This is a genomic window from Streptomyces sp. NPDC053426 (genome assembly GCF_055585405.1).
Window position 1 is genome coordinate 1 of sequence record NZ_JBVJKE010000025.1, and the last position, 57671, is coordinate 57671.

47 protein-coding genes and 4 pseudogenes are annotated in these 57671 nt (G+C 70.7%); 35 read left to right on the forward strand and 16 right to left on the reverse strand.

The window, feature by feature from the left end:
• From ACZ62B_RS34660 to ACZ62B_RS34710, 11 genes and pseudogenes are all read left to right on the forward strand, one after another.
• Nucleotides 1–198: pseudogene (locus tag ACZ62B_RS34660) on the forward strand (ABC transporter permease); the annotation flags it as partial.
• 267 nt (nt 199–465) lie between these two features.
• Nucleotides 466–927: pseudogene (locus tag ACZ62B_RS34665) on the forward strand (GtrA domain-containing protein); the annotation flags it as partial.
• A 544-nt stretch (nt 928–1471) separates the two neighbouring features.
• Complete coding sequence (locus tag ACZ62B_RS34670; RefSeq protein ID WP_344555689.1) at nt 1472–1594, forward strand: hypothetical protein; 123 nt, start codon at nt 1472–1474, stop codon at nt 1592–1594.
• Nucleotides 1591–1680: a K(+)-transporting ATPase subunit F gene (gene kdpF, locus ACZ62B_RS34675; RefSeq protein WP_344555687.1), complete on the forward strand. Its 90-nt coding sequence runs from the start codon at nt 1591–1593 to the stop codon at nt 1678–1680. Before ACZ62B_RS34670 ends, kdpF begins: the two co-directional genes overlap by 4 nt.
• A gap of 7 nt (nt 1681–1687) precedes the next feature.
• The gene (gene kdpA / locus ACZ62B_RS34680; RefSeq protein WP_468876969.1) at nt 1688–3352 is read left to right on the forward strand and encodes a potassium-transporting ATPase subunit KdpA; all 1665 of its coding nucleotides are present in this window, start codon (nt 1688–1690) and stop codon (nt 3350–3352) included.
• The gene (gene kdpB, locus ACZ62B_RS34685) at nt 3349–5475 is read left to right on the forward strand and encodes a potassium-transporting ATPase subunit KdpB (protein WP_469693429.1); all 2127 of its coding nucleotides are present in this window, start codon (nt 3349–3351) and stop codon (nt 5473–5475) included. The genes kdpA and kdpB overlap by 4 nt, the downstream gene beginning before the upstream one ends.
• A 5-nt stretch (nt 5476–5480) precedes the next feature.
• Nucleotides 5481–6149 (forward strand): potassium-transporting ATPase subunit C, encoded by a 669-nt coding sequence (locus ACZ62B_RS34690; RefSeq protein ID WP_469693431.1) that lies wholly within the window; start codon nt 5481–5483, stop codon nt 6147–6149.
• Nucleotides 6150–6273: 124 nt separating this feature from the next.
• Entirely contained in the window at nt 6274–6957 is a 684-nt protein-coding gene (locus ACZ62B_RS34695) for a response regulator (RefSeq protein ID WP_468876981.1), read from the forward strand.
• Nucleotides 6958–7017: 60 nt separating this feature from the next.
• On the forward strand, nt 7018–9594 hold the full coding sequence (locus ACZ62B_RS34700) for a sensor histidine kinase (protein WP_469693433.1): 2577 nt from the start codon (nt 7018–7020) through the stop codon (nt 9592–9594).
• A gap of 961 nt (nt 9595–10555) precedes the next feature.
• Nucleotides 10556–10948 (forward strand): effector-associated constant component EACC1, encoded by a 393-nt coding sequence (locus tag ACZ62B_RS34705; protein WP_469693435.1) that lies wholly within the window; start codon nt 10556–10558, stop codon nt 10946–10948.
• Nucleotides 10945–12768 (forward strand): caspase, EACC1-associated type, encoded by a 1824-nt coding sequence (locus tag ACZ62B_RS34710; RefSeq protein WP_468727241.1) that lies wholly within the window; start codon nt 10945–10947, stop codon nt 12766–12768. Before ACZ62B_RS34705 ends, ACZ62B_RS34710 begins: the two co-directional genes overlap by 4 nt.
• 328 nt (nt 12769–13096) lie before the next feature.
• Here the strand turns inward: ACZ62B_RS34710 and ACZ62B_RS34715 are convergent, their stop codons facing one another.
• The 5 genes from ACZ62B_RS34715 to ACZ62B_RS34735 form a co-directional block, all read right to left on the reverse strand.
• Complete coding sequence (locus ACZ62B_RS34715) at nt 13097–14218, reverse strand: hypothetical protein (protein ID WP_468727242.1); 1122 nt, start codon at nt 14216–14218, stop codon at nt 13097–13099.
• Between the two features lie 283 nt (nt 14219–14501).
• Nucleotides 14502–15044 carry an LGFP repeat-containing protein gene (locus tag ACZ62B_RS34720; RefSeq protein WP_469693438.1) on the reverse strand — a complete coding sequence of 181 codons (543 nt, stop codon included), beginning with the start codon at nt 15042–15044 and terminating at the stop codon, nt 14502–14504.
• A complete protein-coding gene (locus ACZ62B_RS34725) occupies nt 14929–15489 on the reverse strand; it encodes a M23 family metallopeptidase (protein ID WP_469693439.1) in 561 nt (186 codons plus the stop codon). Before ACZ62B_RS34725 ends, ACZ62B_RS34720 begins: the two co-directional genes overlap by 116 nt.
• 58 nt (nt 15490–15547) lie before the next feature.
• The gene (locus ACZ62B_RS34730; RefSeq protein WP_469693441.1) at nt 15548–16222 is read right to left on the reverse strand and encodes a peptidoglycan DD-metalloendopeptidase family protein; all 675 of its coding nucleotides are present in this window, start codon (nt 16220–16222) and stop codon (nt 15548–15550) included.
• A gap of 27 nt (nt 16223–16249) precedes the next feature.
• A complete protein-coding gene (locus tag ACZ62B_RS34735; RefSeq protein WP_469693443.1) occupies nt 16250–16912 on the reverse strand; it encodes a hypothetical protein in 663 nt (220 codons plus the stop codon).
• 372 nt (nt 16913–17284) lie between these two features.
• Here ACZ62B_RS34735 and ACZ62B_RS34740 point away from each other — a divergent pair.
• From ACZ62B_RS34740 to ACZ62B_RS34775, 8 genes and pseudogenes are all read left to right on the forward strand, one after another.
• A pseudogene (locus ACZ62B_RS34740) lies at nt 17285–17494 on the forward strand (IS630 family transposase); the annotation flags it as partial.
• 823 nt (nt 17495–18317) lie between these two features.
• Complete coding sequence (locus ACZ62B_RS34745) at nt 18318–20432, forward strand: hypothetical protein (RefSeq protein ID WP_469693445.1); 2115 nt, start codon at nt 18318–18320, stop codon at nt 20430–20432.
• Entirely contained in the window at nt 20432–22693 is a 2262-nt protein-coding gene (locus ACZ62B_RS34750) for a hypothetical protein (RefSeq protein ID WP_469693447.1), read from the forward strand. The genes ACZ62B_RS34745 and ACZ62B_RS34750 overlap by 1 nt, the downstream gene beginning before the upstream one ends.
• Before the next feature lie 19 nt (nt 22694–22712).
• Nucleotides 22713–24890: a hypothetical protein gene (locus ACZ62B_RS34755; protein ID WP_469693449.1), complete on the forward strand. Its 2178-nt coding sequence runs from the start codon at nt 22713–22715 to the stop codon at nt 24888–24890.
• A gap of 42 nt (nt 24891–24932) precedes the next feature.
• Nucleotides 24933–27182: a hypothetical protein gene (locus tag ACZ62B_RS34760; RefSeq protein WP_469693451.1), complete on the forward strand. Its 2250-nt coding sequence runs from the start codon at nt 24933–24935 to the stop codon at nt 27180–27182.
• A gap of 33 nt (nt 27183–27215) precedes the next feature.
• Nucleotides 27216–29651 carry a hypothetical protein gene (locus tag ACZ62B_RS34765; RefSeq protein ID WP_469693453.1) on the forward strand — a complete coding sequence of 812 codons (2436 nt, stop codon included), beginning with the start codon at nt 27216–27218 and terminating at the stop codon, nt 29649–29651.
• Nucleotides 29648–30598, forward strand: a complete 951-nt coding sequence (locus ACZ62B_RS34770; protein ID WP_468727264.1) for a hypothetical protein — start codon at nt 29648–29650, stop codon at nt 30596–30598. Before ACZ62B_RS34765 ends, ACZ62B_RS34770 begins: the two co-directional genes overlap by 4 nt.
• A 689-nt stretch (nt 30599–31287) precedes the next feature.
• Nucleotides 31288–32472, forward strand: coding sequence for a DUF2235 domain-containing protein (locus ACZ62B_RS34775; protein WP_469693455.1), 1185 nt, complete (start codon nt 31288–31290; stop codon nt 32470–32472).
• Between the two features lies 1 nt (nt 32473).
• On the opposite strand, the gene ACZ62B_RS34780 is transcribed toward ACZ62B_RS34775, so the two are convergent.
• The 3 genes from ACZ62B_RS34780 to ACZ62B_RS34790 all read right to left on the reverse strand — a co-directional run bounded on the left by ACZ62B_RS34780 (nt 32474) and on the right by ACZ62B_RS34790 (nt 34834).
• Nucleotides 32474–33241, reverse strand: coding sequence for a peptidoglycan-binding protein (locus ACZ62B_RS34780; RefSeq protein WP_468727268.1), 768 nt, complete (start codon nt 33239–33241; stop codon nt 32474–32476).
• 71 nt (nt 33242–33312) lie between these two features.
• Complete coding sequence (locus tag ACZ62B_RS34785) at nt 33313–33906, reverse strand: hypothetical protein (RefSeq protein ID WP_469693457.1); 594 nt, start codon at nt 33904–33906, stop codon at nt 33313–33315.
• Nucleotides 33907–34018: 112 nt separating this feature from the next.
• A complete protein-coding gene (locus ACZ62B_RS34790; protein WP_469693459.1) occupies nt 34019–34834 on the reverse strand; it encodes an AfsR/SARP family transcriptional regulator in 816 nt (271 codons plus the stop codon).
• A gap of 307 nt (nt 34835–35141) precedes the next feature.
• On the opposite strand from ACZ62B_RS34790, the gene ACZ62B_RS34795 reads away from it, so the two are divergent.
• The 3 genes from ACZ62B_RS34795 to ACZ62B_RS34805 are packed head-to-tail and all read left to right on the forward strand — an operon-like array spanning nt 35142 to nt 36542.
• Entirely contained in the window at nt 35142–35627 is a 486-nt protein-coding gene (locus ACZ62B_RS34795; protein WP_468727273.1) for a hypothetical protein, read from the forward strand.
• Nucleotides 35628–35641: 14 nt separating this feature from the next.
• Nucleotides 35642–35824: a hypothetical protein gene (locus tag ACZ62B_RS34800; RefSeq protein WP_468727275.1), complete on the forward strand. Its 183-nt coding sequence runs from the start codon at nt 35642–35644 to the stop codon at nt 35822–35824.
• A 10-nt stretch (nt 35825–35834) separates the two neighbouring features.
• Nucleotides 35835–36542, forward strand: coding sequence for a peptidoglycan-binding protein (locus ACZ62B_RS34805; protein WP_469693461.1), 708 nt, complete (start codon nt 35835–35837; stop codon nt 36540–36542).
• Between the two features lie 659 nt (nt 36543–37201).
• On the opposite strand, the gene ACZ62B_RS34810 is transcribed toward ACZ62B_RS34805, so the two are convergent.
• Nucleotides 37202–38062, reverse strand: a complete 861-nt coding sequence (locus tag ACZ62B_RS34810; RefSeq protein WP_468727281.1) for a nuclease — start codon at nt 38060–38062, stop codon at nt 37202–37204.
• Between the two features lie 67 nt (nt 38063–38129).
• Here ACZ62B_RS34810 and ACZ62B_RS34815 point away from each other — a divergent pair.
• The 4 genes and pseudogenes from ACZ62B_RS34815 to ACZ62B_RS34830 all read left to right on the forward strand — a co-directional run.
• Nucleotides 38130–38515 (forward strand): annotated as a pseudogene (locus tag ACZ62B_RS34815) (hypothetical protein); the annotation flags it as partial.
• A 778-nt stretch (nt 38516–39293) separates the two neighbouring features.
• A complete protein-coding gene (dhaK, locus tag ACZ62B_RS34820; RefSeq protein WP_469693463.1) occupies nt 39294–40286 on the forward strand; it encodes a dihydroxyacetone kinase subunit DhaK in 993 nt (330 codons plus the stop codon).
• Nucleotides 40287–40321: 35 nt separating this feature from the next.
• A complete protein-coding gene (gene dhaL, locus ACZ62B_RS34825) occupies nt 40322–40921 on the forward strand; it encodes a dihydroxyacetone kinase subunit DhaL (protein ID WP_344555699.1) in 600 nt (199 codons plus the stop codon).
• The gene (locus ACZ62B_RS34830; protein ID WP_468724472.1) at nt 40914–41324 is read left to right on the forward strand and encodes a PTS sugar transporter subunit IIA domain-containing protein; all 411 of its coding nucleotides are present in this window, start codon (nt 40914–40916) and stop codon (nt 41322–41324) included. Before dhaL ends, ACZ62B_RS34830 begins: the two co-directional genes overlap by 8 nt.
• 24 nt (nt 41325–41348) lie before the next feature.
• Here ACZ62B_RS34830 and ACZ62B_RS34835 read toward each other — a convergent pair whose 3' ends face one another.
• Entirely contained in the window at nt 41349–42200 is an 852-nt protein-coding gene (locus tag ACZ62B_RS34835) for a glycoside hydrolase family 75 protein (protein ID WP_469693500.1), read from the reverse strand.
• A 391-nt stretch (nt 42201–42591) separates the two neighbouring features.
• Here ACZ62B_RS34835 and ACZ62B_RS34840 point away from each other — a divergent pair, with 391 nt between their 5' ends.
• Together ACZ62B_RS34840 and ACZ62B_RS34845 are read left to right on the forward strand one after the other, a co-directional pair.
• Entirely contained in the window at nt 42592–43593 is a 1002-nt protein-coding gene (locus ACZ62B_RS34840) for a fibronectin type III domain-containing protein (protein ID WP_469693465.1), read from the forward strand.
• Between the two features lie 170 nt (nt 43594–43763).
• The gene (locus ACZ62B_RS34845) at nt 43764–44294 is read left to right on the forward strand and encodes a hypothetical protein (protein ID WP_344555607.1); all 531 of its coding nucleotides are present in this window, start codon (nt 43764–43766) and stop codon (nt 44292–44294) included.
• Nucleotides 44295–44494: 200 nt separating this feature from the next.
• On the opposite strand, the gene ACZ62B_RS34850 is transcribed toward ACZ62B_RS34845, so the two are convergent.
• The 3 genes from ACZ62B_RS34850 to ACZ62B_RS34860 form a co-directional block, all read right to left on the reverse strand.
• Nucleotides 44495–45070: a PadR family transcriptional regulator gene (locus tag ACZ62B_RS34850; RefSeq protein WP_344555605.1), complete on the reverse strand. Its 576-nt coding sequence runs from the start codon at nt 45068–45070 to the stop codon at nt 44495–44497.
• 31 nt (nt 45071–45101) lie between these two features.
• Complete coding sequence (locus ACZ62B_RS34855) at nt 45102–47117, reverse strand: oxidoreductase (protein ID WP_469693468.1); 2016 nt, start codon at nt 47115–47117, stop codon at nt 45102–45104.
• Nucleotides 47118–47219: 102 nt separating this feature from the next.
• Nucleotides 47220–47591: a hypothetical protein gene (locus ACZ62B_RS34860; RefSeq protein ID WP_468724466.1), complete on the reverse strand. Its 372-nt coding sequence runs from the start codon at nt 47589–47591 to the stop codon at nt 47220–47222.
• A 239-nt stretch (nt 47592–47830) separates the two neighbouring features.
• Between ACZ62B_RS34860 and ACZ62B_RS34865 the strand changes: the two genes are divergently transcribed.
• A complete protein-coding gene (locus ACZ62B_RS34865) occupies nt 47831–49903 on the forward strand; it encodes a SpoIIE family protein phosphatase (RefSeq protein ID WP_344555599.1) in 2073 nt (690 codons plus the stop codon).
• A 6-nt stretch (nt 49904–49909) separates the two neighbouring features.
• Here ACZ62B_RS34865 and ACZ62B_RS34870 read toward each other — a convergent pair whose 3' ends face one another.
• The gene (locus ACZ62B_RS34870) at nt 49910–50719 is read right to left on the reverse strand and encodes a putative protein N(5)-glutamine methyltransferase (protein WP_469693470.1); all 810 of its coding nucleotides are present in this window, start codon (nt 50717–50719) and stop codon (nt 49910–49912) included.
• 796 nt (nt 50720–51515) lie between these two features.
• On the opposite strand from ACZ62B_RS34870, the gene ACZ62B_RS34875 reads away from it, so the two are divergent.
• The 5 genes from ACZ62B_RS34875 (at nt 51516) to ACZ62B_RS34895 (ending at nt 55648) form a co-directional block, all read left to right on the forward strand.
• Complete coding sequence (locus ACZ62B_RS34875) at nt 51516–52121, forward strand: sulfite oxidase-like oxidoreductase (RefSeq protein WP_073934928.1); 606 nt, start codon at nt 51516–51518, stop codon at nt 52119–52121.
• Between the two features lie 13 nt (nt 52122–52134).
• The gene (locus ACZ62B_RS34880; protein WP_469693473.1) at nt 52135–52920 is read left to right on the forward strand and encodes a ferredoxin reductase; all 786 of its coding nucleotides are present in this window, start codon (nt 52135–52137) and stop codon (nt 52918–52920) included.
• Between the two features lie 163 nt (nt 52921–53083).
• Nucleotides 53084–53665: an Rv1733c family protein gene (locus ACZ62B_RS34885; protein ID WP_468724460.1), complete on the forward strand. Its 582-nt coding sequence runs from the start codon at nt 53084–53086 to the stop codon at nt 53663–53665.
• Nucleotides 53666–53814: 149 nt separating this feature from the next.
• Entirely contained in the window at nt 53815–54783 is a 969-nt protein-coding gene (locus ACZ62B_RS34890) for an acetylxylan esterase (RefSeq protein WP_469693475.1), read from the forward strand.
• Between the two features lie 121 nt (nt 54784–54904).
• A complete protein-coding gene (locus ACZ62B_RS34895) occupies nt 54905–55648 on the forward strand; it encodes a GntR family transcriptional regulator (protein ID WP_344555587.1) in 744 nt (247 codons plus the stop codon).
• On the opposite strand, the gene ACZ62B_RS34900 is transcribed toward ACZ62B_RS34895, so the two are convergent.
• Complete coding sequence (locus tag ACZ62B_RS34900; RefSeq protein ID WP_344555585.1) at nt 55618–56376, reverse strand: class I SAM-dependent methyltransferase; 759 nt, start codon at nt 56374–56376, stop codon at nt 55618–55620. The genes ACZ62B_RS34895 and ACZ62B_RS34900 overlap by 31 nt on opposite strands.
• Nucleotides 56377–56380: 4 nt before the next feature.
• Nucleotides 56381–56944, reverse strand: a complete 564-nt coding sequence (locus ACZ62B_RS34905) for a PadR family transcriptional regulator (RefSeq protein ID WP_344555583.1) — start codon at nt 56942–56944, stop codon at nt 56381–56383.
• 69 nt (nt 56945–57013) lie between these two features.
• Here ACZ62B_RS34905 and ACZ62B_RS34910 point away from each other — a divergent pair, with 69 nt between their 5' ends.
• Nucleotides 57014–57412: a nuclear transport factor 2 family protein gene (locus tag ACZ62B_RS34910; RefSeq protein ID WP_344555581.1), complete on the forward strand. Its 399-nt coding sequence runs from the start codon at nt 57014–57016 to the stop codon at nt 57410–57412.
• Nucleotides 57413–57671 lie beyond the last annotated feature (259 nt).

The following is a 57671-nucleotide window of genomic DNA, read 5'->3' on the forward strand; positions in this document are numbered from 1 at the left end:
CCGGTCGAGGGGATGCCGGGCTGGTTCCAGCCGATCGCCGAGTACCAGCCCTTCACACCCGCCATCGAGACCCTGCGCGGACTGCTGCTCGGCACCGAGATCGGCCACAACGGATGGCTCGCCCTCACCTGGTGCCTGGCTCTCACCGCGCTCGGCTACTTCTGGTCGAAGTCGGCCTTCGGCCGCGGCCCGAAGTAACTCACACCAACCGTCCCGCCCGAGGGCGGCGTACCCCGACACCGCGTCGGCGTACGCCGCCCCGTCCGTTTTCCCGGCCACACCGAGACGCCGACCTGCCCGTCCGCGGCTTCTCTCGACAGTGCGGCGCCACAGCGACACCAATCACGTCAATCAGATGCCGCATGGCGCCATTTGTATGCCATCATGGCACCATTGATGGCGCGCTCCTCGACCTCGCAGATCGAGGGGCGCGTGTTCGCGGAATGAGCCGGCAGGGGGCGGATCATGGAGACAGCACAGAGCCGGGGCCGACAGCAGGCGGCCCCCGGCGCTTTCGCGGCCTTCGCCCGCTTCGCGCTTTGCGGGGGCGGGGTGGGTCTCGCGTCCAGCTTCGCCGTGGCGACCCTTGCCTCCTGGATCCCCTGGGCCCTGGCCAACGCCGTGATCACCGTGGTCTCCACGCTCCTCGCGACCGAGCTGCACGCCCGCTTCACCTTCGGCGCGGGCGGACCCGCGACCCGGCGCCAGCACGCGCAGTCGGCCGGATCCGCGGCAGCCGCGTACGCGGTGACCTGTGTGGCGATGCTTGCCCTGCACCAACTGGTGGCGGCACCCGGCGCGGTACTCGAGCAGATCGTCTACCTGTCCGCTTCCGCGCTCGCGGGTGTCGCACGGTTCGCGGTCCTGCGCCTCGTCGTCTTCGCGCGGAACCGCTCGCGGGACGCGGCCACCGGGTCCGCGAAACCCTCCGCCCCGGGCGGGACGTCACCGTCGCACAGGCCCTCGCAGTCGATCGCCTGCCGGGCAACGCCCCTTGCGGAGCGCGCGCACCGCTCCGCCGTTCCGGCGAAGGCCGGCGAAGGGCACCCGGCAGACCCCGGTGCCGACGCGGCAACCGTCAGGCGGAACGCCGGATCGGCACGGCGACAACGCGCGAAATCGTCGGCGCGATCCGCTGTGCCGTGTCCTTCTTCCACGTCCCCCGTGCCAGGCGCGCGCGGCACGCGGAGGTCGCTCCCGGGGCGAGGCCGACACTCCCGTGCAGTCGAGTTGTCCGCCTCGGCGTCTTCGCCGGCTTCGTCATCGCCCAGGCCGACACCGGCACCGACAGAACCGGACGCGCGGCCCGAGTCGCCGCACCGCGACCGGTCCGTCGCGATCGTGCCGCCGTCGCCCTCCACGCCGTGCGGCGCGACACCGACGCCGTAAGGGAAGCGTCAAAAGCGTTCAAGCTGCCGTAAGGGAGCCATCAACGGCGGCCGAATCCGGTCACGGAGGGGCTTTCCTCTACTTGTCAGATTCTCCTTCCGAACCTCACCAGGAGCTCGCGATGGCCGACGTGGCCTTCGTCGTCACCACGATCGCGGTGTTCGCGCTCGTGACCCTCGTCGCCAAGGGGGTGACGAAGCTGTGACCGCCGAGAACGCCGTCGGCCTGATCACGGCCGTCGCCCTGCTGGGTTACCTCGTCCTCGCCCTGATCTTCCCGGAGAGGTTCTGAGCACCGTATGAGCCCCGTCCTCGCCGGCGTGCTCCAACTGCTCGCGCTCGTGGCCGCGCTGGCGCTCGCCCACATACCTCTTGGCAACCACATGGCCAAGGTCTACTCCTCCGGCACCCACTGGCGCGTGGAGAGATGGATCTACAAGGGCATCGGTGCCGACCCGGACGCGGAGATGCGCTGGCCCGCCTATCTGCGCGGCGTGCTGGCCTTCTCCGTCGTCGGGGTCCTCTTCCTCTACCTGCTCCAGCGGCTCCAGGGCGTGCTGCCCGGCTCGCTGGGTTTCGCCTCGATCGACCCGGATCAGGCGTTCAACACCGCCGTCTCCTTCGTCACCAACACGAACTGGCAGTCGTACTACGGCGAACAGGCCATGGGCCACGTCGTGCAGACCGCCGGGCTGGCCGTGCAGAACTTCGTCTCCGCGGCGGTCGGGATCGCCGTCTGCATCGCCCTGGTGCGCGGATTCTCCCGGTCGCGGACCGGCGGGCTGGGCAACTTCTGGGCCGACCTGGTGCGTGGTGTGGTCCGCGTCCTGATACCTCTCGCGGCCGTCGGTGCCGTGGTCCTCGTGGCATGCGGCACGATCCAGAACTTCTCCGGCATTCACGAGGTCGGCCAGTTCATGGGCGGCACGCAGGAGTGGAACGGCGGTGCGGTCGCCTCGCAGGAGGCCATCAAGGAACTGGGGACCAACGGCGGCGGCTACTTCAACGCCAACAGCTCCCATCCCTTCGAGAACCCCACTCCGTTCACCAACCTCTTCGAGATCTTCCTGATCCTGCTGATCCCGTTCTCGCTCACCCGGACCTTCGGCGTCATGACCGGCTCGGTGCGCCAGGGCTACGCGATCCTCGCGACCATGGCCACCATCTGGATCGGCTTCGTGGCCCTGATGATGTGGACCGAGTTCGCCCACAACGGCCCGGCCCCGGACATCGCGGGCGCGTCGATGGAGGGCAAAGAGGTCCGTTTCGGCGTCGGCGGCTCGTCGATCTTCGCGGTGTCCACCACCCTGACCTCCACGGGCGCGGTGAACTCCTTCCACTCCTCCTTCACCGGCCTGGGCGGTGGCATCACCATGCTCGGCATGATGCTGGGCGAGATCGCGCCCGGCGGTGTCGGCTCCGGGCTCTACGGCATGCTGATCATGGCGGTCATCGCGGTGTTCATCGCCGGCCTGATGGTCGGCCGTACCCCCGAGTACCTGGGCAGGAAGATCGGCACTCGGGAGATCAAGTTCGCCGCCTGCTACATCCTCGTCACCCCGGCGCTGGTGCTGGCCTTCACCGCCGCGGCGATGGCCCTGCCCACCCCGGGCGACTCGATGACCAACGACGGGGCGCACGGCTTCTCCGAGATCCTTTACGCCTACACGTCCGCCTCGAACAACAACGGCTCCGCCTTCGCCGGCCTGAACGCCGACACCCAGTGGTTCAACACCACCCTCGGGCTCGCCATGCTGCTCGGCCGTTTCCTGCCGATGGTGTTCGTCCTGGCGCTCGCGGGCTCGCTGGCGGGTCAGAAGCCGGTGCCGGTCACCGCGGGCACCCTGCGCACCGAGAAACCGCTGTTCACCGGTCTGCTGGTGGGCGCCATCCTGATCATCACCGGTCTGACCTACTTCCCGGCGCTCGCGCTGGGTCCGCTCGCCGAGGGGCTGGCGGCATGACCACCGACACGCAGAAGCACGAGGACTCCATGTCCACAGCCACCCCGACCCGGGCGCCGCACAGCGACGCACCCACCGGGCACGAGTCCGAGGAAAGCCGCGTGAGCGCGGGCCCCTTCGACCCGAAGCAACTGGCCAAGTCGCTGCCGGACGCCTTCCGCAAGCTCGATCCGCGGGTGATGGCCAAGTCACCCGTCATGTTCGTCGTCCTCGTCGGCTCCGTCCTGACCACGGCGTTCTCCTTCACGGACCCCGGGGACCGGTTCGGCTGGACCATCAGTGCGTGGCTCTGGCTGACCGTGATCTTCGCCAACCTGGCGGAAGCGGTCGCCGAGGGCCGCGGCAAGGCGCAGGCCGCCACCCTGCGCAGGGCCAAGACCGACACCGTCGCCCGCCGCTTGCTGGGCGGGCGCGAGGAGCGGGTGCCCGGCGCCGAGCTGAAGATCGGTGACCTGGTGGTCTGCGAGGCCGGCGACATCATCCCCGGCGACGGTGACGTCGTCGAGGGTGTCGCCTCGGTCGACGAGTCGGCGATCACCGGCGAATCGGCCCCCGTCATCCGCGAGTCCGGCGGCGACCGCAGCGCCGTCACCGGCGGCACCAAGGTCCTCTCCGACCGCGTCGTCGTCCGGATCACGACGAAGCCCGGCGAGACCTTCATCGACCGGATGATCAGCCTGGTCGAGGGCGCGGCCCGGCAGAGGACGCCCAACGAGGTCGCGCTGAACATCCTGCTGGCCTCGCTGACCATCGTCTTCCTGCTGGCCTGCGCCACGCTGCCGCCGTTCGCCGACTACGCGGGCACCGAACTGACGATGGTCGTACTGGTGGCGCTGCTGGTCTGCCTGATCCCGACCACGATCGGCGCCCTGCTCTCCGCGATCGGCATCGCGGGCATGGACCGTCTGGTGCAGCGCAACGTCCTGGCGATGTCGGGCCGCGCGGTCGAGGCCGCCGGCGACGTCTCCACGCTGCTGCTGGACAAGACGGGCACGATCACGCTGGGCAACCGGCAGGCGGCCGAGTTCGTGCCGGTGCGTGGTGCGACGGAGGCCGAGATGGCGGACGCCGCCCAGCTCTCCTCGCTGGCCGACGAGACGCCCGAGGGCCGTTCGGTCGTCGCCCTGGCCGAGGAGAGGTACGGGCTCCGAGAGCGCCACCCGGGTGAACTCGCGGGCGCCGAGTGGATCGAGTTCACCGCGCGGACCCGTATGTCGGGCGTGGACGTCGACGGCCGCAAGGTGCGCAAGGGGGCGGTGGGTTCGGTGATCGCCTGGGTCCGGGAGCGCGGCGGCACGGTGGCCGGGGAGGCGACCGCCGACCGCGTCTCCGAGGCGGGCGGCACGCCGCTGCTGGTCGCGGTCGAGGACGAGCGCGGTGCCCGTGTCCTCGGAGTGATCCACCTCAAGGACGTCGTCAAGGAGGGGATGCGAGAGCGGTTCGAGGAACTGCGCCGCATGGGCATCAGAACCGTCATGATCACGGGTGACAACCCGCTGACGGCCAAGGCGATCGCCGACGAGGCCGGCGTCGACGACTTCCTCGCGGAGGCGACCCCGGAGGACAAGATGGCGCTCATCAAGCGCGAGCAGGCCGGCGGCAAACTCGTCGCGATGACCGGTGACGGCACCAACGACGCGCCCGCGCTCGCGCAGGCGGACGTCGGGGTGGCCATGAACAGCGGCACGTCGGCCGCCAAGGAGGCCGGCAACATGGTCGACCTCGACTCCGACCCGACCAAGCTCATCGAGATCGTCGAGATCGGCAAGCAACTCCTCATCACCCGGGGCGCGCTCACCACGTTCTCCCTCGCCAACGACGTGGCCAAGTACTTCGCGATCATCCCCGCGCTGTTCACCGCGGTCCACCCGGGCCTGGACAAGCTCGACATCATGAACCTGTCCTCGCCGGACTCCGCGATCCTCTCCGCGGTGATCTTCAACGCGCTGATCATCGTCCTGCTGGTCCCGCTCGCCCTGCGGGGCGTGCGGTACCGACCGGTGAGCGCCGACCGGATGCTCCGGCGCAACCTGGCCGTCTACGGCCTGGGCGGGCTGATCGCCCCGTTCATCGGCATCAAACTCATCGACCTGCTCATCTCGCTCGTCCCCGGGATCGGGTGAAGGACGTGAACACCTCCATGACCAACTCCGCCAGGCTCCTCTGGGCCGGCCTGCGAGCCCTCCTCGTCCTGACGGTGGTCGCCGGCATCGTCTACCCGCTGGTGATCACCGTCATCGCCCAAGGGCTGTTCCACGGCAAGGCGAACGGCTCCGAGACCGAGGCGGACGGCGAGGTCGTCGGCTCGCTCCTGATCGGCCAGTCCTACGACCTGCCGTTGGAGGAGGGGCAGGAGACCCCTGATCCGGACCTGAAGTGGTTCCAGGGCCGTCCGGCCAACGGCCTCGGCACCAACAGCGTCAACACCCGCTACGAACTCCTCCTGTCCGGAGCCACCAACCGTTCCGCCGACGACGAAGAGCTCGTCCAGTGGGTGAAGGACGCCAAGGCCGCCGTCGTCAAGGACAACTCGGTGCCCGGCCACACGGTCGACCCCTCGGACGTGCCCGCCGACGCGGTCACCTCCTCCGGCTCCGGCCTGGATCCGCACATCTCCCCCGAGTACGCGGACATCCAGGTCCACCGGATCGCCGAGAAGAACGGCCTGTCCGTCGAGCGGGTGCAGAGGCTCGTCGACGAGCACACCGAGAGCCGTACGCTCGGCTTCATCGGCGAACCCCGGGTGAACGTGCTCCGGCTCAACATCGCGCTCGAGGAACTCGTGGCCGAGAGCTGATGCGTCTGTGCCGACAGCGTGGGAGCCGACCGCCCAAAACCTCTCCCGGGACGCCGGCTCCCCACCTCGACCGACTCCGACCGGACCGCTCCGCCCCCGCGCACGACAGGAAAGGCGCACACCGATGACCCAGGTGCTGGTCGTGGAGGACGACCCCCAACTCGTACGCGCGCTCGTCCTCAACCTGCGGGCCCGCCGCTACGGCGTCGACGCGGCTCCGGACGGCACCACGGCCCTGCACCTGGTGGGCACGCGCCAACCGGACGCGGTGGTTCTCGACCTCGGCCTGCCCGACATGGACGGCGTCGACGTCATCAAGGCCCTGCGCGGCTGGAACCGCGTGCCGATCCTGGTGCTGTCGGCCCGCGGGGCCTCCGACGAGAAGGTCGCCGCCCTCGACGCGGGAGCCGACGACTACATCACCAAGCCCTTCAGCATGGGTGAACTCCTCGCCCGGCTGCGCGCCGCCGTCCGGCGTGCCGAGACGGCGCCGCTCGCACCCGAGCCGACGCCGGTCACGACCGACGACTTCACCATCGATCTGGCGGCGAAGCGGGTTCGCCGGGCCGGCGACGACGTCCGTCTGACCCCGACGGAATGGCACCTGCTGGAGATCCTGGTGACCAATCCGGGCCGCCTCGTCACCCAGCAACAGCTGCTGCACGAGGTCTGGGGCGCGTCCTACGGCAGGAAGACCAACTACCTGCGGGTCTACATGGCCCAGTTGCGCCGCAAGCTGGAGGCCGACCCCTCCCGTCCCCGGTACCTCATCACCGAGCCCGGAATGGGCTACCGCTTCGAGACCTGAACGGACCCGGCGATTCCGTCGGCACCGCCTCCGAACCACCACCAGAACGGAGACGACACGATGGCACGCGGCAAGCTGCGGATCTACCTCGGCGCGGCACCGGGCGTCGGCAAGACCTACGCCATGCTGTCCGAGGCGCACCGCCGGGCCGAACGCGGCACCGACTGTGTGGTCGGCTTCGTGGAGCACCACGACCGTCCGCGCACCGAGGTGATGTTGCACGGCTTGGAGCAGGTGCCCCGCAGGCGACTGGAGTACCGGGGGGCCACGTTCCCGGAGATGGACCTGGACGCGGTGCTGTCCCGTCGCCCCGAGGTCGTCCTCGTCGACGAACTCGCCCACACCAACGTCCCCGGCGCGCGCAACACCAAGCGCTGGCAGGACGTGGAGGAACTGCTGGCCGCCGGTACGGACGTCATCTCCACGGTCAACATCCAGCACCTGGAGTCGCTCGGCGACGTCGTCGAGTCCATCACCGGCGTACGCCAGCGGGAGACCGTGCCGGACGAGGTGGTGCGCCGTGCCGACCAGATCGAGCTGGTCGACATGTCACCGGAGGCCCTGCGCCGTCGGCTGGCCCACGGCAACGTCTACAAGTCCGACAAGGTCGACGCGGCCCTGTCGAACTACTTCCGCCCCGGAAACCTCACGGCGCTGCGGGAGCTGGCCCTGCTCTGGCTGGCCGACCGGGTCGACGAGCACCTGCAGCGGTACCGCAGCGAGCACCGGGTCCACACGATCTGGGGCTCGCGCGAGAGGATCGTGGTCGGTCTGACCGGTGGCCCGGAGGGCAGCACGCTGATCCGGCGGGCCGCCCGCCTCGCGGAGAAGGGCGCCGGCGGTGAGGTGCTGGCCCTCTACATCGCCCGCAGTGACGGTCTGACCTCGACCTCGCCCAGGGAGCTGGCCATCCAGCGCACCCTGGTCGAGGACCTCGGCGGCACCTTCCACCACGTCGTCGGTGACGACATACCGACCGCGCTCCTGGAGTTCGCCCGAGGGGGGAACGCCACACAGATCGTGCTCGGAGTCTCCCGGCGCAAGGGCTGGCAGTACGTGTTCGGCCCCGGCGTGGGCGCTACCGTAGCCCGCGGCTCCGGGCCGGACCTGGACGTCCACCTCATCACCCACGACGCGGTGGGCAAGGGCCGTGGCCTCCCGGCCGCCCGCGGCGCACGGCTCGGCAGGGCCCGGATCGTCGCCGGCTGGCTGGTCGGTGTGCTCGGCCCCGCCCTGCTCACCCTGCTGCTCAGCGCCGCCCTGTCCGACGTGGGCCTGGCCAACGACATGCTGCTGTTCCTCAGCCTGACGGTGGCGGCGGCGCTGCTCGGCGGCCTGCTGCCCGCCCTGGCCTCCGCCGCCGTGGGGTCGCTGCTGCTCAACTGGTATTTCACCCCACCCGTCCGGACCTTCACCATCGCCGACCCCGAGAACATCGTCGCCCTCGCGGTCTTCGTGGGCGTCGCCGTGTCCGTGGCGTCGGTGGTGGATCTCGCGGCACGCCGCACCGAGCAGGCGGCCCGGCTGCGCGCCGAGTCGGAGACCCTGTCCTTCCTCGCCGGCAGCGTGCTGCGCGGCGAGACCGGCCTGGAGGCACTGCTGGAACGCGTACGTGAGACCTTCGCCGTCGACTCCGTGGCGTTGCTGGAGCGGGAGGGCGAAACGGCCCCGTGGAGCTGTGCGGGCAGTGCCGGGGCGAGCCCGGCCGTCGGGCGTCCCGAGGAAGCCGACGTGGACGTGCCGGTGGGCGACCACATGGCCCTGGCGCTCTCCGGGCGCGTGCTGCCCGCCTCCGACCGCCGTGTCCTGGCCGCCTTCGCGGCGCAGGCCGCCGTCGTCCTGGACCGCCAGCGGCTCCAGTCCCAGGCCGACCAGGCCCGGGATCTGGCCGAGGGCAACCGCATCCGCACCGCGCTGCTCGCCGCCGTCAGCCACGACCTGCGCACTCCGCTCGCCGGGATCAAGGCGTCCGTGTCGTCGCTGCGGTCGGACGACGTGGCCTGGTCGGAGGAGGACCGGACCGAACTCCTCGCCGCGATCGAGGAGGGCGCCGATCGCCTCGACCACCTGGTCGGCAATCTGCTGGACATGTCCCGCCTGCAGACCGGCACCGTCACGCCGCTCATCCGGGAGGTGGACCTGGACGAGGTCGTGCCCCTCGCCCTGGGCGACATCCCCGAACCGGAGACGACCGTCACCCTGGACATCCCGGAGCTCCTGCCCATGGTGACCACGGACAAGGGACTGCTGGAACGAGTGGTCGCCAACGTCGTGGAGAACGCGGTCAAGTACAGCCCACCGGGCGAGCCCGTCCTGGTGGCGGCCAGTGCCCTCGCCGACCGGGTGGAACTGCGCGTGGTGGACCGCGGACCGGGCGTCCCCGACGAGGCCAAGGACCGCATCTTCTCCCCCTTCCAGCGCTACGGCGACGCCCCGCGCGGCAACGGAGTCGGCCTCGGCCTGGCCGTCGCCCGCGGATTCGCCGAGGCCACGGGCGGCACCCTGCGCGCCGAGGACACCCCGGGTGGCGGCCTCACCATGGTCCTCAGCCTCCCGGCTGCGCCCGGTCGCCCACCGGCCACGTCCGGTCCTCCCGCCACCGACCTCAATGGGACGGGTGAGTCCGTCCGCCTGTGACGTGACGGGAGAAGGCTGCCTCGTTCCGGCGTTCACGGACGATCGTGTGACGCAGCGCGTAGTACGCACTCTCGTGTTCCCAGCATTCGTGGTGGAGACCGACGAGTGTCGCAGCGGGGTGGCGGCGGGCGTCGGTCAGGGTGGTGACCAGCCGGTAGGACCCGGTGAACATGGTTCCGTCGGTGCGGGTCACCGTGATCCCGGCCGGCCCACGGGTGAGCCTGTCCCGGACGAGCCGGCAGCCGACCTCACGGTGGCCGGCTCCTCCGGGCGCCCCGGCGCGAACCGGCCCGCGGTCACAGTCACACGGCCACCACCGGGGCCGACAGGACATGACGGAACGACAACGGGGTCCAGAGAAAGCCTACTTCCCGGCCTCGGGTCAAGGCCCCGAGGCCATCACCCGATCGGTGGCCACACCGAGAAGGCTCGACTCCTTCAGGGTCTTTGAGACCCTGCTGATCCACGAGGCCGACCAGGCGGGCGAAAGCGAACGGTCACTCATGAGGCCGGATCATGGCGTGGGCCGCCCATGGGTGAGGAGTCAGCAGGCGAGTCTCCTGATCACGGTGGACGTCACGGTCATAACCGCGGTCCGCGAACAGCGGATCGGGCCTGCGGCGCGGCCGTCCGATCCTGATCGGAGAGATCCGTCGAGCAACGGGTACGCAGCCCGCACCCTCAGCCTTCGAAAGTACGCCACCATCCCGATATCAGGAAAATATCCACCGAAAGGATTCCCAGACATTCCCTGATCATGTCGGATTATTGGTGCAAGATTCAACTCTTTCGCTGTTGCGATCTCGGAAGTTGACTGTTCCACGAATTCTGACCCAGAGGTTTGCCGGGCCGATTGCGGTCGTATGGTGATCGGCGGACACTGAATACAGATGACGTGGAGCCACCGGTGATCCGAATCTGCGCCGCCCCCCATGAGTGCGATGGAAAGGGGGATTCTCCGGTGGAGAGAGATCTATACATCTCACTGATCGAAGAGGGTGCCGATCCCGAGCACATCGCAAGGCTGACCGGCTACCTGCGTGAAGAACTTCTGCAACTCGAAGTCGACGACGTCACGTCCGTTCCCGGCGAGGAGGTCCCACCCGGCGCGCGAGCCGGGGGCATCGCCGAGATCGGGACGCTGCTGGTGGCACTGGGCAGCTCCGCGAGCGCCCTGAGCCAGGTGGCGACCGTGATCCGGTCATGGCTCGGCCGCTTCCGTGACTCCCGTCCCTCACTGCGTCTGGAGATGGAGGGCAACGCAATCGAAGTCTCCAGGGCGACCGATGAACAGGTGGCGGAGGCGCTGCGGGTATTCGTGGAACGGCATTCGGTTGCGGGAGCCCAGCAATGAAGAAATCCCGGTACGCGCTGATCATCGCAAATGACCACTACGATGATCAAGGGCTGAAAAAGCTCAGGGCGCCCGCCCAGGATGCGGCAGCCCTCGCCGGGGTACTGGAGGATCCACAGATCGGCGAATTCGAGGTCGAGGTCGTCCGCAATGCGCCGGCCGACATGATGCGCCGACGCATCCAGACCTTCTTCAGTGACCGCCGCCGCGACGACACCTTGGTGCTGCACTTCTCATGTCACGGGCTCAAGAGTGAGTCCGGCGAGTTGTACTTCGCCGCCAGGGACACCGAGATGCGACTGCTGGACGCCACAGCCGTGCCGTCCCAGTTCGTTCGCGCGTGCATGTCTCGTACGAGGGCCGGCCGGACCGTGCTGCTGCTCGACTGTTGCTACGGCGGTGCCTTCTCCTACGGAGCGTCCGTGCGTGCCTCGGGAGATGTGAACGTCCTGGAGTCCTTCCAGACCGAGAAGAAGGCGCCCGGTGGGCGCGGTTGGGCCGTCATTACGGCGTCCGACTCCATGGAATACGCCTTTGAGGGCCCCGAACTCGCGGAGAAGTCCCCTCCACGTCCCTCGGTGTTCACTCATGCAGTGGTCGAGGGGCTGAAGACCGGTGAGGCCGACCGGGACCAGGACGGCGAGGTCCGCCTGAATGAGCTGTACGACTACGTCTATGAACAGGTACAGGAGGAGAACCCCAACCAGACGCCGAAGCGCACGGTGGAGATGCAAGGAGACCCATGGCTGGCGCACAGCAGACGCGGCCGCATCAAGATCGCGGCGGCGCCCGTCCCGTCTTTCCTCCGAACCGCTGTCGAAAGCGATAACTCCGTGACCCGGTTGGGTGCCGTGACGGAGTTGAGCCGCCGTCTCCAGGACGACGACCTCTCCGTTGCCGAGGGAGCACGCCAGGTCCTGGAGGAGATCGCACGCAACGACCTCGGGCACATCGCCGCCCAGGCGAGCAGTGCTCTGCGCATGATCCGCTTGGCGCCGTCGCTGACCGCCCTTGACTTCGGCGGGGTACGGCAGGGGTCGACGCCCGCGGAGAAGACCGTCATGCTGAGCGGCCCGCCCCTCGCCCGCCATTGCATAGCCCAATCCACGCAGCGATGGCTGCGGGTCGAGCCACTGCCCAACGGTCTGAACGTGGGTGTCGAGGCCCAGGCTCCCGGGCACCTGGCTGCAGACATCGTGTTGAAGGGCGTCGCCGATGAGTCGGCGATCCACGTGGAAGTCGTCGTCGAACCCGAGACGGCATCCGGCACCTCCGCGCACGAGTCCGAGGAGTCGAAGGGACAGCCGAAGGAGACGGTGGTCGTCCATCCGCCGGAGGAACCGCCGGACACGCATGCCCTGGAGACGCAGGCGGCTTCGGCACCGCCCGAGGACTCGCCTCGGACCGTCACCAAGTACAGGGAGATTTCGCTGCCCCCGGCCAAGCAGGTGCGTGCCCCCCTACTCGCTGCCGGCGGGTTGGCCCTGGCGGTCACCTCCATCGTGTACGTCCTCCTGGCCGTCACGGGTGCCGTGAAAGCCGCGAAGCAACAGCAGGCGAATGTCACCGATCTCGGCAACCGTCTCAGCGGCATCGGCGTGGACTCGTATCTCACCGTCTGTCTGATCACGGCTGTGGTCGCGCTGGTGTTCTGCGCCCTCGCCCGTCACGATCTGGGCGCCCACACCCACCTCTACGCGCCGCCGGCCAGGAGCACGACGAAGTCCCTGGCCTGGACGGCGAAACTACTGGCGATTCCGGCGCTTGTCCTCGGGGTGCTCATGGCGATCGCGTACCCGATCGTCGCCAACTACCTTTGATCCCCCGCGGGCGCGGGTCGCCGGCACGACAATAGTCGGGCGTGGCCCGCTGCGGATCACCAGCCGCGACGGCCAAGAGCCCTGCCGCGCTGCGGCCCTCCGGTCGCCGGCCGTCATCACTCGCGAACCACAGGACGAGAAGCGTTCGCTGGGTTGCGACGCTTCGCGGCACGGGCCGAGCGCAAGCAGCAAGAACCCCGAAAGGCGGTGTGGAACGCGGGGTGTCCCTCTCCGAGCTCCCCGAGGACAAGACCCGCCGCGTATTCACCGCCTTGGTGGCGGTCACCGGTCCAACTCGCCTGACCGGTCCCCTCCCACGCGATGTCCGTCACGCGGCCGGCACCTGGGGGTCCCGGACCGGTTTGCCGACTGCGTTGTTCGGTCCGCCCACCGAGCTCAGGACGTTCTGCGCCTGGTTGTCCACGAACTTGGTGAACAACTGCTGGGCGTAGCCGAAGATGATGGCCCAGGCGATGATCTGCGCCGACGAGTTGAGTGCCTGCAGGCCCGGGACGAACTCCCCGCGGATGAGGAGCAACCCCAGCACCGCGGTCAACGCGCCCGTCGGCAGCTTGAGCAGGGCCAGCGCGACCGGCACGTTGTACGGAGTGGACGTGCCCTTGATCCGCCTCAGGGACGCGGCGGCCGCCACGGCGGCGGCGATGACGCCGACGAATTCCACGACTCCATAGTCCCAGGGCGAGGCGACCTGGGACTGCAGGGCGTCGACATTGCCTTCCTGGCTCCGTTCGGAGGTGTCGCTCCCGGTGGGACAGACCACCCCCACACCCTCCGGGCTGAAACACAGCGGCACCGTGCCCGGGGCGAGCGCACCGAAGACGCCCACGAGGGCGACGATCACGGACAGAGCGATCGTCACCCCGTAGACGACATAGGTGAAGCTGCGCACCCGCAGCCTCTCCCTCAGATGCGCCTGACGGGCGACGGCCACGCTGTCGACCACGACCTCGCGCTGCGCCGTCTGCAGAGGCGCCCCGCTGCGGACCGCCAGGGCGATCTCTTCGACCTGCACCCTCCGTGCGTCGTTGACCGGGAGGTGCTCCCGGACGAAGGCCACCAGGCCCGGCATCATCGAGGTGATCTCGTCCGTCGACGACACCCGCAGCAGAAGATTGTGGGCCACGTCGAAGTGGGTCTGCGCGACGGCCAGGTGAGCCGCGGGCAGCCGTCGGCGATGGTTGTGGCCGAGCGTGTTCCGTGCCGTCCTCAGCTCTTCGTGGGCCTGGTCGGCCAGAGCCTGCTCCTCCCGGCCGATCTGCCCCCGCTCGGCCTTGGCCCGAAACTGCGCCTCGAGCTCGCCGATGCGCGAGTTCAGGTTCTCGCGCAGTTCCCACAACCCCTTCTCGGGCGTACCCGTCCACCGGGCGCCGCGGAACCTCGTCGATCCCGCGCCCGTCGCCGGTCCTGCGCCGTCATCGCCGTTCTTCATGCGAACTCCCACCGGTCCGGGGCGTTCAGCGGACGATGTCGAGGCCGTCGGCCCGGAACATCGGGCGTTGTCGGAAGGGCGCCTTCGGCCGACGGCGTTCGTCCACCTGTTCGCTCGATGACAGGGAGTTTTCTACCGCTGGTCACGCTGGACGACGGTGACCGCCCTCGTTGACCGCCGTGCCGGCGTTTCACGGAAAGACGCCATCGGACAGGTCCTGGCCGGTGCCGAAGCATCCCGGATCCGGTCCAGGGACGGCGCCCAGGTCACTTCCCGCCGCCCATCAGTCGATCGGGGTGCTTCGATGCGCCACGGCACCTTCGGTGGGCGACCAGCTGATGTGCCCGCGCTGGAAGCGGTTGGAGCGGCTGTTTCCCGTGCCGATCTCGTCGGTGGTGGGGTAGCGCAGGAAGCTGTTCTCCCAGCCCATGCCGGCCCATGCGTCCCGGATGGCGCCGTGCACCTCGTGGGCGCCCGTCTGCGGGGTCCAGTAGATCGAGCCGCCCTCGAAGTGGTTGAAGCGCCCAACGCCGTCGGGGCAGCTCAGTTCGTCCGTCACCGGGTAGCCGAGGAAGCCACCGGATCCGCGGGCCTGGGCGTACTTGATCCGGATGTCCCCGTGGACCTCGTGGGCGCCCGTCGCCGGGGACCAGTAGATCGAGCCGTTGGTGTAGTCGCGTGATGTTCCGCGCCGGTCCGGGTTCGGTCCCTCATTGCTGCCGGCACCCGCGTCGAACGGCGGGCCGATCCACTGGATCGTGTTCCATTTGTCGTCGATGGCGGTCATTTCGACCTCCCGTATGGCCTGGTTCTCGAACTCGCCCACCAGGTGGGCTCCGCCGCGTCGCCGTACGACCACGTGGAGCCTTCGGCATTTCGAAGTGCAGGTGCGGGCCGGTGAAGTCGCCCGTGCTGCCGGCCTTGCCGAGCCGCTGACCAGCGGTGACTTCCTGGCCTTGTCCCACCTCTCGTGGGAGAGGTGGCGATAGGGGCAGACGTGGCCCGTTGTCGGCGCGCGCAGCCCGGTCCGCCGGCCGTACGCCCCGCCTTCGCCGTTGGACCAGGCGATCGACGCGCTGCTCACGGCGACTACCGGGGGCGGCAGAATTCTGACCGGTGTGCCAGCTGACACCATTCAACTTACAAGCGTACGAGCCGCGGGTGAGAAAGTCGAAAGTGACTTTGCGCCTGGGCACGGGCGACGGCGCATCTCCCCTGCCGGTGGACAAGCCCTGTTGGTTCCCTGTCCTGCCGCGCCTGACCCCCCTCATGCGCCGGTCGAGTGGGTGGGGATGAGGCCGATCACTGTTGACGTTTCCCTCGGGCTGCTCACCATGACGGCTTGCGGCACTGGGCGTAGACGAACGGGCCCGCCGGGTGGTCCTCGAAGTGGAGGTGTGGGCCGGTGACGCTGCCTGTCCTGCCGACTTTGCCGATCGTCTGACCTGCCTTGACCGACTGGCCCGGCTGAACGCCTTGCTGCGACAGGTGGCAGTAGACGTAGACCCGGTCGTTGTCGCCTTGAAGGCCGATCCAGTGGCCGTACGCGCCCCCCTTGCTGTTCGACCACCGGACCGTGCCGTTGCGGACGGCGACCACGGCGGCCCCTTCCGGCGCGGCGTAGTCCTCACCGGTGTGGTAACCGGCCTTGTAGCGCGGGTTCTTGATCCCGAAGGCGTAGGTGACGTGGTGCTTGGGCACCGGAGAGGCCACCCGGCCGCCCGAAGTGCCCGATGGCTGATGGCCTTCGACGCCGACCTTGAAACCGAAGCGGTCGCCGAGCTTCTTGAGCGACGTCTCCCCCGGGATTCCGTCCGCCTGCGCGCCTGAGAGGCCGAGGTGACGCTGCCATTCGGCGTACGCGTCCTGGGTGAGTCGGCCGAAGACGCCGGGGCCCGAGCTGAAGTCGAGTCCCACGGCCGCTGCCAAGGCCTTCTGGACGATCAGGACGCTGTCGTTGTGCGCGCCGGGTTTGACCTGGGACAGGAGTACGAACTTGGACATGAGGAGGATCCCTTCGACGGCTGGTGATCAGTAACCGCCGGATCGACGGGTGGGGTCGAACTGGCGGACACGGCCTGCGAGATTCGATCCGCCCAGGCAGACGCCATACCGGACCATCACGTGATGCATGGCGGTGCGGATGTCGGCGACGCCGTCGTGGATCGCGTTCGAGGTGCCGGGGTGGTGGTACGCGGCGAACGTCGACGGGATGGCCTGAAGGACGCCGCGCGAGCAGTTGAGCGGATGGCCGTCGCTCCGCCGGGGACCGACGGCGTTGCTGTCCCAGGCGTCGACCGCGTTGAAGTAGCAGGACGACTCGTGCTTGGCGGCGGCCAGGATGCCCGGCGCCCAGTGGGTCTGCGGCACGCCGAGGATCCGGCATGCCTCCGGATCCACTGCCCCGTCGTCGTCCGGCCGATGCCGGCCGTCGAACCCGGGCGCGAAGTAACCGACTGCTTTGGAGCTCTTGCGCTCGGTCCGGTGAGAGCGGGCGCCGTTTCCCTGACCGGCGTCCGTCGCGTCCGCGGCCACCGTACTGCCGCCTTCGGAGAGGTTGACCCACGCCCCGGTCGAGGGGCGATCGGACCATTGACCGTGGACACGCGCCCCTTCGCTGAAGGCGATGACGTTGCCGGTCCTGGGTACGAGGTGATCCAGACTCACGTCCGCATACATGTCCCAGTCGCACATAACGCACCACGGCTGTCCGTCTTCGCCGAATTGCTTTCCGGACCGCGTCCGGTTGTTGTGGCCGGTACCGGGCAGATTCGCCTCATGGACACCCTCGGGGACACTCCGGATGTGATCGATGAGTCTCCGCCGCCGAGGTACCGCCGTCCTCGTCCCCCCTTCCGGAACCGGCAGCCGACATCGGCGGTTTTCGGCGGTTCCAAGGGGCCCGAGAGGCTCTGAGTACTCATGAGTCCTTAATCCAGCACAGCACCCGAGACCCTTGATCACCACTTGGGCCATGGCCTGACCGACTTCGGCTCGTCAGGGTGAACTTCGGTGAGGTGCCTGAGGAACTCGGAGCGGTGTCTGTATCCGCGGTGTGCGAGATGCAAGGAGGCGACCTGGACGGAGACAAAAGAGTTCGGGCGGACCGCGGGGGTTACATCTGCTTCGAGGACGAGGCGGGCTTCATCCGCCGGCCGGCCGAAGGACTCACCTGGGGGCCGGCACGGAACGACTCCGCAGCTGACGGTGAGCGGACGGCGGTCGGGACGTCTGTCGGTGGCCTGGCTGATCGCGATGCGGCCCGGCTCCCGCACGATGCAGGATCTGGTCGCCTCAACGATGGATATCGGAGTGACGACCCCGACTTCGTGGGGGAATGTGCTCATCGGCATAGCCCCCGCGTGCGGCAGCCCGATGACGCGGTCCGCGGTATCCAGGATCGCCGAGCCTGAGCCTCCATGGTCCAGGAAAGGAACGGAGAGGATGAAGTCAGGCTTGACGAGGAACTGGGTTGCCGATCCGATGAGTCCTGTGCGTGCAGGGCTCACTCGATGCCGGTCACTTCATCGAAGGAGAAGACCTGTGAGGCGAGTGTCTCTTTGACTGCGATCAACTCGGGAGCTGCGGGCACGACGCCTCCCGGGACCCCGAGTACAGGCCCCCGTGCCAGGTCTGACTGTGTTTCAGGGTCCTCTCTCGCGCTTTCCCCAGCCTATTGCTCCTCGTCCTCGCGCACATCTCGGCGCCGACGGTCCTATGGCCGGGATCAACGGCAGTGCGGCAGGCTCTCGTGGAAGATCTCCGGCGTTCACTGAGTGCCGGGGATCCCCAGTGCTGCGGATGCGGATACCGGGACTTCATGTCACCCTGGCCTTATTGAATGCCGAAAGCAGGGGTTGTGTCATATCCCTTACGGCGTTTCAGTATGCAGGCCCCGGGGGCGTGGGGGCGTGGCCCGAGCCGCATCTCGGGCGGGCCACCTCACTGCCGAACTTGTCCGCGGTCTTCGCTCCATGAGGCCTGAGTGTGCTGCGGAGGCGGCCCGCCCACGGACCGTGGCACCTGTTCACGGCGAGCATCGCATCCGTCAGCGGCCCGCGATCAGCGCTGTACACGAACTCCCCGAACGGGAGGACCGGTGGCGGAGAACACTCAGGCAGTAGTGGTGAAGGCCGGTACCACTGCCCTGAATCTGAACCCTGATCCGACCGACGAGTGGACGGCTCACATGCTGGGGCTCGATCCCCAGGCGCTGCGCGAGAGCGCCCCGGAAGCCGCCATGGAAGAGATCAACACGAAGATCAGCTGGTACGAGTTCTTGCTGAACAGCTTGGTGCCCGAGGCGCCGCCCACCTCCGTCAAGAGTGTCAGCGAATGGGCCCGTCAGTCGCCGCTCGAACAATTGCCGGGCGCCGCCCCGCAGGACCCCTCCGCTCCCTCCGGTCAGATGGGTACGGCCATCGCGACGACGCCCACGCCGGCATTCGGTGATCTCTTCACGAGCCCCGACGAAGTGCTGCAGTTCGAGCTCATCCCCTACGCCCTCGCCACCGACGCGGACAAGCCGCTGGTCGCCGTATTGCAGGACGGTGATTCGACGGAGCTGGCCGTCACGCTCTGGGAAGAGGGGCGCGAGCTGTCCCCCGTGCTGGAACTGCCGCATCTGATCGGGGTCACCTTCCGGTACCGGCTCCCGGTGTCGGAGGGCGAGGGCAGTGTCTTCCAGGAGCTTCCCTTCCCCTCCGTGCGGTTCGGCGACTCCGAGTCCGTGCTCCTCGCCAGGATGCCGTTGCCGACGCCCGCGCAGAGGCGGCAGGTGATCGCCGCTCTCTCCTCGGCGGAGTCCGAGACGTCACTGGTCGTCAACCATGGTGTGTATGTGAGCGTCCCCACCGGTGAGGTCCGCGAGGACGGTGAGACCGACTTCCGCAGAGTCCGCCTGGCGCTGAACTCGCTGGTCCAGCCGTCGCCCCTGGTTCTGCCCGAGGAGGAGCGGGCCCGGCTCGGTGAACGCTTCGGCGCCGTGCAGCCCATGGGCCGGCTCAGCGTCCGCCACGGCGACAGCAGCCACCCCTACTGGCACGATCCCGTACGGCCGGAGCACTACTACTTCCTGCCGGATCGCTTCCTGCTGGCCCGGCTGCCCGACGACGGGCACCGGCCCGCGCTCAAAGTACGCGCCACCAGCGCGGCCAGCGAGGCGGACCTGCGGTTCACCGTGGAATTCTCCGCCCGGCCGGTCACCGAGGAAACCCGGCTGAGGGCGGCACTGCCGACACTCGAAGCGGACGCCCGGGCCTCGGGCGCGACGGAGCCCGTCCGCCTGGAGGTGCTGCCGGAGGCGCAGCCGGTCCTGCGGCTGGCACTGCCGCAGAACGGTGCTCCCTCGGCGGCGCTGACACAGAGGCCGGAGACCCTGATCGACCTGGAGAGCGGGCTCACCCATGCCGAGACGTTCGGGCTGGAGGACTTCCGTCTGGTCTACGAGGCCCTGTTCGGCGCGTCGCTGAGCCTGCTGAAAGGCGAGGTGCGGATCGCCGCCGGCGGCGAGAATCCCGAGGACATCCCGCTCGAGCTGCGCCTGGACCGCACGGCAGGAGGGATGCTCGCGCTGGTGCCCGGAGAGGTGAAGCCGGACAGCATCGGCGCGCGGCTCAGCAATGTCGTCGAAAGCACGGTGCGTGTCGAACGGCTCACCGCGCTGGCCGTGTGCGGGGAGGACCACGTGGATCTCCGGGTGGAAGGCGTCACCGCGGGCGTGCGTCTGGCTCCCGGAGACGGTCTGGACATACGGCTGGTTCCGGAGAAGCCCCTTCCCGCGGCCGGTTTCGATGCGCTTCGTCTCGACGAGACGGGCGTCGTGGCGGAGCCGGACCGCAAGGTCATATGGGACTTGGTGTTCGACCGCAGCGTGCCGGGGCATCTGACGAGGAACGTCACCGTGGAGGCCGTCCCCGCCCTGTTCTCCGCCCCCGACCGGCCCGACGACCGGGTGGCCGTCTTCGTCGTCACCGTCGAGAACGGCGTCTCCGTACGTCTGACGGAGGACCACCTGTCGGCCACGACCACGGTGCGCGTACCCATCGAGCCGTTGGTGAGCGGGGGCCAGGCACCCCCTCTGCGGTACCAGACCGAGACGGTATGGCAGTCCGGCGGTGTCGGTACGAGTCCCTGGCAGCAGACGGACCACACGATCCTGCTGCCGGTCAGGACCGCGCCGGCTCCGGCCCCGGGCCCGGGCGGTGGGACGTGATGAAGCTCGCCGGAGTGCCCGATCTCGGCAGGCGCCTGGAGTCGGTGCCCGGCTCGGCGTACTGGTCGCTCGGCGGAACCCTGATCGTGCTGGTGCCCGACGCGCTGAGCCTCGAGCGTCAGGAGGACGGCTCGCCCGCCCTGTCGCTGACGCTCCTTCGGCCTCAGGAAGCGAACGCGGAGACCGGCCCGTCCGCCCGCTTCGAGGTCGGTTTCGCCGTCGAAGCTCCGTTCCCCGCGGTCGGCGAGGCCCTCGTGGGCCGGCACATCCCCGCCAGAGTGGTGCCCGCCGAGCTGACGGGCGGCGTCCTGAACGTGTCCACCCACGCGGGAACGGGCGCGAACAGCCGGCTCATGCCACCGGTCGAGCTGAGCGCGAGCATGCTGACGCGGGCACACGTCGTCGCTGATCTCGACGCCGAGGGCGCGGTGCTCGCAGGGCGACTGGTCGTGGACCGGACGCTGCCGGTGCAAGCACTGCTCCGGCTGGCGTTTCCCGCGGTGGCGCCGCGTGTTCCGCTGACGCTCCAGTTCAGCCGGCGGCGACTGGCCGAGGCCCTCGGCGAACGCCTCGGGGACGGGGCAGTGGTGAAGGACCAGGCGCTCGCGGAGACACTCGACACGCTGCTGAGCGATCCCGTTCTCACGGTGACTGGTGATCCCGCCGCCGTCGACCAGCGGCTGCGGGCGGACGTCCTGGCGATGCACCTGCGGAGCAAAGTGGCCGTTCCCGACCTCGCGACCGCCGATGGGTACCGCCTGCTCCCGTCGGGAGAAGTGCCGGAGGAGCCGTACCGGGTCGACCTGTCGAAGCCGACGCAGATCACCGCCGAGCGGGTACTGACCATGGACCCCTTCGCCGCGGCCCGGCAGCTGTCCGGCGGCTCCCTGGAGCACTTCGTACGGAGGGTCGAGGTGCCTCGTCTGTCGACCGGGCGCCTCCGGGTCTCGTTCACGGCCAATCTCCCGCAGCCGATGGCGGGCCTCCTGGCGCTCTTCGCCGACCTGTCGATACCCGCGGCGCCTCCCCTGCGGCCACAGGAGGTGACGGCGGGGGGCAGGCTGGCTCCGCCCGACTGGACCGCGACAGCCGAGATCGTGCTGTCGCCCGACGAACCGCTCGCGGGCAAGGTGCGGCTGCGTGCGCTGCTCGGCGACGGCGACACCACACTCGAACAGACCGGCGCGTGGCGGCCGGCGACCGGTGACCGGCTGCTGCTCGGCCCGGAGTTCTTTCCCGTGCCGCTGACCGTGGTCCGTGCCTCCCGCGCGCTCACCGACGTGGCCACGGTCACGCTGAAGGGCGTGTCGGGGAGGGTCGTGGCCCGGCTCGACGCGGCGACGCCTGTGGTCGTCGTGGCGCGAGGGCTGGTGCCGTCCGGGACGCTGCTCGTCGAGCCCGTCGGCGCGGGTCGCGCCATCGAGCTCCCGCTGACGGAGACGCCGCGCATCGATCTCGACCCCGTGACGCTTCCCGGCTTCGGGGTGCACCGGGCCAAAGTCGTCGGCCGTATCGGGCCGGGCCGGCCGCCCGTCCTGGTGGAGTGGCGGCCGGAGGTCGGCGACCTGGAGCCGCAGGCGGTCCGGCTGGGTGCGGACCGCGCCGAAGCCGAGATCTCCTGGGTCGCGGTCTCGCCCTTCCAGCCGGGTCTGGTCTGGCGGGTGACGCGCGGGGGGCCGCCGGGCCCGTGGTCCGCGCCGGTGATGCCGGCGGACGAGCTGGTGCTGACCGTGGAGGCGGAGCCGGCTCACGAGCCGGTCGTGCTGGACGGCCTGGAGCTGCGGCCGGACCCGGCGGATCCGTCGGTGTGGACATACCTGCCTCCGGGACCGTTCCTGGAAGCCGACAGCGGTGGCCGCCCGGCGCTCGGCGTGGTGGATGCCGGAGCGGTGTCCTTCCTCCAGCTCACCAGTCGTCTGGACCTGCCCGACGCCGCGAGGAAGCTGCTGCCGTCCCGGCTGCCGGCAGCCGACGGCGGAGCAGCGCCCTCGGTGCGGGCCGTTCCCGTGACCGTGACACGTGTCGCGGTGGAGACACGGCCCGCCGATGGCAACTGGGCCACCGTGACCGAGGGGACGAGTTCGGGGATCCCACCCTGGAACACGGCACTGGCGGCAACGCTCACAGCCGAGCAGGCCGACGCGGTCAAGGCGGCCATCGGCGGGGCGAGGGACCGTATGCGACTCGTCGGCGAGATGGCCGCGAGCGGACGGAGTTTCGTACAGGACAGAGACGTGGCCGATCTGCTCGGCCTGTCCTGACCAATCGTAGGAGGCAAGGATGCTTCAGCTGCACGGTGCCATCGATCTGTCGGAAGCGATGGTCTACACGGACGACGTCGACCAGCTTCTGGTGTACGTACTGCCCAAGGTGCCGATCCTGCGGCGCGACGGCGACAAGGCGGTCTTCAAGTACGTGAAGTACCGCACCCCCAAGCCGATGGCGAACGGAGAGGTCGGCGCGGCACTGGTCTTCATGGACGTGGAACTGGCGCTGACCCCGGAGCAGGAGCAGTCGGTCCGCGCCCGACTCGCGGAGCAGCTGACGGGCCGACGCGGACAGGGCGCCCCGGCTGTCGAACCCCAGCAGATCGTCCTGTCGAAGCCCCAGATCACCGAGGCGTCGGTCACCGTCGAAGTGCTGGCCGCGAGCGGCAACCTCGTCCAGAAGGTGAACAACGCCGGCCGGCCGTCCATGTACGGCAACAACGTGGTGGCCATCTCGGCCGAGCTCACCCAGTTCGGCGCGCCGGTCTTCGAGGCCGTCATGCGCAGCGAGGGTGCCGGAGGCGTCCGCGTCGTCTACGACATGAACTTCGCCGGCCGGATGCCGCCGGTGAAGGCCGTCGGCACGTGGTCGGCCAGCAAGTTCTACAACTTCGTCCAGACCGTCGACTTCGAGGAGAACTTCTGGTCCGAGGACGACTTCAGCGAGCACATCAGCGAGGTCTTCACCAACTCCGAGTCCCGCATCGTCGAGATCGACCCGGGGGCGCTCCCCGGCAACGACCCCGCTGTCGCCAAGATGCTCGAGACGCTGCGGTCGTCGGTGACGCAACAGCTCGACGAGGCGGTCAAGCGCAATCTCATCGAAGCGATCCCGGCGGAGAACCGCGACTTCTCCAAGATCCGGGAGGAGGACTTCGAGAACATCCGGCGTGACATCACGGTCAACAAGACCTCGGACGTACGCATCGAGTTCAAGGAGAACCAGGTCATCTCGGCCCACGTCCTTCCCCAGGCCAACATGCCCTCACTGGTCGGCCAGGGCTTCAAGTGGGAGGACTACGCGATGGAGGTCGACGTCGATGATCCGTTCTTCCGCAGGCTCGGCGTCAACATCCTGGTGAACGCGGACTTCGACACCCTGCCGATCTTCAGCGTGGAGGTGAAGATCGACTACCCGCCGCACACCGCGCGCAACGGCATCCAGACCTTCAGCTTCAGCAAGGCCGACGACATCGGCAAGTTCGAGGCCTTCACCGACGGAGGGCCCACCGCGTACAAGTACCAGTACGTGGTCAACTACAAGGGTGAGAGCCGTGTGTTCACGTCCGAGTGGCTGGACGCCGACACCACGGAGCTCAGGGTCAACATCGACGAACTCGGCATCTGGCTCGTCGACATCGAGCGCGGCGACATGAACTTCGACCAGGTCTCCCGGGCCGTACTCACCCTGACGCACCCCGAGGTGTCACCGGGAGTTCCGCCGGTGTGCCGCTTCCAGATCACACCGGAGACCAAGCAGGAGCGGGTGAAGGAAGTCCTGATGCAGCCCGTGCAGCCGTACGGGGGCTCGATCACGTACTTCATGAAGGACGGCCGCGAGTACGTGAAGGACCTCAAAGGCCTCCAGGGACAGCGGTTCTACGTCGACGATCCCTTCTCCGCCAACGGGACCGTGCAGGTACGCACGCGTGGCGACTTCGAGCGGCAGATCGACGCCATCTTCCTGGACCTCACCTACGCCGACGACGCGAACAACTACCGGCAGACCAAGTCGATCTCGCTCAACAAGGAAACCCGCTTCCTCGACTGGCAGTTCCCGGTGATCGACGAGAACAACGGCAAGGTGACCTACCGCACGCTCACCACGTTCCGCGACGGCACATCCGCGGACTCCGGCGAGCAGACGCTGACCGGCAGGACGCTCCTGCTGGGCGAGGACGCGGTGCTGCTGAACGTGCGGCTCATCCCGGACCTCATCGACTGGACCTCGACCAAGCTGGCCACCGTGGACCTCCACTACACGGACGAGGCCCACGGCATCGACGAGGCGGAGAGCTTCACCTTCCGCAAGGACGGCCCCGAGCAGAAGTACGAGTTGGCGGTCCGTGACCGGAACAACCGCAAGTACACCTGGAAGGCGACGTACTTCATGGCCGACGGGTCGAAGAAGGAGGCGTCTTCGACCGGTCAGGTGACCGACGAGCAGCTGATTCTCCAAGTGCCCGCCTGAGTCGCCCGACTCTGCCCGACAACGCACCCAGGAGGCTGGGCCATGCTGCTCGAAGCACCGCCGTACTACCTCGTCGAAGGCGTGTCGGTGATGCGTGATCACGCCGACCCCCTGCAGTTCTACTATCTGCCCTTGGGGCCCCGTTTCGTCACGCGCAGCGACGGCGGCGTCGAGGTTCCCCAGTTTCTCCTGATCAAGGACCGGTCCGAGGGGCATTCCGGCGGGTTCGCCGACTTCGACGTGCACCTCGGAATGCCGCCCGGAGGGCTGGAGAACGTCCAGGGGCAGCTCCAGCGGCTGGCGGGCCTGGATCGGCCGCCGCGCCTCGCGCCGGTCCCCGTGGTCGACGGCAGCGTGAGCCTGATGCTCTTCGGCGCGGGCAGCGACGGCGCGGGCAGTGACGGCGCGGCCCCCGCAGGGGCGGGTCTGGTGCGGGCCGTCCGCCATGCCGCCAAGCCCGCCCTGTACGGTGACAACCGCGCGGCGTTCTCCGTGGAGCTCGACGGCCGGGGCGTGACGATCCTCGACCAGGTGATGGCCGGCGAGATGTCACCCATCGGCGTCGTCTACAGCCTCGACTATCTGGCGCTGCGCCCCGCCTACCACGTGCGGCTCATGGTCGACTGGGACCGGGCGCAGGACATCATGGACACCACGTTCGGTCACGAGGGGCTCTTCGACTCCGTACAGATCGAAGACGTGTGCGAACGTCTGGTCGAGGAACGGATCATCACCCTGGAGGCCGACACACTGGTGCCCGAGGACGACGAGAGCGGCACTCTCGCCGAGCGCAGGGACGCCGCGATGGCCCGGGTCCGGGACATGATCACCGACGCGTTCTTCGAAAGCTCACTCGATCCGCTGCGCAAGCCTCCCGACGGCTGGGACAGGGCGAGCGAGGTCGTCTCGGCCTTCTCGCCCGCGCGCAGCACGCCGCTCGGCAAGTTCAGCTACCGCAAGACCCACTACAGCCGAGTGGACTCCAAACGGCTCGACGTGGACTTCTCCGAGCGCATCACGATCAAGCGCAGCATGTATCCACAGGGCCACCTGTCGGGGCTGTTCGACTTCCTCCACAGCGGCGTCGACCGCTCCAGGCTCGTCATGAGCGTCGACGCCGACGACCCGTGGTTCAAGAAGCGCAAGGTCCGGGTCGTCTCGGGGGCCGACCACACTCAGGACCGGATCACCACGGTGACGGCCACCTTGACGTACGCCGGGGAGACGAGGACCGCGGTACTGGACAGCAAGCAGACCGAGAGCGAACTGGAGTGGCCGTCGCAGGTGGACAACGGCCGGATGGTCATGCCGGTCGACCTGGAGTACACCGTCGATTTCCTGCCGGCCGAGGCCGGCGAGCGTCCTCACCGCCTGGTCTCGCCGAAGGAGGTCGTCACCACCGACGCGAAGACCATCCAGCCGCGCGACCTGTTCTCCCTCGAGACCTTTCCCGTACTGCCCCTGCCCGGCTTCCCCTTCGACCGCTATCCGGCGGTGGAGGTCGAGCTGCGCTACGACGATCCCGCACACGGGATCCGGCAGAACGATCTGGTCCGTCTCACCTCAGAGGTCCGGACGGACTCCTGGCAGAGGTTTCTCGTCGGAACGCCGGCCGGTCCCGTGCTGGCGCGCATCACCTACCGTGCGGCCGACCATCGCGACCACACCACGCCCTTCACACCACTCACGCGGCCTCAGGTGGACGTGCCGGACCCGTTCCCCCGGCGCCTGAAAGTCGATGTCGTCCCGGCACTCGACTTCACCCAGGTGGACCGGGCCTTCGTCGACCTGCTCTACGAGGATCCCGCCAACGGCATCCGCGTGGAGGACTCCATCGAGGTCACCAAGGACACAAAACCGAGGCCCTTCATCGCCGACCGCGTCGATCCGGTCCTCAACCGGACGCGGTACCGCGTCGTCGTGCTCATGCTCGACTCGACGGTCCGGGAAGGCCCGTGGTCGACGACCGTCAGCAACCGCGTCTTCGTCCGGGCGGACCTGCGCGGGCATCGATGCGTCACCCTGCACTCACCGCCCGACTTCGCCGCCCAGGGTCTGGAGCGCATCCAGGTCGAAGCACGTGCCAAGGACGAGGCCGCGCAGCTCTCCTTCGAGGACCGTTTCGACTTCACCGCCCCTGATGCCACGGCGGTCTTCGAGTTCGACTTCAAGGACCCTGCCGCGGACGCGTTCGATCTGAAGGTCCGCCGGCTCTTCAGCAACGGTCTCTCGGCCGAGACGGACTGGAGCCGATTCGACACGGACTCCATGACCGTCGCCGCGTCCCCCTGACGCCGCCACGGCCGGAGACGAGGGAGAAAGACCATGCTGCAGCTCGGTTCCCGCACGTTCGAGGTCGACGGCGTGACGGTCTTCCACGACCACGCCGACCCGCATCAGTTCTGGTACCTCGCCACGCAGGTGCAGCTGGGGCGCCGCCCCGACGGCAGCCCCGCCTTCAGCCTCATCAAGTACCGGCCGGCGGTGGCCCGGGCGGGTGTCGAGGGCGGAGGTTTCCTGATGCTGCAGACGGTCGTGGCCCTGCCCGAGAAGACCCGCTCGAAGATCCTCGGGCGTCTGGCGGCCATGGTCCCGGACGGGGAGCCGCAACTGGCGGCGGTGCCCGTCGAGCGCGGCACCGTCCGCTGTCTCGCCCTCGATCTGGAGGGATCCGGTGGGACGGTGGCCCAGCCCGCACCCCCTGGGGCCTTCAACGCGGTGGAGAAGATCCTCGGCGCCACCAGTCCTTCGCTCACCAGCGAGGAGACCGCGGCCTTCTCCCTGGTCCTGGACCACGAGGGGGCGATCATCATGAAGGAGTCGTTCGAGAAGGGCGCCACCCCCGTCGGGGTCATATACGACCTGGAGTACTCCGCGCTCACCCCCGACCTGCACATCGAGATCACAGCCGATCTCGACCGCGTGTACAACCAGTTCTCAGCCGGTCTCGAAGCACAGATCTACTGGGTCAAGGTGGGCATCGACGCGGGCTTCGAGAAACTCGTACAGGACGGCGCCATCAGGATCAAGGTCACGGACTTCGGCGGGGATGCCGACACCAGAGCGAAGGAGAAATGGGCTCTCGACTTCTTCAAGGACGAACTGCTGAAGAAGTGGTTCGAACCCTCCCTGGACCTCGGGCAGTTGAAGGGACCCGCACAACCCGAAGGGCTCAACGCCGTGCTGGAGCGGACCAGGGCGCTCAATGCGGTGGCGACCCCGTCGGGCGGCTCGCCCGCGGCCGTCCAGCCTCAACGGCCCGGCGGCGCACCTGCTGCCGTGCCGGCGACGCTGACCACCACACAGAGCACGCCCGCACCGCTGCCTGCGGGCACGGCCCTGGCCCTGGTGCCCGGAGCGGCGGGGACCACCCAGGCGCTGCGGGTGACCGGGCCGCCCGGTGCGGTGGTGACCGTCGACGGCACGCCGCGCCAGGTCGACGCTCAAGGAAACGTGACCGTCGAGGTGGCGCCGGGCAGCAGTCACCCGGTGACGGTCGACTGGCCTTCCGTGGCCCCGCTGCCCGCGGTCTCGATCCGCGCCACCCTGGCACGGGCCGCCACACCCGCGGCCGTGCCCGCACCGGTGCCGGCCCAGCCCGTCGGCGCGAATCCGGTGCCGGCCGGGCCGACCGGCGCGGGACCGGCGAACCCGCAGGCCACCGGTGCTGCGGCAGGCGGCGCCATGCCCGCTCTCGTCTCCTTCCGGCTGCGCTTCGTCGAACAGCAGGAGCGCAAGACACTCACCTTCGTCTACGACCGTAAGACCACGGTCAAGCGGACCTACGCGCCGCAGGGGTTCGTCGGCCTGCTCCTCGACGAACTGAGCGACAGGTCACGTCACTTCACCGAGGTCGACCTCGACGACCCCTTCTTCCGCACGCTGGGAGTCGACGTCATGTCCTCCGCCGACTTCGTGAGGACCGGCCTGTTCTCCACGGACGTGTCCATCGAGTACGGCGACCCCGCCGATGTCCAGGGGCACGCACGCGAGGAGTTCCATCTGACGTCCGCGGACCCGGGCCCCAAGCGGTTCGAGACCTTCCTCAACCAGGCCCTCGACCTCGGATTCCAAGTCGGTCTGCAGCACAACTTCGATTCGAGCTCGTCCTGGATCGGGGAGAAGCTGACCTACGACATCGGACCACGGCCGAGCATGGACCGCACCCTGCGTGTGGACCCCGCCGAGGACCTGGGCTTCCTCGAACTCCAGATCTTCCCCAATCGCATCGACAAAGGCATCGTGGACGCGGTCGACGTCGAACTTGCCTATGACGACGGCGCGACCTTCCGACGCAACGACGCCTTCCGTGTCCTGCCCGGAAGCCCCGCACAGACGTGGCGCCTGCGGCTGACCCACCCCGACCACCGCAGCTGGACCGCGGGCTTCCGGCATCATCTGAAGAACGGCACGGTGCTGACGTCGGGGCCACTGACCAGCGAGGCCTCGTTCCTGCCCGTCGACGACCCCTTCACGGCCGCCCTGGACATCACGGCCGTACCGCTCTTCACGCCCGGCAGCGTCGCATTCGCCTTCCTCGACATCGACTACCGGGATCCCGCCCGCTCCTACACCCGTCAGGAGCGGCTCGAGATCCCCGGTACGGCAACGGCGCCCGTGTCCCTGCACATTGCTCTTCTCGATCCGGCGCACCGCAGCTTCCGCCACCGCGTGACGCTCGTACTGACGGACGGAAGCATCAAGCAGGCCGAGCCCGTGGACGGCGAGGAGACGATCATCCCCGTCCGGGCAGCCGCATGAGCACGAGGGCCCTGCTGCGGGAGCCCGTGTCCCGCCTGGTGTCCGCGCTGACCGGCACGGCTCGGACGCCCCCGCTGCTGAACGACGCCGTCGACCGCCTGGAGAGCAGCGCCTGGTCCGAGGTCGCCGCCCGGTGGAGCCGGCTGACCCCCACCGGTTTCCCCATCGAGCTCACAGCGGCCTCCTGGATCGACGGTGTCCAGTGGACCGCCGAGGTCGCGCCTCCGGAGACACCCGACACCGAACGGCTGCTCCTCGCCTCCGCGCTGCTCGCCGAGAACCACCAGGGGCCGCCCCCGGCGCTCGTCGACATCCTGGCTTCCGCCCAGGCACGCTGTGAGGCGCGTTTCGGCGCCTGGGTGGGCGGACGGGAAGCACCGGGCGCGGTTCCCCGGCTGAAGCTCTACGCCGAGATCCCCGACGACACGACTCCGCCGGCGGAGTTGCTGCCGGAGCGGCTGGCATCGGCCGTGCGGCGGTTGCCCGTCGGGACGAGACCGCGGATGCTGGGGATCGAGCCGGTCCGCGGACGCCGCGAGATCTATGTCAGGCTGCCCGCCGTCGATGTGGTGGACCTTTTGCCGTTCCTGCACACGGTGGGGCTTTCCGGGGCACCGACCGTCCTGGACCGCCGTCTCCCCGACGGAACACGGCGGCTGGCCGGGCGCCGCCTCGGTCTCAGCGCAGCATGGACGGACGGGGACGACGCGGAGACCATCGCGCTGACCCTTTTCGCTTCGGCCCGTACGCTGTTCCCCGCTGCCTCGAACGCCGGCCTCCCCGTCGACGACGCGTTGACCGCCTGGCTGCCGACGCTGCACCGGGTCGACCGCTCCCTGCACGGCGTGCGAAGAGGACTTGTCGGCATGGGCCCGGATCCCGGACGGGACGAACTTCGCGTCTCGGTCGGACTGGTCCCGGCCTTCCCCCCGCCAGGACAACGGTGAGGCACCGGGAGCGAGTCACCCACGTCGAGGTCGTCCCGCACCGCCACGATCGGGCCTCTGAGCCGGGTGTGCGCCCGCACCGGCAGGCCGCGGTGGTTCTTCCAGGAGAAGCTCTTGCGTGCCCGGTCTGTGCTGTGCTGCGCCGGTCGGGGCAGCGGGACGCTGCGATCGTGTGAGGCGATGCCGCAGCAGCTCCTCCCGTACCTGGCCGCGGTGCCGGTGGAACAGGTGCGGGTGGAGGAGGAAAAGGCGGCCATCGTCGCGCGGACCCGGGACGGCACGATCGTGCCGTCCCGACTGCGGTACGCCGGCTCGGCGAGCCCACAGCCGCTACCGGCGGCGCCTGGCCGATGCCGCCCTGGACGACCGCCCGGCCGGAGAAGGAGAGGCGACCTGAGGGCAGAGCGTCTCCCCGGTCGCTCCCCTCCTCCCGACGCCCCCGCGAGGCGTATACGGACAAAGTCGGTGCGGCCGGTCGCCGTCCGTCCGGACGCGAACCGTGGGCTTCGGCCACCCGGGAGGAGGACAGGCGGTTGCACCGCACCTGCCCATCTCCGGGACTGGAAAACGGCGTTGCTCCGCCGCCGAGGGGACCCTCGCACCCCTCACGGATGGCGCGGCCCGAAGGGTGGTGGAAGCATGGAAGTGGTGCTGTACGCCGGTCCACGCTCTCGCGAGGAGGGATGGTCATGGCCAAGCGTCTGGTCGTCTGTTGCGACGGCACATGGAACTTCGCCGACCAGCCGAGCAAGACGAACGTCGCCAAGGTCGCTCTTTCCGTGCGTCAGGGGTCCGCCGGCGGGATGGACCAGCGGGTCTACTACCACAGCGGTGTCGGTACCCGGCAATGGGAGCGGCTGCGGGGCGGCGCGTTCGGCGTGGGGCTTTCGCGGAATGTCGCGGACGCCTACCGGTTCCTCGTCGAGACGTACGAGCCCGACGACGAACTGTTCCTCTTCGGCTTCAGCCGGGGCGCGTTCACCGCCCGCAGCCTGGCGGGGCTGGTGCGTAACAGCGGCATCCTGCGGCGGGAACACGCCGACCGCACGCAGGCGGCGTGGTCCCTCTACCGCAACCGGATCGAGCATCCGAACGGCGCGGCATCCACGTTGTTCCGCCGTTCGTACGCCCGCGAGACGGGGATCCACTTCATCGGGGTGTGGGACACCGTGGGCGCGCTGGGCGTACCTCTGCCGGACGCCGCTCCGCTCCAGCCGGCGGTGAACGGGTTCAACCACCGTTGGGCGTTCCACGACACCGAGCTGAGCGGCTGGGTCAAGGGGGCCTTCCACGCGCTGGCCATCGACGAGAAGCGCTCGGCGTTCCGGCCGACGCTGTGGCACCAGCGGCCCGAAGCCGCCCGGCAGGGGCAGGAGCTGAAGCAGGTCTGGTTCGCCGGGGTGCACTGCGATGTCGGTGGCGGGTATACGGAGGCGGGGCTGTCCGACATCGCCCTGCTGTGGATGGTCGACCAGGCCCGGCGCTACGGGCTGGAGTGCGACGACGAGGCGCTCAGCGCGGCCGGGCCGAAGGAGATGAGGCCGCAGAAGAGCGTGGGCTTCCGGGTCGAGCCGGACGGCTCAAGTGAGCTGCACGAGTCGCGGACGCGCATGTACCGGCTGGCCAAGGCCTACCACCGGCCGCTGGGCAGCGCGGTGAACGACAGGAACGAGCCCGACGGGAACGAGTTCCTGGCGGTCCCGGCCAAGGAGCGCTACGACCGTGACGCCGGATACCGGCCGCCGGAACTCAGGCGGTACCTCACCCGCCAGGAGCGGATCCGGCTGGAGCCCGCCCTGCTGCCGGACCTCGCGGCCGGTCTGCCGCCGATGCCTCCCGCGTCCGCGCCGGGGGCCGGCCGCACCACCCGATGACTCAGTCCCCGTCCACCAGGAACCCCTTGGCCTGCAGAGCCGCCACCATCACGGCATGCGTGTCCTCTCCCCACTGCCCGTCCTCCGCCAGCCCTTGATCCCGCTGGAAGGCGCTCACCGCGGCCCTGGTGCGCGGGCCGTCGATGCCGTCGATGGGCCCGGGCCCGTAGCCGAGCGCGGTCAGGGCTTCCTGGATGCCGCGGACGCCCGCCAGTCGGAACGTCCTGGGGCGGCCGGCGCCATCGCCGGGCATCGGCGGTGAGCCGTCCTGCGGGAAGGCCACCGAGGCCACGGTGTCCGTGCCGGTGATGCCCAGGAAGAACTCATGGAGGTCGATCCCCTGGTACCGGCCGGCCGGTGCGCCGCCGATAATCTCGACGAGGGCCCAGTGGAGATGGGTTGTGGTCGGGCCGCCGCGACAGACGGTGCCCAGCGGATCGCCTCTGGCGACCGAGGAGCCGGCCGTGAGTCCGGCCGGCACGTCGGTGATGTGGGTGTAGTAGCCGCCCATCATGTCGTTGGGGGCCCGCATGAAGAGCTGGGCGCCGTACACCTTGGTCGTGTCGGCGACCGGATCGTGCGGTTTGCACCGGGTGATGTGCGCGTCGAAGGCCGCGCGGACGAGGGTGCCTTCGGCAGCGCCGAAGTCCATGCCGTACTGCTCGTACCAGTGCGGTGGCCGGTGACCGCCGACGTTCGGTCCGCCGAGGTCGGTGGCGCCGGTGCCCGGCTGGAACGGGCCGGACATGTCGAGGGTGAACGCGGTCATGATGCTGTGCCTCTCCGTCTGTTCGCCGGTGAGCCTGTCTCCTCCCCGTCCCTTCGCTGTCGGCGCGCAGGTCAGGCGCCGGACGCGACGAAGCCCTGCGCGGAGAGCCGGGAGGCGAGCTCGGACCGGGTGTCCGGGTCGTCGAACGCCCCGTTCCCGACCAGGCCGTCGGTCCTCTGGAACTCCTTGACCTCGCCCTGGGTCAGCGGTGTGACGTGCAGGGCGAGAAGGGTCCCTGGACGCCGGACACGTCCGACAAGGTCCAGCACGATCTGCTCCAGCGGCAGACCCTGGGACTCCGCCTCGAGGGCGAGCGGAAAGTGCGCCCGGTCCGATTTGTCGCGGATCCTGATCGTGCCGGCGTCCGGGGTGAAGTGGCGTTCGTCCACCGCGCCCGCCCGGTTCCGCACTCCCGCGTTCCCCTGGAACTTCGGGAACCCGAGCTTCGGGCCCATCGCCCGGCACATGTCCGGCGTGGCGAGCTGGGCGGTGACCGGCCAGGGGCCGACGTCACCGAAGCCGTCGCGGCCTATGAGCACTCCCTCCGTCTCGTCGAGCTTCTCGAAGACATGGCGGTCGATTTCGTCGTCGTCCACGTGCAGCCGGGTCAGGGGCGGCCTGAAGCTGCCGTGGCCGAAGGGTGCCGGCTCCAGACGGGACTTCACGGTGTCCCCTTCCTGGGCGGCCTCTCCGGCGGCCGGTGAGCCGGCCCGCTCCCGCGCGGTGGGTGCGGAATCGTCCCGTGCCGTCTGTCGATCTTGTTGCCCATGCCGGTGCTCACACACCCTTTTGCGTCCAGGTACATGAAGTTGACGCGTCCTTCCAGCGGATCGTCGAAGGTCGTCCGGTAGTCGCGGACGCTCTGGTGCATGGTGCTGCCCTTCTTCCCTCGGCTCCGGCTCGCTCGGGCAGCATCCGGGCGAACCGGGGAGAGGGGGCGACGCCAAGCTCCTCCTCCAGCAGGCGGCGGAACGTCTCATAATGGCGCACCGCCTCGCCGACGTTACCCTCCGCGAGATGGGCTGACACGACCGCCCGGTGCGCGCTCTCCCGCAGCGGCTCCGCCCGTACGCCGGCCCAGGCCGCCTCGATCGCCAGGGCCGGTCTGCCCTGCCGTATCAAGGCTTCGGCCAGCTTGTCGAGCGCGTGCAGCCGCAGCTGTCGCAGATGCTCACGCTCCAGCAGTACCCAGTCCTCGTCCCAGCCCGGCAGCAGATCCTCCACGGTCAGCAGTCCCAGCGACGGCAGGGCGTGCGGCGCAGGGTCGTTGCCCTGCACGACGTCGAGCGCTGTCCGGGTGAGGGCGTGGACGTCCACGTGCAGGGCGGGGGTGACCCGCAGGACGTCGCCGCGACAGCCGATCAGGGGCGGTTCGGTGCGAGGCAGCTTCCACAGAGTGGTGCGCAGACTGCCCCTGGCATGGCCCTCGGTGACGTTCGGCCACAACGTGCCGGCGAGGACCGTACGGCACACCTGCCCCCGCAGTCCCATGAAGGCGAGGAGCCGCTGGGCGTTGCCGGACAGGTCGACATGCTCGGTGCCCAGTTCCAGACGGAACTCGCCGAGAAGTCTCAGCCGAGAAGAAGACGTCACTTTGATCGCCTCGCGCGCGGTTTCGCGTGGGCGCGCCTCTCGCGGGCCTTTTCGCCGCATCGAGGGCGCGGTCGCGTTCGTCGCCTCGACTGTGACCTCCAAGACGTCGCACGGCCCGACGACGCGTCCCCGTTCCTCATTTTCGGACTCCCGTTCACCGCCTGCAACCGGGCGGGCCCAGCGGACCGTTGGTGACGCCGGGATGACGCCGCGCTGACGCCGCGTCCGTAGCGTCGGACATGGCGCAGGAGAGGCGAGCGCCGGAGTGCCCGGCAGGGGCCGGCCTCAGGACCGACAGGAGGACGCGATGACGGCGACAGTGACCATCGAGGAGTTCATCTGCGTGCGGCCGGCGACGTCGACCGACTTCGACCTCGGGGCGGTGATCAACACACTGCTTGCCCCGGTCTACGAGTTGCCGGGTGCCCAGCTCATCGACCGGCTCACCGGGAACGCCGACATCGGCCGGCTCATCAGCGACGCCGCGAACGAGGCACCGGACGACCTCTATGCCACGACGATCGACTCGCCCGGCCTGGACAACAGGGTGTGGCCGCCGGGCGACCCGGTCGAGGCCGCCGCGGGAGCCAGGATCCCCGTCGGTGTCACCTTTCCCGTGGAGGGCGCCACGACGGTCTTCCTCTGGGAGAAGGACGACAGCCCGTTCGGCAACGACGACAAGCTGGGCTCCGTCACCATCGACGAGACCGAACAGGGGCTGGGTGACCTGTCGAAGATCGCCTTCTCCGAGGAGGAGAAGTCCTGTTACTACGTCTACTACCACGTGAACTGAGGGGAGTCGGCCCCATGTCGGTGCGGGACCGGCGTCACTGCGGCGAGTGCCACGCGATGTTCCGCGACGGCGATCCGGAGAAGGGCGCCTGCCCGACGGGCGGTGGCCACGAGGCCGTCGGTCACATGCTCGTCCTTTCCCGTCTCGCCGATCGCCGGGCTCCGGTCCCGACCGATCGGATCCAGCGGATCGATTGAAGGCCTCGTCATGGTCGCCGTGTCCAAGGTCCAGTTCGGCATGCGGAACGAGGACGTACGCATCGTCCAGAAGGCCCTGATCAAGCGTGGCCACAAGATCCCCGACGGGGCCACCGGCCTGTTCGGCGACCAGACCAGGGCCGCCTACCGGGCCGAGCAGCTCGCCCAGGGTTTCAAGGGAGCCGACGCCGACGGCGTACCGGGCCCGACTTCCCTGGCCACCCTCGGCAGCCTCACCGGCCTCTTCCACGTCGCGGGCGGGGCCGGCAGCGGAAGACTCACCCTCGGCCAGGTCACCTTCCGTGATCCCGGCGACGAGTCGGGGGAGGAGGCAATGCGGCGCTACGCCCGCAAGGCGTGCGAACTGACCGGCATGGACCCTCAGTTCGGCGTCCCGGCGCTCGCCACCATCGCCAAGCGCGAGTCCGCCAGCAATCACCCGAAGTTCCGCATCAACACGACCGACATGAACGCGCGCGGCCCGCGCGTCTCCGACGGCCACCCGCAGAATTGCTCCCGGGGAGCCACGCAGTGCATCCCGGGCACGTTCGCCACGTACCACCAGGCGGGCACAGCCACCACGCCGTACGACGTGGTCGCCTGCATGTGCGCGACGGTCAACTACGTCCGCGACCGCTACCACGTGAACCAGTCCGGTTCGAACTTCACGGCCCGTGTCCAGCAGGCAGATCCGCGGCGGACTCCCCACTGGTACTGACTGGTACTGAACGTCCCTCATGGTCGCCCCGCCCATGGTCACTCTGTCCGACGTCCGGCTCGGCATGCGGAACGAGGACGTACGCATCGTCCAGAAGGCCCTGACCAAACGTGGCCACAAGATCCCCGAGGGGGCCACCGGCCTGTTCGGCGACCAGACCAAGGCCGCATGCCGGGGCCCGACCTCCCCGGCCGCCCTCGGCGGCCTCACCGGTCCCGGACGCCGCGGAGCCGCCGGCCGAGACCGCCCCGCGCTACCCGCTGGCCGCCGAAGTACCCGCCCACGGGTGCCCCTTGGCGCCGCAGCCCCTCGCCGACGAGGATTCCGTCCGCTTCGCCTGGTCCGCCCAGACCGCGACGACGCCTCGCTCGAGGCTCCGCTGGACCGCCTCCTCGCCGAGACGGCCGGCCTCTACGGGGAGGAGGTGTTGCGCTCCGGCACCCGTGTCGAGCGCGGTCGGCGGTTCACGCGGTGGCAGGACGGCTCGGCACACGCGTGGACCACCCGCCGCAAGGTGAGCGGGAGCGGGGCGGGTCGAGCGGGCTGCGGTTCGATGCGCCGAAGCAGGACTGATGAGACAACCGATGAGGCAGCGGGGCTGACTGAGGCCGGCACGAACCCCTCCGGTGCGGCGGGGTTCGTGCCGGCCTCAGCCGGTCTCAGGAGTCCTCGAACAGCAGGTCCTCGGGCGGGTGGGTCATCCGCACGGTCTCGCCGTTCACGGTCTCCACGACCCGGTGCAGTCCCACGCAGCGCTCACCCGTGGACAGGATGGAGAACCGGTCCCCCACGCCTGCCAGAAAGGCGGGGAAGCAGGTGAGCGGCAGCGTGCCGAGATTCAGGTAGTCCACCAGGCGGCGGAACAGCTTGGGCAGGAGCACGAGGTCGTCCGTCAGTGAGGACAGACCGCTCACCTTTCCCCCGGTGAGGGTGACGTCGCTCGGCCACAGGCCCCGGCCCGCTGTCCGGGCCTGTTCGGCCGTGGTGGCCATCTCGGCGCGCAGGCTGGTGAACAAGCTGCGGTAGAACGTCGGACAGGTCAGGCCCACGGCGAGCATGTGGTGGTTGAGCGTCGTCCTCAGCACGGCGGGGTCGACGTCGATCTCCCGGCCACTGTCTCCCGGGGGTGTGCCGCGACCCGCCAGGGCGATGCACCGGCCGTGCACGTCGGTGCCTCGGGTGAGGACGAAGCCGGGGACCGTGTCCGGGGTGGTGGTGATCACGTTCTCGCCCTCACGCCGGACCTCGGTGAAGCCTATCCAGCTCAGCAGCTCGTCGCGCGCGGCGTGGGCGAACCGCAGGGGCTGGTGGACCCGGTTGGCGCCGTAGTGCGTCTCCAGTGCGTCGATCGCGTCCAGCCGCAGCTTCGCACGGCCCGTGACACTGTGCTCCACGGCGCGGCCGAGCCCACCGCCCACGAGGTCCCACTGGGCCGGATCGTCGGAGGTGAAGGCCACCGTGTCCCCGTCCGGCTGGGAGCCCTTGACGTCATAGAAACCTTTGATCACAAGCATGGGCATGGCGACTCCTCGGACCACCCTCCCTCCGTCCAATCATGCGACCGAACAGGGCATTTCGCACTTTGTGAACGAGTGCGGCCTGGACCGGTGCGAGGTCCGCCGCTACGTGGGCCGATACCGGCACATCACACTCGCCATGCTCGCCCACGCCCCCTCGCCGTGATGGCCGTGCAGGAGCACGAAGAAGGGGTGACGAGGCCGGCACGCCCGACCTCGTGGCTCTCGCTCCGGCCGGAAACCGTCGTCCGACCGTCGTCCGCCGGCAGCTCGATCCCGCCGCCGTCCCGCACGCCGCGACCACGCGGTGAACTGGTCCCGGTGGCGACGCCGCCACCAAGACGTGCCCTGCGTCGTCATCGCACGCGGCACGGGCGCTCGTCCGCGGGACGGTCGGCCCAGGACCGTCCCGCACACGCCGAACCCCCACTGCACTCCCCACCACCAGGCCGCTGACCGGGACAAATACAGAAGTCCGGCTGGAGTGTCAGGGGTGTTCCGATACGGCTGTCCGCGGTGACCTTCGCGGTGTCGTCCTCCCCTTCGGAGCAGGCACAGCACGAAGACACGGGCACGCGCGCAAATCGTCGACGTCAAGAACAAGTTCCGGCGGAACGACGGTGCGGGCCAAACGGTCCCGGCTCGGCTCCGGAAGCCGGCCTCTGCCGCCCGGCACCGTGCCGGCCGCCGACGACCAGCTCGCACGGGCTCGGGCCCGACGAAGCCGTCAAGATCACCCGCGTCCTGGGGCGGCGCCCGGACGTCTCGTCACGTACACGATGGAAGGCGCCGACAGCTCCTTCGGTGCCGGTCCGTCATCCGCCGTTGCCGACGTCGTGGAACCGCTCGCCGCCACGGTCGAGGGAGAGATGGTCCACCACCGCACGGCCATGACCGCGCGGCGATCTCCGTCCGTTGCACGGCGGAGGAGCGGTCCTGGGCTTTGGCCGTATCCGCCAGACCGATATTCCCCGGCCTCTCCGGAGGTCGCCTCACGTGACCTTCGCGCTCACAAGGTCGATACTGCCCCTGTAGGGCTCCTGCCGGTACGCAGTCGACCCGCCGCGGGAAATCCGACGCCGCATCACCGGAGTCGGCATCAAGTCGGCACCAGTACCGCCGGAACCTGCTCACGACCGCCGCCGACCGCCAAGATCAAGAACTGTCCGTAACCGCTCTGCCCAGCAAGAACGCAGGTCGACAACCCGCCTGCTGAGCCCCCTAGGAGGTACCCATGAGGATGCTGATCAACGTCCCGGAGACCGTGGTCGCGGACGCGTTGCGGGGGATGGCGGCGGCCCATCCCGAGCTGGCGGTGGACGTGGAGAACCGGGTGATCGTACGCAAGGACGCGCCCGTGGCCGGGAAGGTGGGCCTGGTGTCCGGCGGGGGGTCGGGGCACGAACCGCTGCACGGCGGGTTCGTGGGGCCGGGGATGCTGTCGGCGGCCTGTCCCGGCGAGGTGTTCACCTCCCCGGTGCCCGACCAGATGGTGCGGGCCGCGGCGGCCGTGGACAGCGGGGCCGGGGTGCTGTTCGTCGTGAAGAACTACACCGGTGACGTGCTCAACTTCGACATGGCCGCCGAACTGGCCGAGGACGAGGGCATCCAGGTCGCGAAGGTGCTGGTCGACGATGACGTGGCGGTGACCGACAGCCTGTACACGGCCGGCCGGCGGGGCACGGGCGCGACCCTGTTCGTGGAGAAGATCGCGGGCGCGGCGGCGGACGAGGGGCAGCCGCTGGAGCGGGTGGAGGCCGTCGCCCGGCAGGTGAACGAGAACTCCCGCAGCTTCGGTGTGGCGCTGAGCGCCTGCACCACGCCGGCCAAGGGCACCCCCACCTTCGATCTGCCGGCCGGTGAGCTGGAGTTGGGCATCGGCATCCACGGCGAGCCGGGCCGGGAGCGGCGGCCGATGATGACGTCCGGCGAGATCGCCGAGGTCGCCCTCGACGCGATCCTGGAGGACCTCACGCCGCGCAACCCCGTCCTGGTCCTGGTCAACGGCATGGGCGCCACCCCGCTGCTGGAGCTGTACGGCTTCAACGCCGAGGTGCAGCGGGTGCTCGGCGAACGCGGGGTCCCCGTGGCCCGTGTCCTGGTCGGCAACTACGTCACCTCCCTCGACATGGCGGGCGCCTCGGTCACCCTGTGCCAGATCGACGAGGAGCTGCTGCGGCTGTGGGACGCGCCGGTGCGGACTCCGGGACTGCGCTGGGGCATGTGAGGGACGCTGGGGCCATGACCACACAAGGAGTTCCCGTGCTCGACGCCGACTTCTTCCGCCGTTGGATGACGGCCACCGCCACGTCCGTGGACCGCGAGGCGGAGCGGCTCACCGCGCTCGACTCGCCGATCGGGGACGCCGATCACGGCAGCAACCTGCAGCGCGGGTTCCGGGCGGTGAAGGACGCGCTGGACAAGGAGCCGCCCGCCACTCCCGGAGCGGTGCTGACCCAGGCCGGGCGGCTGCTCATCTCGACGGTGGGCGGTGCGTCCGGCCCGCTGTACGGGACGCTGCTGCGCCGCACCGGCAAGGCGCTCGGGGACGCCGCCGAGGTGGACGGCCGGCAACTGGCCGAGGCGCTGCGCGCCGGGGTGGACGCGGTGCGGCAGCTCGGTGGTGCCGCGCCGGGCGACAAGACGATGATCGACGCGCTGGTGCCCGCGGTGGACGCCCTCGGTGACTCCTTCGCCGCCGCGCGCGACGCCGCCGAGGAGGGTGCCGTGGCGACGACGCCACTGCGGGCGCGCAAGGGCAGGGCCAGTTATCTGGGCGAGCGCAGCATCGGGCACCAGGACCCGGGGGCCACGTCGGCGGCGCTGCTGATCGCCGGGCTCGTGGAGGCCGGCGGTGAGTGACGGGAAGCCGGTGGGGATCGTGCTGGTGTCGCACAGCGCGGCGGTGGCCGCGGCGGTGGCGGAGCTGGCACAGGGCCTGGCGGGCGCCGGCGGGGCGGTTCCCGTGGCGCCGGCGGGCGGCACCGAGGGCGGCGGGCTGGGCACGAGCGCCGAGTTGATCGCCGCGGCGGCCGCGTCCGTCGACCGCGGGGCGGGGGTGGCCGTGCTGGCCGACCTGGGCAGCGCGGTGCTCACCGTGAAGGCACTGCTCGCCGAGGGCGACGAACTCCCCGAGCACACCAGGCTGGTGGACGCGCCGTTCGTGGAGGGCGCGGTGGCCGCGGTGGTCACGGCCGCCACGGGGGCGGACCTGGCGGCGGTGGAGGCGGCGGCCGTGGAGGCGTACACGTACCGGAAGGTGTGAGGAGGGCGGCGGCACCCGGCCGGTTCAGCCGTCCGCATCCACGAACCGCCGGGCCAGCCGTTCCCCTGCCGTCACCGCGGCCTGGTGGTCCTCGATGGGGGTCACCCGGCTGTCCTTGAACACGATGTAGGTGACGCCGGAGGGTGTGCCGCCGCTGTGCGGGTCGGGGTCGATGCCGAGCGACTCGGCCATGGCGTAGGACGCCTCTCCGATGATGTCGGCGGGGCCGGTGTCGCCGACGACCGCGTACCGCACGCGGTCGCGGTACACCACCGCCACGACCGATCCGCCGCGCACGCCGTGGGACCGGTGGTTCCACACGGCGCTGGGCGCGGGCACCACCACGTAGGGGGTCTCCTCGGAGCTCAGCGGACGGCCGTCGGACTGGGTGAAGGCCGTGGTGGAGGAGAAGTACGGGTCGGTGCGGGCGTTGCAGCGGAGACCGGGGCGGCCGTCGCAGTCGATGTCCATGTCGGCCTTCCAGAACACGGCGTCGCGGGTGCCGCACACCGGGACGGTGGCCTTGGCACCGTGGTCCTCGCGGTAGCGGCCGTGGGAGACGGGGGCGCAGGTGCGTACCTTGGCCAGCAGGTCGGCGGCTGAGACGGGGGCCGTGCGCCGTGCGGGCGGTTCGTCGGCACGTGCCTCGGCCGACGCGGTGGCGGCGGGGGCCGGATCGGTGCGCCGTGCGGCCGGATCCGTGCGCCGTGCGGCCGGTTCGGGGCGTACCTCGGCCGGCGCGGTGGACGCGGGGACCGGGGCCGCGCGCCGTGCGGCCGGTTCGGGGCGGGGCTGGGGTGCGGTGGCGGGGGGAGCCGAGGGGGCCAGCAGGGCGACACCGGCCATGGCCAGGGTGAGCGACTGGACACGGGACACGATCAAGGGGGCCTCTCGTCGGGGTCACGGACGCACACTCACGGGCACCTTTGCACCATTTCGTCCCGATATGGTGGCGTGACGGCCCCGACAGGGCCGGACGGAGCACGATCACGTCGGCGACCACGACAAGGGGCCGGAGCCCGGGTCCGGGTCGACCCGGGCCGTCCGGCCACCCGCGCCGGCGCGGGATCTGCGACGACAGCGGTCCGCGCCACGGACCCGAACTCCCCTTCTTCAAGGGGATGTTCGGCCCGTTCGGACTTCAGCATACGTAACGCGCGCGAGCACTCCCCCACCCCCGCCCTCTTGATGTGATCGCGTCAGCCCAGCCATATTGGTACGGACCATTGTCCGAGCAGTCCCGTGTGTCGCCCCGGGAGGCAGAGTCGTGCGTGGTGTTCCCCCAGCCGTGTCCCCGCGTCGCCTTCTCGCGCTGGGCGGGGCTCTCCTGCTGCTCGCCTCCTGCCGCTGGGGAGGCACGGACGACCCCGGTGCCGGTGAACGGCCGCCCGGAGCGCCGACCGGTGTCACGGCCGAGGCGGGCAGCGCCACCAGCGTGCACGTCATGTGGAACGCGGTCGCCGCCGCCGACGCCGAGGTGAGCCAGTACGAGGTGTATCGGGGCACCACGAAGGTGAAAGAAGTGCCCGGTGCCGAGCACATGGTGGACGTCACCAGGCTCCGGCCCGCGACCACCCATGTGTTCACCGTGCGGGCCCGGGACGCGGACGGACGGCTCGGGCCGCGCAGCCGGGAGGTCCGGGCGACGACACCCGGGGCGACCACGGCCGACGACACCGCTCCCACCCGCCCGGCGGAGCTTCGCGGCCGGGCCGCCGGCAGCCGGGCGGTCCAGTTGTCGTGGTCCGCCTCGAAGGACGACCGAGGAGTGGTGTCGTACAACATCTACCAGGGCGGAACGAAGATCCACAGTGTGGGCGGGAACCAGACGGCCGCCGTGGTGACGGGGCTGCGGCCGGGCACCCGCTACTCCTTCACGGTCCGGGCCCGGGACGCGGCCGACAACCTCTCCCCGGCCGGCGCCACCGTCCGCCTCACCACCGCGGGCAGTGCGGGCGGCCGGACCGGCGCTCCCACCGGTTTCCGGGCCACGAGTGAACGGTCCGACGGCGCGTACCACATCGTCCTCCACTGGGTGCCGCCGCGCGTCGACGGGGTGGTCACCGAGTACGAGGTGCACCTGGACGGCCGGGCCGCCACCTCGCTCGTCTACGGCGGTGACGCGCCGCGCGACCGGGCGACGTACCGCTTCTACGCCGGCCGGGAGGCCGGGGTCGCCCACCGGGTGCGGATCCGGGCGATGCTGCCGGACGGCACCTGGGGCGGTTTCTCGGCGGAGCGCACGGTGACGACGGGCGCCGGGCGCTGACCCGGCCCCTGGGGGTCGGCCGCCCGGAGGAAGCCGTCACCTGCCCGGATGCCGCCGGAGTGCGGGCCGGTCCGGGTGCCCGTTGGCTTGCCTCGTGGCAGCACGGGCGCTCCCCGACCTCGGCGGCGCAAGGGATGTACCGCCGGCCGTGCCGCCGGAAAGCGGTCCACATGCGCAACTCGAAGCCACTGCTCCGCTCCGGTCCGACCGCGGCCGCCGCCGCCGCGCTCGCGCTGACCCTGGCCGGGCCGGCCGCCGCGGCCGGGATCTCCGTCAGCACCACCGGGTCGACGGTCTCGGTGAGCACCGGTTCGTGCACCCAGATCAACGGCCACTGGGGCACCGCCTCGCTGCTCGGCAGCGGCCAGACGAGCTTCTCGCAGGGCCGTCAGGTGGCGTTGTCGGGGAGCGGTTCGGGACAGTCCGCCGCCTGGTCGAACGTCAGCCCGGGCACGTACACGGTGGTCGTGGTGTGCTCGAACGGCAGCACCGCGGGCACGCAGTCCGTCGTCGTCTCCACGGCTCCCAGCCCCTCGGTCTCACCCACGGCCTCGCCGTCCCGCGGGGTGATGGGCGGCATCGGCGGCGGTTCGACGGACTACGGCACGGTCACGCTGGTGGCGGGCGGCGCACTGGTCGGCACGGGGATCGCCGCCACGGCCTGGTACCTGCGCCGCCGCGGCGCTCCGCGCCACTTCTGACCCCTTCGGGCGGTGGGGGAACGACGCGAGGCGGAGGAGGGCGCCAGGGGGAACCCCGGCGACCGACGACGACGCGGCGAGGGGCGGCACCAGAACCCGCGGCCCCGGCAAGATCCGGACGACACCCCCAGGACCCGGCGCCGGCCGCCGTCACGTCCGACGCGCTCCGGGCGGGCGGCCGGCGTCGACCCCTCGCGGTGTCACCCCTCCCGTGCGTCCGGGCCCTCGGGCCCGCCGGTGTCCGGCAGCAGGGCGAACTCCGCCAGCGCGTGGTCGAGCCACTGGGTCCAGAAGGTCTCCAGGTCGATGCCGGCCCGCAGCACCAGATGGCGCAGCCGGTCCTCCGGTCCGTCCCTGCCGGGCGGGAAGTCCCGCTGCTCGATCTCCCGGTACTCCGCCAACTGGCGTTCGTGCAGCTCCCGGTGGCGCCGCAGGTCGGCCGCCAGGCCCTCGGTGCCGACCACGGCCGCCGCCCTCAGCCGCAGCAGCATCGCGTCGCGGTGCGGCTTGGGATCCTGGGACGCGGAGGTCCAGCGGGCCAGTTCCGCGCGCCCCGCGGGCAGGACCTCGTACGCCTTCTTCTGCCCCCGGGCCGGCTGCTCGGGGGGAAGGGCCCGGATCAGGCCCTCGGCCTCCAGTCTCCCCAGCTCGCGATAGATCTGCTGGTGCGTCGCGGACCAGAAGTAGCCGATCGACCGGTCGAACCGGCGGGTCAGCTCCAGCCCCGACGACGGCTTCTCGAGCAGGGCGGTGAGGATCGCGTGCGGGAGTGACATGGGCTCATCCTAGGGACGGGCCGCGCCCGGCCTACAGCGCCGCCGCCAGCTCGGTGCCCTGCTTGATGGCGCGCTTGGCGTCCAGTTCGGCGGCCACGTCGGCGCCGCCGATCAGGTGGACGGCGCGTCCGGCGGCGACCAGTTCCTCGTACAGGTCGCGGCGCGGCTCCTGGCCGGTGCACAGGACGACGGTGTCGACCTCCAGGACGGTGCTCTCGCCGTCGACGGTGATGTGCAGTCCGGCGTCGTCGATCCGGTCGTAGCGCACGCCCGGGACCATGGTGACGCCACGGTGCTTGAGTTCGGTGCGGTGGATCCAGCCGGTGGTCCTGCCGAGGCCGGCGCCGACCTTGGACGTCTTGCGCTGCAGCAGGTGGACGGTGCGCGGCGGGGCGGGGCGCTCGGGTGCGGCGAGGCCGCCGGGGGCGCGGTAGTCGAGGTCGACGCCCCACTGGCGGAAGTACGTCTCGGGGTTCTCGTGCGCCTTGTCGCCGCCGTCGGTGAGGAACTCGGCGACGTCGAAGCCGATGCCGCCCGCGCCGAGGATCGCGACCCGGTCGCCGACGGGGGCGCCGTCGCGCAGGACGTCGAGGTAGCCGAGGACGCTTCCGTGGTCGGCGCCGGGGATGTCGGGGACGCGCGGGGTGACGCCGGTGGCGACGACGACCTCGTCGTGGCCGACCACGTCGTCGGCGGTGACGCGCGTGTCGAGGCGTACGTCGACGGCCAGTTCGGCGAGGCGGGTGCGGAAGTAGCGCAGGGTCTCGTCGAACTCCTGCTTGCCGGGCACCTTGCGGGCCACGTTGAGCTGGCCGCCGATCTCGCTCGCGGCGTCGAACAGGGTGACGTGGTGGCCGCGTTCGGCGGCGCTCACCGCGCAGGCGAGACCGGCCGGTCCCGCGCCGACGACGGCGACGCTCTTGCGGCGGCGGGTCGGGGAGAGGACCAGCTCGGTCTCGTGGCAGGCGCGCGGGTTGACCAGGCAGGAGGTGATCTGCCCGCTGAAGGTGTGGTCCAGGCAGGCCTGGTTGCAGCCGATGCAGGTGTTGATCGCCTCGGGCCGGCCGGCGGCGGCCTTGGCGACGAAGTCGGGGTCGGCGAGCATCGGGCGGGCCATCGACACCATGTCCGCGCAGCCCTCGGCGAGCAACTGCTCGGCGAGTTCGGGGGTGTTGATGCGGTTGGTGGTGACCAGCGGGACCGACACCTCGCCCATCAGGCGCTTGGTCACCCAGGTGTACGCGCCGCGCGGCACGGAGGTGGCGATGGTGGGGATGCGGGCCTCGTGCCAGCCGATGCCGGTGTTGATGATCGTGGCGCCGGCCTCCTCGACCGCCTTGGCCAGGGTGACCACCTCGTCCAGGGTGGAGCCGCCGGGCACGAGGTCGAGCATGGAGAGCCGGTAGACGAGGATGAAGTCCTCGCCGACCGCCTCGCGCACCCGGCGGACGATCTCGACGGGGAAGCGCATGCGGTTCTCGTACGAGCCGCCCCAGCGGTCGGTGCGGTGGTTGGTCTGTGCCGCGATGAACTCGTTGATCAGGTAGCCCTCGGAGCCCATGATCTCGACGCCGTCGTAGCCGGCCCGCCGGGCGAGGCGGGCGGCGCGGGCGTAGTCGTCGACGGTGCGCTCGACCTCGGCGTCGGTCAGCTCGCGGGGCGGGAAGGGGCTGATCGGCGCCTGCACGGGACTGGGGGCGACCAGGTCCCGGTGGTAGGCGTACCGGCCGAAGTGCAGGATCTGCATCGCGATGCGGCCGCCCTCGCGGTGCACGGCGTCGGTGACGGTCCGGTGCTGGTTCGCCTCGGCCTCGGTGGTGAGCTTCGCACCGCCCTCGTAGGGCCGCCCCTCGTCGTTGGGGGCGATGCCGCCGGTGACGATGAGGCCGACCCCGCCGCGGGCGCGGGCGGCGTAGAACTCGGCCATGCGGGAGAAGCCGCCCTCGGCCTCCTCCAGGCCCACGTGCATGGAGCCCATGAGGACCCGGTTGGGCAGGGTGGTGAAGCCCAGGTCGAGGGGGGTCAGCAGGTGGGGGTAACGGCTCATCGGGCCCTCCGTGCGCGGTGTCGTGCCTGTAGTTGTAAGGCACGCGCACCGCTTTATGCAACTAGTTGCATAAGAGACGGAGGGCACACGGGGCCGGGAGCGTCACCGGCTTTCGAGACGTACGTGCAGCTCCTCCTCCTGGTCGCCGGAGACCGTGCTCAGGTCGTGCACCGTGAACAGGGAGCCCAGGGTCGTACGGAACCGGTCGATCGCCCAGTAGCCGCCGTGCACGTCGGCGTCGACCGACGAGGCCAGCCGGGCCTCGGGCCGGGCGCCCTCGCGGGCGTCGGCGACGTCGAAGGTGCCGAGCCAGACCGTCGGGCGGGTCTCGGAGAACTCCTCCGGTACGTCGTCGGAGCACCGGTCGGACGTGAAGCACGCGCACAGCGTGTCGAACACGATCCGGGCGTCGTCCTTGCTGCATCCGCTGATCTCGACCGAGACGGACTCCGGGTGCGGTCGCTCGCTGCCCATCGTGATCGCTCCTCTCGTGGCCCACGCGTCCCCGCCCCCTCACTCAGCAAAGCACCACCCGGCGAAGAGCACTACCCGCGCGCCGCCGCGGTGACGGCTTCGCGGGCGCCCGCCCCGATGGTGGGAGAAGCTGGAACCGGACGGCAGGAGCGGCGGAGAATCGGCCCCGCGCGCGGTAGAACAAGGGGTGTCGGCACGGTGACGACGTGCCGTGGGAATCGGTGAAGGCGGGGCGTGCGATGAGTGCAGCGGGGTCACCCCCGGCCGACGGCGACGGGTCGGTCCGTCCCAGCGGGCTGCTCGATGTGCTGCGGGTCGCCTCGGTGGTCCTGGACGCCGAGGGGCGGATCGTGCTGTGGAGCCCCCAGGCCGAGGAGCTGTTCGGGTACGGCGCACGGGAGGCGCTGGGCCGGTACGCCGCCCGGATCATGGTGCACGAGCAGCACCTGGACCTCGTGGTGAAGCTCTTCGCCGAGGTCATGCGCACCGGACGGAGCTGGGCCGGGGCCTTCCCGATCCGCCGCAAGGACGGCGGCACCCGGCTGGTGGAGTTCCGCAACGTGCGGCTGCTGGACGCCGGGGGGAACGTGTACGCCCTCGGTCTGGCGGTGGACCGGTCGACCGTGCGCCGGCTGGAACAGGACGTGGCCCTGTCGACCCGGATCGTCGCCCAGTCCCCCATCGGGCTGGCCGTGCTGGACACCGGTCTGCGCTACGTCTCGGTGAATCCGGCGCTGGAGCAGATCAACGGCATCCCGGCCGAGGGGCATCTGGGCCGCACGGTCCGCGAGGTGCTGCCGCTGGTGGACGCCGAGGCGCTCGAGGCCGCCGCGCGCCGGGTCCTGGACACCGGCCGGCCCGTCGTCGACCGGCCCACGACCGGCCGCACCCCGGCCGATCCGGACGAGGACCACGTCTGGTCGGTCTCGCTGTACCGCCTGGAGAACGCGCTCGGCACGGTGCTGGGCGTGGCCGTGTCGGTGGTGGACGTCACCGAGCAGTACCGGGCGAACGCCGAGGCCGAGACCGCGCGGCGGCGGCTCGCCGTGATCGCCGACGCCACCGCGCGGATCGGCACCACCCTGGACCTGGAGCGTACGGCCGGCGAGCTGGCCGACGTGGCCGTGCCGGAGCTGGCCGACGCGGCGGCGGTGGATCTGCTGGACGCGGTGGTACGGGGCCGTCGCAGCACCCTCGGCCCCACCGAGCCGGCGGTGATCCGGGCGCTGGCGGTGCGCGGGGTGGACGCGGCGTCCGAGGTGCTGACGGCGGCCGACCCGCCGGGCCGGGTGACCCGGTACGCGCCGGACCGGCTGATCACCGAGTGCGTGCGCACCGGGCTGCCGGTGATGGTGCCGCAGACCAAGGACGAGGACCTGGCGCGGATCGCCCGCTCCCCGGAGGCGGCCGCGCTGCTGGCGCGGGCGGGGGTCCACTCGTATCTGGCCGTGCCGCTGATCGCGCGCGGGGAGGTGCTGGGCGCCCTCGACCTCACCCGCATGCGCAACCCCCTCCCGTTCGACGAGGACGATCTGCTGCTCGCGCGGGAGCTGGCCTCCCGCGCGGCCGTGCAGATCGACAACGCCCGCTGGTACCAGAACGCCCGCGACACCGCCCTCACCCTGCAGCGCAGCCTGCTGCCGAGCCATCCGCCCGTGACGGGCGGCCTCGAGGTCGCCTCCCGCTACCAGCCGGCGGGCGCCACCAGCGAGGTCGGCGGCGACTGGTTCGACGTGATCCCGCTGGAGGACGACAAGACGGCCCTCGTCGTGGGGGACGTGATGGGCAGCGGCATCCCCGCGGCGGCCACCATGGGGCGGCTGCGCACGGCCACCCACACCCTCGCCTCCCTCGACCTCGATCCGGCCGTCCTCCTGGAGCACCTGGACCGGATCACCAGCGGCCTGGACCAGGCGATCGCCACCTGTGTCTACGTGGTCCACGATCCCCGCGAGCGGCGGTGCACGATCGCCAACGCCGGGCATCTGCCGCCGGCCCGGGTGCGGACCGGCCACGCCCCCGAGCTGCTCGACCTGCCCACCGGTGTACCGCTGGGGGTGGGCGGGGTCCCCTTCTCCACGACCACCGTGGAGCTGGAACCGGGCGACCGGCTGGTGCTCTACACCGACGGTCTCGTCGAGACGCGGCGGCATCCGCTGGACGAACGCCTGGACCGGCTGCTGGCCCTGCTGGACCACCCCGGCCACTCCCTGGAGGAGGTCTGCGACCTCCTCCTGCGCACCCTGCACGAACCCGACAACTTCGACGACGTGGCCCTCCTCATCGCCCGCGCGACGACACCGGGCTCCTGAACGGTCCTACGGCCTCACACCGATCACGACATGGGCGTACCGCTCTTCGGAGGTGGCCAGGCGGGTCCGCAGGCCGGCGGTGGTGAAGGTGTCGACGGCCGCGGGGGCCTGGCGGCTGCCGGTCTCCACCAGGAGGCAGCCGCCCGGCGCGAGCCAGCCGGGCGCCCCGGCGGCGACCCTGCGCAGCACGTCGAGACCGTCCGCGCCGCCGTCGAGCGCGACCAGCGGTTCGTGGTCGCGGGCCTCCGGGGGCAGCAGGCCGATCTCGTCGCTGGGCACGTACGGCACGTTGGCCGCGAGGATGCCGACGCGGCCCCGCAGCTCGCCGGGGAGCGCCGCGAACAGGTCGCCGGTGTGGACCTGCCCGCCGAGTCCGGCGACGTTGCGGCGGGCGCAGCGCACGGCGGCCGGGTCGATGTCGGCGGCGTGCAGCTCGACCGCGCCGAGTCCGGCGGCCAGGGCCGCGCCGACGGCGCCGGAGCCGCAGCACAGGTCCACGACGACGGACGCGTCGGGCGCCTGGGCGAGTGCCTGTTCGACGAGGAACTCGGTGCGGCGGCGGGGTACGAAGACACCGGGTTCCACGGTGATGCGCCGGCCGTGGAACTCGGCCCAGCCGACGACGAGTTCGAGGGGCAGTCCGGCCGCCCGGCGCTCGACCATCGGGGCGATGTCCTGGGGGGTGGGCGCGGCGGCGAGGATCAACTCGGCCTCGTCCTCGGCGAAGACGCAACCGGCGGCGCGGAGCGCGGCCACGACGGCGTCCCGGGACGGGGGCGGCGGGACGGCGGAGGGAGAGGACGACGGAGACGGCATGTGCGGCAAGAGCCTCGAGCCTTTCGGGAGCCGAAGGGCGCTCTCGCGGTCACCTACTGCCGACGGTCCGCGTCGCTTCGAGGTGAGAGCACCCGACCTGACACAGCGGTAATGGGTCTCACCTCCTCGGCATCCCCCGGCTGGGGCGGTCCGCAGCCGGACGGCCACACTACCCGACGATCACCGTTGTCGTACGGTGCGTTCGGGATCCGGGATCCGGGATCGCAGGAGCGCAGGAGCGCGTGGGTGGCGTGCGCGGGTGGACGCGGCCGGGCCGTGGAGACCGGCCGTCGCGCGAAGACGGTCCTCGTCCGCCGTGCCCGCGCGTACGCGCCGAGGGCGGTCGAGGAGTGCGGCGCCCGTCTCGGCGCCCGCGCGTCGGCCGCGCGTACGCGCCCCGAACCGCCGCCGGTGTCGTACACGCCGCTCGGGCAGCCGGAGACGAGCGGCGGAGGCTGCCGGGCCACCGACCCGGCGGCCTCCCGCGCGCCGGGCGAGGCCGGCGGTGAGCCGCCGGGTGACCGACTCGGATCCGGCCCGGCCGGGCGGCGCCCGGCCCCGGAGGGCCGCCCACCGCGGGCGGCGCGGCCGGCGGAGGACGGCCGGCGCGTCCCGGCCCGGGTGGCCGGGAGCCGCCGTGCGGCCCCGGAAAGCGCCGCGCGGCCTCCGGGGAGCGCCACGCGGGCCGACCCACCGGAGGGCCGTGACCGGCCTGGCACCGCATCGGTCGCGGACACCGCGTACGGTTGAACACGAAAAACACCTGAGCACCAGTCGCAACGGAATCGCCGATCACGTGAACATCACCCGAGGCTTCACCGGCCGCCCTCGTGTGCACAATCCCGGACTGCCGCCGGGTCAGTACGACGCGGGCGACGAATGGCCCGTCCTGTCCGCCGAGGTCACGCCCGACCTGGCGCCCGCCGACTGGACCTTCCGGATCGACGGGCTGGTGGCGGAGCCCCGCACCTGGGACTGGGAGCAGGCGCACGCGCTGCCGGCCTCGGCGTACGAGGGGGCCATCCACTGTGTGACGAGCTGGTCGAAGTTCGGGGTGCGGTTCGGCGGCGTCTCGCTGGACGCGTTTCTCCATATGGTCCGGCCCCATGGGTCGGCGACACATGTGGTCGCGTATGCGCACACCGGCTACACCACCAGCCTGCCGCTCGCGGATGTGACCGGCGGCCGGGCCTGGATCGCCTGGGAGTACGACGGCCGGCCGCTGCCTGCCGAGCACGGCGGCCCGGCGCGGCTGATCGTGCCGCACCTGTACTTCTGGAAGAGCGCCAAGTGGATCGCCGGGCTGCGGCTCCTCGACCACGACGAGCCGGGCTTCTGGGAGGGCAACGGCTACCACGCGCGCGGCAATCCCTGGGAGGAGCAGCGGTACTCCGGTGACTGAGCGGACGACACCGATGACACCCACGACACCCACGTCACCGGCCGCACCGGAGCGCTTCGCCCCGCCGACGCGGTTCGCGGTGCCCGGGCGGATCGGCGTGAACGAGCTGACCGCGTCCGTGTGGCGGACGGCGACCCTGACGGAGATCCGCCGCGAGACCCCGCGGGCGACGACCTTCCGGCTCGCCGTGCCCGGCTGGCCGGGGCATGTGCCCGGTCAGCACCTGCTGCTGCGGCTGACCGCCGAGGACGGTTACGTGGCCCAGCGCCACTACTCGATCGCGTCGGCGCCGGACGGCTCCGGACACCTCGAGCTGACCCTGGACCGGGTCGAGGACGGCGAGGTCTCGGGCTGGTTCCACACGGTGGCCCGCCCCGGTGACCGGGTCGAGGTGCGCGGCCCGCTCAGCGGCTTCTTCGCCTGGCCGGGCGACCGGCCCGCGCTGCTGGTGGGCGCCGGCTCCGGAGTGGTCCCGCTGATGTCGATGGTGCGGTACCACCGGGCCCGGGACATGAGACTGCCGCTGCGCCTGGTGGTGTCGGCCCGCAGCCCCGAGGAGCTGATCTACGCGCGGGAGTTCGGCGCGGAGACGACCCGGGTGTTCACGCGTAGCGCCCCGGAAGGTATGCCCGTAGGACGTATGGCGGCCGCACATGTGGCGCCGCTCCTGGCCAAGCAGCCTCCTGGTGGGTGGGAGGCCTATGTGTGCGGCTCCAACTCCTTTGCCGAGCACGCCTCCAGGCTGCTCGTCGCGGCCGGGCAGCCCGTGGAGCGGATCCGTATCGAGCGCTTCGGCTGACCGGGACGTCCCCGGCGGGGCGCCCGCCGTTTCGCGCGGCCCCGGCCGGGCACCCGGCCGGGGCTGTTCCGTGGGTGCCGCGCGCCGCGGAGGGAGCCGCCGGGGGCCGCCGTCGCGTACGGCCGTCCATGCCCCGGCCCCGGTGACGGCAGGGAGGTCCGAGATGCGAACGCGGGTGCTGTGCCGGCGCCGGCGCAGTCCGCTGTGCCGCCGTTCGGACGTCGTCGAGGAGTGGACGGTGCTGGCCGTCGCCGTGCTGCTGTGTGTGGTGGCACCGCTGGTGGGGGCGGTCACCGCCTGGTGGGCGCACGGTGAGGCGCGGGCGACCGCCGAAGAGCAGCGCGCCGACCGCCACCGCGTGCGCGCCGAGGTCGTGGAGCGGTCCACACAGGTGCGGCCCTCCGCCCAGGCGGGCGGACGGCATGTGTTCCGCGCGGACGTGCGCTGGACGGAGCCGGGTGAGGGGCCGCGCACCGCCGTCGCCCGCGTCCCGGCGAACGCGCGCCCCGGCGACGTGGTGCACGTGTGGTTCGACTCCCGGGGGCGCGCTGTGCCGCCGCCGGTCGACGACGCCTCGGTGTGGCAGTACGGCCTCGGCATGGGGGCCGGCGCCGCGGGAGGCACCGCGGCCGTGGTGCTGCTCGCGCACCGGGCGGTGCGCTGGGCGACGATGCGCCGCAGGCTGGCGGAGTGGGAGCGGGACTGGGCCCGCACCGGACCGGAGTGGACGCACCGCGGCGTCTGAGCGGACGACCGCCTTCCGTCGACACCCCCGACAGCAATCGCTTTCCATGCCCGCCACCTGGGACTTTCCCCGAAGCCTCTGGCGATGGCGCCGGTGATCCACGTACGGTGTCATCGCTTCGCACTGTCTCTTCACGAAGGCGGTCCCTGATGGCCCTGTTCGACCTCCCCCTCGACGAACTGCGCGAGTACCGCAGCGCGTCCACCGCGCCCGAGGATTTCGACGCGTTCTGGTCCAAGACGCTCGACGAGGCGCGCGAGCACGAGCTGGACGCCCGCTTCGAGCCGGTCGACACGGGGCTGTCGACGGTGCGCGTCTTCGACGTGACGTTCGCCGGGTTCGGCGGTCACCCCGTCAAGGGCTGGCTGGTGCTGCCCGCCGACGCCGACGCCCCGCTGCCGCTGGTGGTGGAGTTCATCGGCTACGGCGGTGGCCGCGGGCTGCCGCACGAGCACCTGCTGTGGGCGTCCACGGGCCGGGCCCACTTCGTGATGGACACCCGGGGCCAGGGCAGTGCCTGGGGTGCCGGCGGCGGTACGGCGGACCCGGTGGGCGGCGCTCCGGCGTACCCCGGTTTCATGACGCGCGGCATCGACGCCCCCGAGAACTACTACTACCGCCGGGTGTTCACGGACGCCGTACGGGCGGTGGAGGCGGCCCGGTCGCACCCGCTGACCGACGCGAGCCGCACGGTCGCCGTGGGCGGCAGCCAGGGCGGGGGCATCACCATCGCGGTGGGCGGGCTGGTCCCGGACCTGGCCGGCATCGCGCCGGACGTGCCGTTCCTCTGCGACTTCCCGCGCGCGACGACGCTCACCGACCGGCAGCCGTACCGGGAGATCGGCTCCTACCTCAAGACGCACCGCGGCCGTTTCGAGGACGTCCTGCGCACGCTGTCCTACTTCGACGGCGTGCACTTCGCCGCCCGCGGCAGCGCGCCCGCCCTGTTCTCGGCGGCCCTGGAGGACCAGACCTGCCCGCCCTCGACGGTGTTCGGGGCCTTCAACGCCTGGGCGCACGACGACAAGACGATCGAGGTGTACGACTTCAACGACCACGAGGGCGGCGGCGCGTTCCAGGAGGCGGCCAAGCTGCGCTGGATGCGCTCGCACATCTGAGGGACCGCACGGTTCCGGCCGAACTGCCGGACCACTCTTCCCTGGTGGTGTAGACCAATGGTAGATGTGGTGGCGCAACGAGCCCGAGCGGCTACGGAACGTCACCAACAGGAGGCGCGGCATGGCCCGCACCACCCCGCACGACCACTCTCCCACCGAAGGTGAGCCCCTCTACCGGAGGATCGCCGCGGAGTTGCTCGGCGAACTGCGGGACGGAACGATTCCTCCCGGCGAACGCCTCCCCGGCGAGCGGCAGTTGGCCGAGCACTTCGAGGTCAGCAGGGAGACCGTACGGCAGGCCCTGCAGGTGCTGCGCCGTGACGGACTGGTCGCCACCGACCGGCGGGGCAGCCATGCCACGCTGCCCGGCCCGCCGGTGGAGACGCCGGCCTCGTCCGGTTTCCCGCTCGGCGCGTGGTGCGCCGAGCGGGGCGCTCTGACCAGGGCCACCGTGACCTGGGAGACCCCGCCGCCCGGGCACGCCGAGGCCCTGGGAGTGGCCCCGGCCCGGCCGACGCTGGTGCACCGCTACTGGTCGGCGTCGGCCGACGGGCGGGAGTTGCGGGCGGCGGTGACATCGTTTTCCGCCGTGGCGCTCACGGAGGTCGAGGAGCTGGGCCGCTACCGCGACCGGGCCGACGGCACCGGTGCCGCGGAGCTGCGGCGGGCCTACGACTGGATGCGGCGGGCGGGCCTGACCCTGCATCACCGCGACACGATCACGCCGGTCGCGGGGACGCCGTCGGTCCGGGTCACCCGGCGGGTGCACGACCAGTACACCCGCCCGCTGGAGATCACCGAGCTCGTCATGGACGCCCAGAAGGACGTCCTGGTCTACGAGTTCACGGTCCCGGCGGCGGTCTGACCGGGTCCGGGGCGTCCGGCGACGACCAGCCGGACCCGTGGACTGCCGTCCCGGCGCCGTCCGAACTCGGACAGTGCCCACGACTCCACCCGGAACCCGGCCCGGGTCAGCTCGCGCCGCACGGCACCGAAACGGAAGGCGCGGTAGTACATGACGAACGGCGGGCGCCACACCGCGTTGCGCACCCGCATCACGGCGTCGAACCCCAGCAGCATCCCGTACGTGAGCGAGCCCGGCCGGGGCGGCGCGACCACGGGGAAGACGAAGCGTCCGCCCGGCCGGAGCACCGAGTGGACCTGGGCGAACAGCCCCGGCAGTTCACGCGGCAGGAAGTGGCCGAACGCGCCGAAGCTGACCACGAGGTCGAAGACCGGGCCGAACGGCAGTGCCCGCGCGTCCGCCCGCACCCAGCCGGCCGCCGGCCCCGGCGGCCGGACGCGCTCCCGCGCGACGGTCAGCATGCCGGTGCTGAAGTCCACTCCGGTGACGCTCCCCCGGCACACCTGCCGCAGTACGTCGACGCCCGCACCGGTGCCGCAGCACAGATCGAGCCCGGTGTCGAAGGGCCCGGCCCGCCGCAGCGCCTCCGTGGTGGCGTCGAGCACCGGGTCGGGCGTGCGGAAGGGGGTGTGGTCGAACTTCGGCGCGAGGAGGTCGTAGCCGCGTTCCACGGACGACAGCGCCTGGACGGCGAGTTCGCGCAGCCGGGGGCCTTCGGGGCTGAACATCCGGTCAGCCTAGGGGAGCACGGCCGCGCACCACGGTCAGCACCCGCTCGCACCAGCGCAGGTTCTCCTCCTCGAAGGCGATTCCGCCCAGCAGGGTGAGATACGGTCCGACCCGGTCGGCCTCGCTCAGGTACTGCTCCTCGGAGCGGCCGTCCAGCAGGCGTTCGCGCACGCGCGCGTAGCGGGCGAGTTTGCCGCGCGCCCACGCCATCCGTTCCTCGAGCAGCGCGGCCGTGGCCCCGGGGTCCGTACCGTCCATGGCCTGGATCTTGATCAGGAGTTCGTCGCGGATGGCGGTGGGCCGCCGGGGCGGCTCGGCGGCGAAGGCGCGCAGGTCGTCCCGGCCGGACTCGGTGAGGGTGAACATCCGCTTGTCCGGGCGCCGTTCCTGCCGTACCACCCGGGCCTCGACGAGCCCGTCCCCCGCCAGCCGCTCGAGTTCCCGGTAGAGCTGCTGGGGTGTGCAGGCCCAGAAGTTGGCGAACGAGACGTCGAAGATCTTGGACAGCTCGTAGCCCGAGGCCTCGCCCTCCAGGAGGGCGGCCAGGACGGCGTACTTCAGGGACATGTGGACACGTTAGCAGCGAGTGATTATTGTCATCCGCACCTATTCAACAAGTTGACTATGGGAGTCGTGATGCGAGCATTCCGGGAGGCGGTGGAGGCCCACGACCTCGACGCCGTCGTGGCGCTGCTGGCGGAGGACGTCGTCTTCACCAGCCCGGTCGTGTTCAAGCCGTACACCGGCAGGGCGGTCACCGGGGCGATCCTGCGCGCGGTCGCGGAGGTCTTCGAGGACTTCCGGTACGTGCGCGAGATCGGCGACGCGGACGGCCGTGACCACGCGCTCGTGTTCACCGCGCGGGTGGGTGACCGCCGGATCGAGGGCTGCGACTTCCTCCACCTCGACGAGGACGGACGCATCGACGAGCTGACCGTGATGGTGCGTCCGCTGTCGGGCGCGCAGGCGCTCGCGGCCGCCATGGGGGCGCGGTTCGACCGGATCGCCCGCGAGGCGGGAGAGACCCCCGCCTGAACCCGCGCGGGAGCGAGACTCCGCCACGGGCCCGCCGGTCGTCACCGGCGGGCCCGTCGTCCGTACGGGCCGCGCTTCTCCGTACCCACCACCGCACCGGGTGGTACAGTGCAAGCAGCACTCGTGTTACGCCCCCTTCCTGATTCGGGCGCCGGTGCCAGTTCTTCCTCGCACATCACTTCGGTTCGCCGCTTCCGCCCGTCGTGTCCGACCGGCGTACGGCTTTCCCGCACCACCTCGTCGGCAGGGTCTCTTCCCG

Coding starts and splice junctions, on each gene's coding strand:
- kdpA (WP_468876969.1), top strand. CDS start 1,688: ATGAGCCCCGTCCTCGCCGGCGTGCTCCAACTGCTCGCGCTCGTGGCC.
- kdpB (WP_469693429.1), top strand. CDS start 3,349: ATGACCACCGACACGCAGAAGCACGAGGACTCCATGTCCACAGCCACC.
- ACZ62B_RS34695 (WP_468876981.1), top strand. CDS start 6,274: ATGACCCAGGTGCTGGTCGTGGAGGACGACCCCCAACTCGTACGCGCG.
- ACZ62B_RS34700 (WP_469693433.1), top strand. CDS start 7,018: ATGGCACGCGGCAAGCTGCGGATCTACCTCGGCGCGGCACCGGGCGTC.
- ACZ62B_RS34710 (WP_468727241.1), top strand. CDS start 10,945: ATGAAGAAATCCCGGTACGCGCTGATCATCGCAAATGACCACTACGAT.
- ACZ62B_RS34715 (WP_468727242.1), bottom strand. CDS start 14,218: ATGAAGAACGGCGATGACGGCGCAGGACCGGCGACGGGCGCGGGATCG.
- ACZ62B_RS34725 (WP_469693439.1), bottom strand. CDS start 15,489: ATGAGGGGGGTCAGGCGCGGCAGGACAGGGAACCAACAGGGCTTGTCC.
- ACZ62B_RS34730 (WP_469693441.1), bottom strand. CDS start 16,222: ATGTCCAAGTTCGTACTCCTGTCCCAGGTCAAACCCGGCGCGCACAAC.
- ACZ62B_RS34735 (WP_469693443.1), bottom strand. CDS start 16,912: ATGTGCGACTGGGACATGTATGCGGACGTGAGTCTGGATCACCTCGTA.
- ACZ62B_RS34750 (WP_469693447.1), top strand. CDS start 20,432: ATGAAGCTCGCCGGAGTGCCCGATCTCGGCAGGCGCCTGGAGTCGGTG.
- ACZ62B_RS34755 (WP_469693449.1), top strand. CDS start 22,713: ATGCTTCAGCTGCACGGTGCCATCGATCTGTCGGAAGCGATGGTCTAC.
- ACZ62B_RS34760 (WP_469693451.1), top strand. CDS start 24,933: ATGCTGCTCGAAGCACCGCCGTACTACCTCGTCGAAGGCGTGTCGGTG.
- ACZ62B_RS34765 (WP_469693453.1), top strand. CDS start 27,216: ATGCTGCAGCTCGGTTCCCGCACGTTCGAGGTCGACGGCGTGACGGTC.
- ACZ62B_RS34770 (WP_468727264.1), top strand. CDS start 29,648: ATGAGCACGAGGGCCCTGCTGCGGGAGCCCGTGTCCCGCCTGGTGTCC.
- ACZ62B_RS34775 (WP_469693455.1), top strand. CDS start 31,288: ATGGCCAAGCGTCTGGTCGTCTGTTGCGACGGCACATGGAACTTCGCC.
- ACZ62B_RS34780 (WP_468727268.1), bottom strand. CDS start 33,241: ATGACCGCGTTCACCCTCGACATGTCCGGCCCGTTCCAGCCGGGCACC.
- ACZ62B_RS34795 (WP_468727273.1), top strand. CDS start 35,142: ATGACGGCGACAGTGACCATCGAGGAGTTCATCTGCGTGCGGCCGGCG.
- ACZ62B_RS34800 (WP_468727275.1), top strand. CDS start 35,642: ATGTCGGTGCGGGACCGGCGTCACTGCGGCGAGTGCCACGCGATGTTC.
- ACZ62B_RS34805 (WP_469693461.1), top strand. CDS start 35,835: ATGGTCGCCGTGTCCAAGGTCCAGTTCGGCATGCGGAACGAGGACGTA.
- ACZ62B_RS34810 (WP_468727281.1), bottom strand. CDS start 38,062: ATGCCCATGCTTGTGATCAAAGGTTTCTATGACGTCAAGGGCTCCCAG.
- dhaK (WP_469693463.1), top strand. CDS start 39,294: ATGAGGATGCTGATCAACGTCCCGGAGACCGTGGTCGCGGACGCGTTG.
- ACZ62B_RS34845 (WP_344555607.1), top strand. CDS start 43,764: ATGCGCAACTCGAAGCCACTGCTCCGCTCCGGTCCGACCGCGGCCGCC.
- ACZ62B_RS34850 (WP_344555605.1), bottom strand. CDS start 45,070: ATGTCACTCCCGCACGCGATCCTCACCGCCCTGCTCGAGAAGCCGTCG.
- ACZ62B_RS34855 (WP_469693468.1), bottom strand. CDS start 47,117: ATGAGCCGTTACCCCCACCTGCTGACCCCCCTCGACCTGGGCTTCACC.
- ACZ62B_RS34860 (WP_468724466.1), bottom strand. CDS start 47,591: ATGGGCAGCGAGCGACCGCACCCGGAGTCCGTCTCGGTCGAGATCAGC.
- ACZ62B_RS34865 (WP_344555599.1), top strand. CDS start 47,831: ATGAGTGCAGCGGGGTCACCCCCGGCCGACGGCGACGGGTCGGTCCGT.
- ACZ62B_RS34870 (WP_469693470.1), bottom strand. CDS start 50,719: ATGCCGTCTCCGTCGTCCTCTCCCTCCGCCGTCCCGCCGCCCCCGTCC.
- ACZ62B_RS34880 (WP_469693473.1), top strand. CDS start 52,135: ATGACACCCACGACACCCACGTCACCGGCCGCACCGGAGCGCTTCGCC.
- ACZ62B_RS34885 (WP_468724460.1), top strand. CDS start 53,084: ATGCGAACGCGGGTGCTGTGCCGGCGCCGGCGCAGTCCGCTGTGCCGC.
- ACZ62B_RS34890 (WP_469693475.1), top strand. CDS start 53,815: ATGGCCCTGTTCGACCTCCCCCTCGACGAACTGCGCGAGTACCGCAGC.
- ACZ62B_RS34895 (WP_344555587.1), top strand. CDS start 54,905: ATGGCCCGCACCACCCCGCACGACCACTCTCCCACCGAAGGTGAGCCC.
- ACZ62B_RS34900 (WP_344555585.1), bottom strand. CDS start 56,376: ATGTTCAGCCCCGAAGGCCCCCGGCTGCGCGAACTCGCCGTCCAGGCG.
- ACZ62B_RS34905 (WP_344555583.1), bottom strand. CDS start 56,944: ATGTCCCTGAAGTACGCCGTCCTGGCCGCCCTCCTGGAGGGCGAGGCC.
- ACZ62B_RS34910 (WP_344555581.1), top strand. CDS start 57,014: ATGCGAGCATTCCGGGAGGCGGTGGAGGCCCACGACCTCGACGCCGTC.